The organism is Natrialba taiwanensis DSM 12281, from assembly GCF_000337595.1.
Classification (GTDB): domain Archaea; phylum Halobacteriota; class Halobacteria; order Halobacteriales; family Natrialbaceae; genus Natrialba; species Natrialba taiwanensis.
Window position 1 is genome coordinate 54,111 of sequence record NZ_AOIL01000055.1, and the last position, 41,048, is coordinate 95,158.

Sequence of the window (41,048 nt, forward strand, 5' to 3'; positions counted from 1 at the left end):
CCTCCGAGAAACTCTCGATCCGAACTCGACGCTCATCCTTTCCGTCGATACGGTTCCCGAATCGGTTTCCCAGCGCCTCGCCGAACTGGATCGCGTCGACGCCGTCGATGTCGATGCCGCCAGTACCGGTCGCGATGGAACGATTTCTATCACTTGTACCGACTCCGGCGTCAAATCTGCCGCTATCGGTCGCGTCGAGGACGCCGGTGCAACGGTCACGGACATCGGTGTCGAGGACTCCTCTCTGGAGGAACTGTTCGCAGCCTATACCGACTCCTCGTCCGACGGTGAGCGCCGATGAACTCGGTCACTGCGATCGCTCGAACCGACATCGCCGATGTGATCCACTCCCGGACACTCTGGGGCACGACGGGGCTCATGACTACCCTCGTCGCCATCTCCTGGCTCAGTCTCAGTACCGAATTAGTTGAGCAGGTAGACACACCGCTGTTGACCGCTATCGACTCGTTCGGTCTCTGGGTTCCGCTCGTCGCGATCGTTCTCGGTTACGAGGCCGTCATCGGCGAACGCGAATCCGGTCGCATTCGCTTTCTCCTTGGACTCCCGAGCACGCGTCGGGAACTGATCATCGGCAAGTATCTGAGTCGCGTGAGCGTGCTGGTAACCGCGCTTGTCGCCTCGCTCGGTGTCCTTGCAGTGCTCGTCTTCGTCCGTGTCGACGAAATCCCGCTCGTTCCGTTGCTCAGCGCCGTGATACTGCTCGTCCTCTACGGACTTGCGTGGATCGGGATGGCGGTCGGCGTGTCGAGTATCGTCTCGTCGAAAACGCGCGCGGTCGCAGTCGTCGTCAGTCTCTACGCGCTGTTCGGACCGCTCTGGGAACAGATCGTCCTTCCCGCCTGTGTCCGGTTTGTTGAACTCGTCACGGAGACGACACAGTCGATCAATCTGACGGGACGGCTCACGTACGCCGACGAGCCAACGTGGTTTCTGTACGTTGCCCGTCTCAGCCCGCTCAAGGCTTTCGACGCTGCCCGCTACTACATTCGTGACCTCCTCGAAATCGCGCTCACGGGTGGACAGACGACCGCTGCTCACGGGCCGAATTTATTCGGGCTTGCCGTCCTGCTCTGTTGGGCGATCATGCCCATCGCTCTCGGCGTTTTGTTCTTTGATCGAGTCGATCTCGAGTAACGGACAGCTCTCCGGTGTCTATTTGTCTCGTTCCATCGCTATGGCCAGCAACGCACCCGAAACCGACGCTTGGACTAGCCAATAAAAAGGAACTGAACGGTATCCGATCAGCAGCCGCAACTGTCCGTGATGATGCACTCCCCGTCGTCGCAGGTGTTACACTTTTTCTTGTTCCGCCCAACGAAACACCAGTCCGGCTCGCAGGCACAGCCGTCGCAGTTGTCGCCGGAACAACTGTCGGCTGATGCCTCATCGTCGCTTTCGGAGACGGTCAGATCGGATTCAAAACGCCGATATCCCTCTCTATCGGGTGCTGTGTATAGCACGACAGCGTCACCGTCTTTCGGGAAGAGAGCGGTCGACGGGATCGCCTCCTCGCCGAAGCTAACCTGTAGCCGCCCACGGGAGGTGGACGTCGTAAATGCGACCTGCTTGTTTCCATCGGTGTACGTCCGATGGATCTGTCCGTTTTCGTCGAACTGCTGATTCGGAAACACGTCCAGCGACGCCTCTTCGAGCAGTCCATCCGCCGTCAACCTGCGTAGTAAGCGCTGTCCGTTCCGGACGCCGTTCGGGACTGAAACGTCCCGGGATTCGAGGACGACCCCTTCCGCCTTCAGTTCCGAGAGGCTGAACGAAGTCGCTGACGTGCTCGCGGACGTGGCGGAGACTGTACGAACATAAGTGGTGGTGAATAGTTATGAGTATTGCTTATTAGAAGATATTCGCGCCTGTGGACATTCATTTTGCTCGGCGGCCTAAGCCGTCTATCTCCCCCATACCTTTTCATTTATTGGCTGACATTGGTTACGTATGGTTACCGTTCAGCCCTTCGAGACGCTTTCCGAGGAATACGACGACTGGTTCGAGACACACGATGTGGCCTACTGCGCCGAACAGGCGGCGCTTGAACGAATATTCCCGGAGACGTTCGATAGCCGCCACGACCGCGCCCTCGAAATCGGCGTCGGTACCGGTCGTTTCGCGGCCCCGCTCGGGCTTTCTCTCGGACTCGATCCCGCTCGAAACGCGCTTGAGCGAACACGGGAACGTGGGGTCGATCCCGTCCGCGGCATCGCTGAATCGCTGCCGTTCGCTGCGGGGACACTCGATCTCACGCTGTTCGTTACCGTCCTCTGCTTCGTTGACGACCTCGAAACGACGCTTTCGGAGGCCCGTCGCGTCCTCGCAGACGATGGCACGCTCGCAGTTGCCGTCCTCGACCGTTCGAGTGCAGTCGGCCAGGTGTACCAGGAACACAAAGACGAGAGCCCCTTCTACGCCGACGCCGAGTTCTTGACTGGCGACGCGGCCTGCCGTGAACTCGAACGGGCAGGGTTCGTGATCGAAGACCGAGCACAGACTGTCTTCGAGGATCCAGCGACGATCGATCCCGAGGCGACACCGTTGCGTGAGGGCCACGGTGATGGGTTGTTCGCCGTAATCCGCGCGAGTCCTGCACCGTGACCGTGAGTGTCCAGATGGGGCAGTGGACGGAGTGGGAAACGACTTACCTTGTCAGCACCCGTAGGCCGAGACAACCAGGGTGACTCCCGCCGGTTGCCGTCCGTCGACAGCTACCAGCCGACGGCGGCCCTGGTTCCGAGGTGAACTGTGACAGACGAGGACCCGACCCCGAACTCGCGTTCGAACGCCGCCCCAAACCCGGACGATGGGAACGGCGAGGTCGAAATCGAGGTCGCACGCGACGAGACGGATCGCCGTGCGGACGACCACGACGCACGGCAGTTCGACGGTGAGCGTGTTGCTCCCGAAGAACCCACCACCGAAACCGATCTCGCGGACGAACTCGGCCGTATCGACGTGATGACGACCCCCGAGGGATACGTCGAGGGACGGATTACCGACGTGACCGCAATCGACGCCACCACGGTCGCACTTACCGTTTCACTGCCCCACGGCGAGACGCGTTCGTTCACGCTCGAGAAACCGATCCCGTGGTCCGAGGAATTCCTCCTCGCGCGACTCGTCGCGGACATCGGCTACGACGCGGCCTCGATCGACCACATCATCGGCGAACCCGTCTACCTGGTCCGAACGGATGTGCGACCCGAAACACCACCCAACGAAACCGGAACCGAACCCGACTGGTGGGCGACTTCACTGCAGGCCGCAAGCGACGCCATCCTCTCGTCGCTTTCGGGTGGCCGCTACCGAATCGAGACGACCACCGAACCCGAGTGGCAACTCGTGGACCCGCTCGACCGCCCGGACGCGTCGCCTACCGAGTCAACGGATACGACCGCTGACCTCGTCGGAACAGGGCTGATCCTCGCGGGGACCATCACCGCCGCCGCCGGTGCCGTCGTCGGTGCCACGGGTGAACTCGTCGTCTCGAGTTCAGTTCTTGCCTCCCTGATACTCGGATTGATGGTTGTCCTGACCGGTCTCGTTGTCCTTTTCCGAACGAGTAGCACGGAGTAACAGCGTCGGCAACGGTGCTGTGTCGCGGTGAACTCGTGTCCGATACGCTTTTATCACGGTACCCTGACTCCTAGTTATCTTCTGTCGACCGGAGCGGCGGCGCTGTAGCGCTGTCTCCGGTCGGAAACCCCCCGTTAGCGGGCCCGAACTAATGACACAGCAACTCGTTTCGACGCTCGAATCGTACGCCGACGACGTAGTAGTCGGTCGCCGACTCCACGACGTGCCGCCCTACCGCGTTTACGAGGTTCGTCTGGACGGCCGTCAAGCGGCGGTGAAAGTCGACGCCCCCCCGCGCGGCCACGCCGCCGCCGAGGGCCGCGTTCACGAGTTCGTCGCAACGCAGACGGGGGTTTCCGTTCCCGCGGTGCTCGCCGTCGGCTCCGACCACTACGTGACTGCCTGGTGCGATGAACTCGAACGCTCACCCGCCACGATCGATACGATCGATCCCGAGTGGGCGGCCGCTGCGGGCCGGTGGATCGGCACGTTGCACGCCGAGACGGCGGGTGCGTTCGACGGGTTCGGCCGGCCCCGTGACGGCGACTCCGGCATCGAACTCGAGGCACACGCTGACTGGCTCGAGGCCGTCCGTGCACGTCTTTCCTTCCACCGGTCGTTTCTCGAACCGATCGGATATGGGACCGTTGTCGACGCCGTCGATCAGTTCTTCGAAACGCATGACAATGCTTTCGACGGCGCCGGGGAGCCGGTCCTCTGTCACGGCGATATCCATCCTGAACACCTTGCTCGAACCAGTGACGGACCTGTGGCGATCGATTTCGAACACGCATTTGTCGCGCCCGGCGAGTACGATTACTGGCGAACAGTAATACCGTACTTCGAACCCCGCGACGACATCGCTGACAGCGTTCGACGATCGTTCCGGCACGGATACGAATCCGTCCGCTCGTTGCCGGATGGATTCGAGCACCGAAAACCGGTCTATCGTGCGTTTCTGATCGTCGCGTTCATCGAATCGCTCCATCTCCAACAGCACGACGACCCAACACTGCGTGCGAGCCGCGGCGATCAGTTTCGGGAACTCGCGTTCGAGACGCTGGAGATGCTTCACAACGAGTTCGACTGTGGACCGCATTTCGACGACCGCTGACCGAACGCCCTCGAAAATACTCCTCAGCTATCGACGCCCGTTTCGGGGTCGTCATCTCGTTTTCTCGCTGTCTCCTCTCTCATCCCCTGCCTATCGTCGATTCTCCGCAGCCGATCAGGTCCGCACCCGCAGCCGATCAGGGCGCGTAGTAGTACTCGCCCTCGCGCTTTTGCTCGCGGTCTAACTGCGAGTCCGGCTTGTTGATCCGCGGCCGTGAGGTCCGCTCGTCCCGCCGGAACGTAACCTCGAGATTCGCGAGGAACTCGTTCATGCCGTTGCGCATCGACTGGGGCTGGCCGGCGTGGCCGTGCGCTGCGGGTTCGCCGTCGAAGACCATCAGTCGATCCGCCAGCAGGTCGATCATGTAGGTGTCGTGGTCGATGACCATCACGGTCGAGTCCTGCTGTTCGGCGTAGCGTCGGATCGCACTCGTCGCCTGCACGCGTTGTTCGACGTCCAAGTGCGCCGAGGGCTCGTCGAGCAAGTAGAGGTCTGCAGACTCGGACAGGCAGGCTGCGATGGCCACCCGCTGGCGCTCACCGCCCGACAGATCCGAGAGATTCTGCTCCATGATCCGCTCTAACTGGAGCGGCTGGGCGATTTCCGTGTTCCAGTAGGATGAGCCGAACTGATCCGTGATCGACGAGAGGAAGGCATCAACTCGCATCGGCTGGTCGATCGTCACGTACTGGGGCTTATAGGAGATGTCCAGGTTCAGGTCGGCGTCGCCGGTATCAGGCTCGAGATTCCCCGTTAGCAACTTCGCGAACGTCGACTTCCCGATCCCGTTCGGACCGACGATACCGAGCACTTCGTTCCGGTGAATCTCGCCACCCTCGACTTCGAGACTGAACTCGCCGTCACCGTAGCTCTTGGTGAGGTCGGGATAGTCCACGAGCACGTCCCCGTGGGTCGCCGTTCGCGGCGCGTGCTCTTCGAACTCGATCGGGTTCTGGCGAATTCGCATGTTCTCGTTGTCGAGATAGCCCGCGAGGTACTCGTTGATCCCATTACGGACTGATTTCGGCGGGGTGATGACACCGTAGGCACCGGGCTCACCGTAGGCGACGTGGAGCGTGTCCGCAAGCAAGTCGAGGATCGCGAGGTCGTGCTCGACGACGAGCATCGATTTTCCTTCCTCCTCGGCGAGTTCACGAATCAGTCGTGCCGCGGTGACGCGCTGGCCGATGTCGAGGTAGGGAGTGATCTCGTCCAGGAAATAGAAGTCCGTGTCCCGAGCGAGCGTTGCTGCGAGAGCAACGCGTTGCAGTTCACCGCCGGAGAGGTCCTCGATCGCCTGGTCCATGACGGGACCGATCGACAGGCGTTCGACGAGGTTGTCGAGGGCATCTCGTTCGTCTGTCTGCTCCAGTAGTTGGCGGGTGTTGCCGTCGAACTGGTTCGGAATCTGGTCGACGTATTGGGGTTTTCGGGCGACGGTGATCTCGCCATCGCGGATGTCCGCGATGTAGTCCTGGAGTTCGGTGCCGCGATACGCCTCCAAGACGTCGTCCCAGTCCGGCGACTCCTCGTAGCGCCCGAGATTGGGTTCGAGTTCGCCGGCGAGGATACGAACGGCGGTCGTTTTCCCGATGCCGTTGGGCCCGAGGATACCGGTGACCTGGCCTTCCTGCGGTGCGGGCAGGCCGTACAGCGAGAAGGCGTTCTCGCCGTAGCGGTGGGCGGGTTCGTCCTCCAGTTCCTGGGGCAGGTTGATGATCTCGATGGCGTCGAAGGGACACTTCTCGACGCAGATCCCACAGCTCTCGCCGAGACAGATCTCCTCGGAGATGCGGACCTGTTCGGGCTGTCCCTCCGCGGTTTCCTCGCCGCGGAGCGTAATGCACTCTTTGCCCGTTCGATTCGGGGGGCAGTAGTTCTTGCACTCGTAGCTACAGCGGTCGGGTTGACACCGATCTAGGTCTACGACGGCGATGCTATCGTCGGCCATGGTTATGCCGTCGACTCCGCGGTAAGCAGGATGCCCCACGTCACGAACCACATTGCGAAGGTCATGAACGTGATGAACAGGTGGTGTTTCATCCCGAACTCGTCGTCGTCGTAGATGTTCGTGAAGTTGAAGAGAACGAACTGGGCGACGATCGCACCGAGGACGAGAAACAGCGCTCGCGTATCGCCGGCGGCGGTGTCTACCGGGAGGTCTCCGGTAAGCGCCACGGAGGCGAGTGCGGCACCGACGCCGAGCAGCGCGGCCAGCGCGGTGACGCTGATGGAGCGAATATGCTCCCGTCGGTCGCTAATCGATTCGGTCGACATGGGTGTGACTCTGTCGTCGGTGGTGAAAAGGGGTTCGGGTTCACTGCCTCATAGAATCACGCACTCAGCGACGATCCGTCCGTGCGGTTACGAGTCTATTTCGACCGTCTGCTCGGCGACGTTGACCGCGTAGCCGCTCGTCGTCGTCCGCTCGTGGGTGACCGAGATTTCGACCTGGACCTCCGAATCGATCTCGATCTCTTCCTTTGCGATCTTCTCGAAGAGGTCGTAGAGTTCACTTGGGTCCTCGGCGCTATAGTACTCGCCGCCGGTTGTTTCCGCCCAGTCGGTAAGCTTCCCTTCGGGAATCGAATCACCTTCGTCGCCGTGGAGTCCAACCGTGTACAACGTCACATTGTCATTTTTCGCTCGATCAACTTGGGTGTCCATGACCGAATCACCGTCGCCACTGTTTTTCCCGTCACTGAGGAGGATCGCAATCCGCTCTTGACCGTCCTCTCCTCTGTCGTCATAGTCGTCGAGTGCCTTCTCGAGACCGGCACCCATATTCGTCCCCCCGTAGGCGTTTCCGACGACGTTCTCCCTGGCTGCGTCGAGGTCGCCGTCCAGATGGTGAAGGGTGTTCCCGTCAGTATCGAACTCGTAAACGCCGGCCCGGTCGCCTTCCGATTCGTTCATCAGGTCGATGAAATTCGTCGTTGCGTTGACTCGTTCTCTGTACGCGTCGTTCCCTACGTGGTTATACATCCCAAGCGTCGCTTCATCGGTGCACCCTCCCCACCAAGAACATCGTTCCCCGAGAACGCGGACCTCATTCCAATTACCTGGGTTCGCGTAGTCGAGATTCTCCAATTGTTTCGTTTCGCCGCTGGTCGTGTTTCTGACCTCAACGGTTAACTGGTCCGTATTTCGGAACGGTTCGTCGAGCGACCCAGGAAGCGGTTCCCAATTGTCATCGCTCACGCGAACGCTGTCTACCGGGGAATACGTGTTCCCAGAGGGGTTGTGCGGCCCCATCGACCCGGAACTGTCGAGGATAAATGTCGCGTCGATCGGCGGTCTGGATTCGCCGTACTCGAAGAGGAGGTCCTCGTCGCCGTCCGAAAACGGCGTGTCCGTCCGCAGCGACCGGTCGAAGTTGATGTTGACGTTATCCTCGATGCCGATATCGTTGCCGGCGACGACCGCCCCGTCGATGGTCGTTCCGCCATCAATCTGTACGTTCGCACCCGGCGCGTAGATGACGCCCTGGAAGTCGCCGTCAACCGTGACCGTCGAGTCGTTCGTCGCGTAAATCCACAGCGACGACGCCCGGTCGTCGTCGTGGATCTCGACGTTGGAGACATCGACGTTTCCGTCGACGTAGAAACTCGTTTGATTATCGCCGTAGATGTCGACGCCCGAGAGTTCAAGATCGTCCTCGACACCAACGTGGATGTTGCCATCACTCGAATCGAGCGTGCTGATACTGGTACCGTCGTTTTCGAGACCCTCGTAGATTCCTGCGGTAACGCTTCCGCCGGCTGTGGAGTCGCTACGCAGATAGTCTTCAAGTAGCGTGTCTATCTCGTCGTTGATCGAGTCGATGCTCGTATAGGAAGATGAAAGTTCAGTGGCAAGCGCCTGTTCGTGCGCATCGAGCCAGTAGGCGTTGTCCTCTTCGAACGGCCGTCCCTGTGGACCGGGATCCACGGACACGCCGTAGCCGATCTGTGAGATCGTCGGATTGCCTTTCGAACCGAGTTCACCGTTGACGACCGGAATTCCATCGATATTCGCGTGGTTCTGGAGATCGTAGTTCTCGTAATCCGCGAGGAGAAGATCGTTCGTGACGTTTTGGGTTGACTGATGATCGTCGTATGCGGTCACCGTCAGCGGCGAATCGACCGTCTTGTCCGACCCTGAAACGTACAGCCCGCCGTAAACTGTCGGCTCGATATCGACGAGATTCGCAAGCGGCGTCTCGCCGTCGACGCCGGCAACGACCGTAACCGTTTGCTCATCTTCCTCGTGGCAGATAATATTCGTCGTGACCTGCGTCGCCGGCTTGCAGTCGTGTCCGGGAACGTTCGCCTCGTCAGTCGCGTTGAACTCGTCTTTCAGAAAGTCGTACCAACCGTTGTGGTACGCGCTATCCGATACTTCGACCGTGACGTAGTTCACGTACTCGAGTTCATCGCCGCGAAGATCGAACTCCTGTGTGGTACCCGATTCGACAGTGTGTTCACCGGAGCCGACGGCTCCCTCGACTGTTGTCGGTGAGAGGTCGAGTCGACCGACCTGTTCGCCGTCGGCCATCTCGGTGTAATATCTGATATTCGGATCTGCAACCGCCTGGGCACGATTATTGTCGATGCGCCAGACGCCGCCCGCCTGATAGGCGAACTCGTTTCCGGCTTCGTCGGTCGAGACGATCGTCTTGAGATCGATGGTCTCGTTATTACTCGCGTATCCATCGGAGATATTGACCGTCAATTTGCCGTCCATAACCAGTTCGCTATCACCGCCCAGATAGACCGTTTCTTTGGTATCGTTTTGCCATCCGAGCGACGACAGATCGCTATCGAACTGCTTGAGTTCCTGTTGAGTTTTCTCGGCGTGGGTTTCTGCCGATATTGCATCGAGTGCGCCTGAGCCGACCATCAACACAAGACCCGCCCCGATAAACACCATCGCGAAAAGCAAGATCACACCGAGTACCGGTGTGACCCCGCGGTCCCCGTTTGCTGAATGAGCTGCCACACCTTTCATTGGCTGACTCTATTTATTACTTATACTTAAAATGTAGTGTATATACGCAGGGAATAGTTAAGAAGCGACCACTCTCACGACCGATCGATGACGCGGTTTTCGGTTCGAAAACGAGGAGCTGTTGAGTGGAGAACGGTCGCTGCTATAGTGGTCACTGAACGACAGCGCCACCCGGTGGCACAGTCGTCGTACGATCGGTGCGTAACCCGTTTCAGTTTACGAGAGAGTTCGAACCCGGCGCCGTTGCTGACCAGCCGGTCAAATAATGATACTGGGGTATAGAACGCCTTTCAGCGCATTTTGAGTTGGGTATTATAGTGTATTTTAAAAGAGAGTCCACTCGGGAGAGGCTCAACTTTTATACTGCTGGGAGCTTTCGATTCGTAATATGGTAGATACCGATCTGGAGGAAATCGAAGACTTGCCTCCGAGCGCCAAACTCGTTTTCAAGGTTCTCGAGTACGACGGGCCGCTCACCCAGAAGCAAATCGTCGAGGAGTCGATGCTCTCGGCTCGGACGGTCCGATATGCGCTGGAGCGACTCGAGGAGATCGGAACCGTTGATGAGGACATCTATTTCGCAGATGCTCGCCAAAGCCTCTACCGGCTAACAGAACCCGTCGCTGCCGATGGCAATGGCGTCGAAGAGTCACCGAAGAAAGACGCCTGCTGTGCGGAGTAACGCGCGATGTCGACGGGCTGAGACGACCGAGTTCATCGGGAGCGGACAAGAATAGACGGGTTTCGTCCCGACGAAACGCGAAGGCGTCTCGGACCACTCGCCCGAAAGCGTCTCGAATCACTTCCCGAAGACGGGGTACTGCACTAATACTGTTTCCGCGAGTTCATCGCTGGCTATTCGATCGGGCGTTCGGTTGCTGGATCGGGGAGAACGGCAGGATTATTTCGACTGAGTGATGACTCGCGCTATGGACAAGGAAACCCTACCGCGCTGGGGGTGGTTGCTGGTCGGACTGTTCGTGGCGGCGATGACCGCAAATCTGTTCAATCTTCTTGTGCTCGGTCAGGCTGGATTTCCCGACGAGTATCAGGTTATTACCGTCATCACGGCGATGGCACCGGTATTGATCTACGTCGGTGTCTGGTACGACGAGGAGCGCCAGCAGTACTGGGAGCAGTCACGGGCACATATCGTCGGTGATGTCGTCTTTCTCCTCTCCGGTGCAGCGATCGGGTCAGCGATTGCGATCGTCGCCGTCGCCGACTTCGGTTTCCAGCAGTTTCTGCAGGATATCCTGGCGATGATTACCGGGTTCATGCTCGCGTGGGGGCTGTTCTGGTGGCGGAACCCAACCCTGTATCGATCCGAAACTGACCAGTGAGCAGCCGGCGACCGGCGAACACCGTCGAGTGCAGAAGACGGGTTGTCGACCCGATTCAGAGCGGCTGCATACCGGCAATTCGGATCGGCTGCACACCGGTGTTACAGCGGGGTTCGGAGTTGGTCGAGTCCCGGCGTCGGTGGCAGGGTTCGTTTGTGCTCGGTTTCTGCGGAGAGCCACGCGATCGCTCGCGCAGTTTCTCGGTCGAGGTCGAGTTCGGCTGCGGCGTCGGTGACCGAGCGGTCGTCGTCGACGAGTCGTCGCAACAGGGGATCGATCTTCTCGTAGGGGGCACCGAGTTCACCGGCGTCAGTCTGGTCGGCCCAGAAGCCCGCGGTCGGGGGCTTGCTGATGATCCGTCGTGGGATTCCGATCCGTTCTGCGAGTGCGCGGACTTCAGTTTTGTAGAGGTCGCCGATCGGGTAGGCGTCGGCTGCGCCGTCGCCGTATTTGGTGAAGTAGCCGAGGAGGAGTTCCGAGCGATTCGCGGTCCCGAGCACGAGCCGGTGTTCGCGGTTCGCCGCGTAGTAGGCACAGCACATCCGGAGGCGTGCGATCACGTTTCCGAGTTCACAATTTCGCTCGTGCGGGCGGTCACCGTCGTCGATCCGGGATTCGAGTTCGCTCGTGACGGTTTCTTTGAACGCGTCGAGAAGCGGCCGGAGCTGAATCTCGGTGAACTCCATGCCGAGCCCGTCGGCGATGGTCCGGGCGTCGCGGGCGTCTGCACGTTCGGCTTTGTGACAGGGGAGAGCAAGCCCGAGGACGTTGTCAGCACCCAGCGCCTCGACGGCCAGGGCAGCCGTGACGGTCGAGTCGATGCCGCCGCTCATGGCGACGACGACGCCGTCGGCGCTTGCATCGTCGACGAGCGTTTGAATCGACTGAACGATCCGCGACCGAACCGTTTCGAGCCGGCCTCGGTCCATAATGAACGATTCGGGCGGTTCCTCCGACACTGTAGTGGCGTTTGTGCTACTTTCAGCACACATAGTGCATCATCACCATTGCTTTGATAGTATATTCAAACATTCGTCTCATATATATGGCTACCCCTTAAACAGCTAGTAGTCCTTCCCTGTGTGTCAGTTACTCGCCGGCGACCCTCGCCGTCCGGCACTGTCGAACTGCCGTCACGATTTCGAAACCGGGCCACTCTGCGGACGGGAAATTTGTCACTCTCCGCGTTATCATAGTGAAATGAACACAATTATACTCAATCACTACACACGCTGATCAAATGTCGACGCCGACGGCGACTCCGGCTATTCAGCGCGGGTTTCGCCTCCGAATGCTCATCGCCCTCGGGCTCGTGGTCTGTCTTCCGTTCGCGTTCGTCTACACCTTCCTCTTTCTCGCAAACACCGTCGGGATCTCGCTACTCGAATGGGCGAACGAGCGGCCGTATCACGGCGAGTTCTACATCTCCCCCGTTCTCCTGACAATCGTCGTCCTCGGCGGCCTCGCCGTGCAGTATCGTCTCGGACCGCGGGTCGTTCTGAACTCGGTCGATGCACGCGCCGTCGATCGCGACTCGTATCCGGATCTCCACGCCACAGTGACCCGGCTGGCCTCCCAGGTCGACGTCGCGAAACCGGGTCTCGCGGTTATCGACAGCAGTGTGCCGAACGCGTTCGCCGTCGCCGGCAGCGGTGGCGGTAGCGATGGCCGAAGCGACAACCGCGACGATACGCGCGGTCACCACGCCCACATCGTCGTCACGACCGGGCTGCTCGAACTCCTGACCGATGACGAACGCGAGGCGGTGCTGGCCCACGAACTCGCCCACCTGTCGAACAGAGACGCCAACCTGATGACCATCGCGTGGTTGTTGCCGACGATCACGTACTACCTCGCCGTCGCCGCGTTCTACGTCCTCTACGGCTTCTATCGCGTGCTCGGCTCCGGCACTCACTCGAACCGATCGAGCGGCAACAGCGACGGTCGCGGCCTCCTCGTTGTACTCGTCGTCATCACCGTCTGTGCAGTCCTGACGCTGACCGTCTCAGCGATGTTCTGGCTCGCGAGCGTGCTCTTCTACCGCGTTCTCTCTCGCGAACGGGAGTACGTCGCCGACCGCGCTGCCGCGGCGATCACCGGCTCGCCGGCTGCACTCGTGAGCGCCCTCGAAACGCTCGATTCGGAGATGCCGACCCAGCCGGACGACGACCTTCGAAAACTCGACGGGGGCGCAGAGGCGCTGTATCTCGCTCCGCTCGAGGATCGCGCGTTCGGTTCCAAAGAACTCCTCAGCACGGATATCTTCCCGGAGACGCACCCGCCGACTGCGAAGCGAATCGAGCGCCTGCGCGAGTTCGCCCGTGAGCGCGACGGGGCCGGCCCCGAAACGGGGATCGAGACTGAAACTGAGATTGGGTCTGGGTCTGGGTCTGAAAGCGCATCCGCAACCAACCCCCGCCCAACCGATTCCGAGCGCGAGGAGGACCGATAACCATGCCGCCGGTCACCCGCAGACGACTACTTGCGACGACCGCCGCCGGACTGGCGACCGCGGTCGCCGGCTGTGGCTACCAGCCCGGCGGCGGCGAACTCGACTGGGAACGGTCGGTCGGTTCCGGCGACTCGTTCGCGGCGGCGGGCGGTTCGTCGACCGACGACGAGCGCTGGTTTGCAGACGGCGAGTTCGTCGCCCGCGTTCGAAACCGAAGCGGTCGGACCTTCACCATTGACGGCTACGTCGACCTCGACGATGCGTTTCTCACGGTTCGCGATTCGAGCGGCGAGGTCCGCTGGAGCGGGAGCGCCGATGCCCGTTACACCGGCGAGCCGGCATTCACAGCCGGCCGCGCGTATCTCCACCTCGAAGACGGCCGCGTCGTCGCGCTCGAACGAAACGAGGTCGACGACAGCGGCGACGCGGACGCCGCCGCCCGATCCGAAGCAACCGCCCTCGCAACGCGCTGGGAAACGGCATGGGACGGGCCAGCGCTCGCGTTACACACGGCCGCTCCCGGCGTCGATTCGTCGCTGCTCGTCGGGGTTCACTGGGACGGACTCGTCGGCTTCGATATCGACAGCGGCGACATCCGATTCGAGTTCACGCACGAGACGTTCGACGGGCGCGAACTTGATACCGTCGTCGTCGCGGCGGACGGCCTCTGGGCGCTCAGTTCCGGCGACCGCGGCGGCGGCCACACCCCGAGACTGTTCGGGCTCGGGCCCGATGGCGACATTCGGGCGACGGTCTCCCCGCCGATGCAAGTCGGCTGGCTCACCGCCGTCGGATCGACGGCCGTGCTCGGACTCACGGAGCCTGCCGAGAGCCGGGCTCCCGAACTGCGGACCGTCGCGCCGACCGGCGAGCAACGGGTCGCGATCGAACTCGCGGGCGATCCCGCCGACGGAACGCCGATCGCCGTCCCCGCCGCCGACCGCGTCTATCACGTTGGGACCGACGTGATCGAGGCCATCGACGTCGCGTCCGGAACTCGCGAGTGGCGACGCGAGGGCTACTCATTTCGGGACGCGCCGGTCGCCGACGCCGACGGCATCTACGGCTGGGGGACCGGCCCCGAACTCGATTCTTGCGGTCTCACCGCCGTCACCGTCGACGGCGAGCCCTGGTGGGGTGTCCCGCCGCTCGAAACAGTCGGGTGTGGTGCTGTACTTGAACTCGTCGGTGACCGCCTCGTCGCGATCTCCGACGGGCGCATGTACGGTCTGCACAAGAAACCGGGGCGGCGATATACGCTCTTCTCGTGAGCCGCCAGTCGTGAGCCGTTACCCGTAATATGTTAGCCGTGAGCCGTTCTACAGCGGAATCGCTCCCAACAGTAGCGCGACCACGAGGATGATCGACGACGGGATCACCATCAGCGGCAGCGTGAACTTGATGTGCTCTCCGAGTTCAACGCCGGCCAGTCCGATGAGGAGGTATGTGGCTCCCGTGAACGGTGAGACGGGGAAGCCGACGGTTTGGCCGACGAGCGAGGCGCGGACGACCGCGACGGGGTCGTGTCCGTACGCGGCGCTCGTTTCGGCGAAGACGGGAAGCACGCCGAAGTAGAAGGCATCCGGGCTGAACAGCAACCGTGCGGGCAGCGAGACGACCGCGACGATGAGCGGCAGTTGCGAGCCGAGTACGTCCGGAATGAGATAGACCAGTATATTGGCCATTTCCGTGATCATCCCGCTCTCTTCGAGGACGCCGATGAGGACGCCGGCGGCGAAGAGGATGCCGACGTAGGTCATCACGTCGGGGGCGTAGGATTCGAGCACCTCCTTTTGCTTCTCGTACTCTGGCACGTTCACGAGCAGTGCGATAACGACGCCGATCATGAACGAGACTTCCGGTGACGTGATTCCTGCGATAAGAACACCGAGGACGGCGATCGTGAGGGCGAAATTGAACCACCACTTCCAATCGACCGAGACCTCACGGCCGTCCACTGCGTCGTCGATCAGCGACTCTTCGTCGACGCCGTCGAACGCGGTTACTGCGTCCAGATTCTCCCGAATCCGCCGGCCGTAGTAGGCGCTGATACCGAAGACGGAGAGCATGCCTGCGATCTGTGCGGGGATCATCGGGTTGAACACGTTCGAGATCGTCGCCGGATCGATCGCCGCGACGCCGCGAACGACCTGCCCGCCCCACGGGACCATGTTCATCGTCCCGGCAGTCAGCGCGACGAGTGCGGCGAGGATTTTCCGATCGATATCGAGCGCATCGTACAGCGGGAGCATCGCCGGAATCGTGATCAGCATCGTCGTTGCGCCGGCCCCGTCCAGGTGGGTAACCATCGCGAGGCCGACGGTTCCGATCGTGAGCAACGCCGGTTTGTCGATGATCGTGCTGACGATGCGAGAAATGAACGGGTCGAAGAGCCCGCTATCTCGCATGATACTAAAGTACCAGACGGCGAACGCGAACATCGCCGTAATGGCGACGATCCCTTGCAACCCTTCCTCGGCGAACGTCGCGAGTTCGTCCGGCGAGAACCCAGCGAGCAAGGCGGCAGCCGTTGGAACGATAATTAGTGTCGGGATTACGTAGAGCTGCTTTCGTATGACAAGAAAAAGAATGAGGAATATAGCACTGTAACCGATAACTCCGAGCATCAAGCCAGATACTGCCATGTATATCGCCAGCCAATAACAGCATAAAAATCCACACATATATCCCAAGGTATACGATATCCGTCTACGTCACATTTTGCTGCCAGCGACAGGTGGTATCGTACCCGGTACTCGACCGCGCTCCGACCGCACTGCGGTGAGTTTTGCTCGATTACGTCGTCGGAAGAGTGACCGTGTCGGTCGCCGTACTTACGGGTGCCCGCCATCCGAACTCGAAGACACAGGTGCGTCTCTTCGGACGGGTTCAGTTACGAAAGAGCCGCTCGCTCGTATTTACTCGCTCGCGGTACGAGACGCTACGAGGGAACGATCGTGACCGGGTCTTTTCGATCGATCGCTTGCTCGAGTTCGTCCGCGATGGCGCTGCCGCGCGAGACCTGGATCTCACACGCGTACCTTTTTTCTCGTCGGGTTCGCTCGTTTCACTCGCTCACCGCTCCTCCAAAAAATCTACGCTAAAAAAGAGCCGCTCACTCGTATTTACTCGCTCGCGGTACGAGATGCTACGAGGGAACGATCGTGACCGGGTCTTTCCGATCGATCGCTTGCTCGAGTTCGTCCGCGATGGCGCTGCCGCGCGAGACCTGGATTTCGCCGCCGCGGCTCACCGTCGCGGTGAAGAGGTAGTCGCCGCCGGCCTGGACTTCGACGGTTTCGCCGTGGTTGCCGTCGACGGGGATAACGATGTGTCGGGAGGTGATTTCGGGGGTGACCATCTGGCCTGCGGCTTGGCTGCCACTGCCGCTGCCACCGCTGCCGTTTGCACTGGCACCGGCCCCGCCCCCGTAGTTCGGGTTCTCGTCGTGGGTTCGAACGTCGATGTCGATCCCGAGTCGGTTTTCGATGTCCGTGATCCGGCCGCCGCCCTTGCCGATGACCGTCGAGATGTCGTCTTCCTCGACGTAGACGACGGCTCTGTCCTGGCCCTTGAGGAGGACATCGACGTAGCCGCGGGCGACCGAGCGGATCTCGCGTTCGATCTCCTGCTTTGCGATGCGGTCGACGCCGGACTCGCTGCCGGGACCGCCCTCCTCGTCTTTGAGCGGGACGGTGACGACCTGGCGGTTGAAGGTGTAGATTTCGTACTCGGGGTCGCCGGTCTCGAAGTTCGTAACCTGAATCACGGGGCGTGCCAGGTCCTCTTCGGTGAGTCCGGCGGGGACCTTGACCTCCGTGCGCACGTCGTAGACGGTCTCGACCTCGCCGGCCTCGATGTAGACGACGGTGTCGACGACCTGGGGGATCATTCCGAGTTCGACGCGGCCGACGAGGCGCTGGAGGGCGTCGATCGGCCGGGTCGCGTGGACGACGCCGATCATGCCGACGCCGGCCAGGCGCATGTCCGCGAAGACCTCGAAGTCGTCGGTCTTGCGGACCTCGTCGTAGATGGTGTAGTCGGGTCGGACCATCAACAGGGCGTCCGCGGTTTTGGCCATCTGCCCGCCGAGTTCAGTGTACTGGGTGATTTCGGGACCGACCTGGAGGTCGCGGGGCTTTTCCATCGTCTTGACGGCGTAGTCGTGGTTCGAGATGAACCGGGCGACGGCCTGGGCGAAGGTCGACTTCCCGGCTCCGGGGGCACCGGAGATGAGGACGCCGCGCTGGCGCTCCAGCAGGCGATCTTTGAGCTCTTCGGCGTTCTCGTAGTCCTCGATGTCCGTCTGGGCGATTGGCCGGACGGCGGTGATCTCGATGCCGTCCGCAAACGGCGGGCGGCCGATGGCGATCCGGTAGTCCCGAAACTGGACGATCTTCATGCCCGGTTCCGAGAGTTCGATGAAGCCCTCGGGGGACTCTTTCGCACCGTCGACGACCTCGCGGGCGTACTCGTCCATCGTGGCCTCGTCGAGCGGTTCGTCGGCGATCTCCTCGTAGCGCATCTCGCCGAGTTCGCCCCGCTTTGCCATCGGAACCGTGTTCGTCTTCAGGTGGACGCTCATCGTCGACTCGTCGAAGTAGTTCTCGACAGTGAGCGTGCCCACGTCGACCTCGCGGGTTTCCGGGGCGACGTGTTGGACATCGAGCCCCTTCGCCTCGGCGACTTCGGCCTGCACGATGTCGCTCGTCAGGAAGGTCGCGCCGAGGTCCTCGGCTAGGTCGCGAATGAGCGCGTCGATCTCGCCCTCGGAGGCGTGGCCGCGCTCGATGGCGTTCGGCCGCTCGCCGACGTACTCGAGTTCGATGACGCCATCGTCCGCGAGGTCGGCCAGGCGCTGGAGCTCCTCCAGGCCGTCCCAGCCGGTCTCGATGCCGTCGTTTGCCTGCGCCTCGAGTTCCGCGACGACCGCTTCCGGTACCGAGATCGTCGCTCCCTCGAACTGCCCATCGTCAATCGTCGCCGAAACGCGGCCGTCGATGACCACGCTCGTATCCGGCACGACGTTCATACGGGACGTTGGTTTCCCGACGGCAATAAAGGGTGTCCTCGCGATGGCATCCGTGTGCAGGCTAGATCGGGCGACGGTTTCGGCCGGTGTTACAGCCGGTGCAATCAACACGCTCGCCGCCGTATCCCATCCCATGCCACCAACCGAGAGTATCGTCACGCTCACTCGCGAACTCGTCTCGATCCCGAGCCACGAGGACGAGACCGAGGCGGGCGAGTTCATCGAGTCGTGGCTCCGCCGCGAGACGGATGCCGACGTTCGCCGTGATTCGGTCGGAAACGTCTTCGCTCGGACCGGAACGGACGGGACTGAAGGCGAGAGTGAGGGCGAGGACGAAGACGAAAGCGAGAGCGAGACTGCGACCGCATCCGGCTCGACGACCGGGAACGCGGCGACCCTCGACGGAGAAACCGGCGACCAAAGCGCCGAGACGCTCGCGCTCGTCGGGCACCACGACGTCGTCGCACCCGCCGAGTCCCAGACCGACGACGACGGCGCGTACGTCGTCGAGGAACGCAACGGCCGACTCTACGGTCGCGGCGCGGCAGACATGAAGGGCGCGCTCGCGGCCGCCATGCTCGCCTTCCGCGACAACGAGATGCGCCGCACCTCCGAGGCCGGGACGGAGACCGGCGACGCCGACCCCGGCGGCGGTGAACTCGTCTTCGCGAGCTTCGTCGGCGAGGAAGTCGGCGGCACCGGCGCGCGCCACGCCATCGACGAGGGGTTCGCACCCGAGTTCGCCGTCGTCGGCGAAGGGTCGACGAACTACTCCGGGTCGGACGTGACGGACGTTGCCGTCGCGCACAAGGGCCGACGCGGCAGTACGATCACCGCCCACGGCAGCGCGGCCCACGCGAGCGAGGTCGAGGCCGGCGAAAACGCGATCTACCGGGCGACCGACGCCATCGAGACGATTCGCGGCCTCGCGCCGCCGACCGTCTCCGTCGCGGGCGAGACGCTCGAGGGAACCGTCGCCGTCACCGAAATCGAGGGCGGCACGGCGATGAACGTCGTTCCCGACCGCTGCGAGTTCACCATCGACGAGCGGACGGTGCCGGGCGAACGCGCGCCGCTCGCGGACATCGCGGATCTCCCAGGCGTCGAGTGGACCATCGAGCAGGACCTCCCGCCGATGCGGTGTGACGACGCGGCCTTCGCCGACGCCGTGCGGTCGGCCGCCGCCGCCCAATCCGGCGCTCCTGAACTCGTGGCGAAGCCCCACGCGACCGACGCGGGGTGGCTCTCCGAGGCCGGGTCGGAGTGTGTCATCTACGGGCCCGCCGAACCCGGCGAGGCGCACACGGACGACGAGAGCGTGTCGATCGCGGTCCTCGAGCGGTGTTACGAGACCTACCGCCAGATCGCAGCACAGTGGCCGCGGTGACGGCCCGAGTTCGGCGCGTCGGTTCGGACCGCTTGGTGGGCGTCAGCTCCGGGCATTTGCAGGGTGGTTTGGGGCTGCGCCGGGAACTCGTTGCGGACCGTCTCAGACGCCGGGGACGCCGACCGCCTCGAAGCCGGTAATCCCCACTGCGGCGAGGACGTACAGCACGATCAGGACGGTGACCCACGCGACGAGGCCGATCATCGCCGCGGCGGTCCAGTCGGCGGGATACCGGAAGTTGATCACCGCGATGTACGCGAGCAGTGCGAGCAATGGCCCGACGAGCGGGATCCACCCGACGAAAAAGCCGACGACCGCCCAGACGATCGCGCCGAACAGCGCGGTGACGATGGCGTGATCGAAGCTCTGTGCGCCGACAATGACCCGCGCGCCGACGTAGATTCCCAGCGCGCCGATCAGCAGGCTCACGACGAAGACGATAGCTGATGCCAGAACCATACTCGTAGAACGGTCAGCAAGGGCGAATAGTCCCGGGCTTGCAATTTCCACCTGATTTCACCGCCGTCGAGGGTGCTCGTCCGTCGGTAGGGCAGTTGATCGGCGCGCGAGTTCTCGGCTGCGATTACACTCATCGGAGTCGATAGTTCGATGCAGCGTTTCCGAATACCGCCCTCGCCGACGAGCGATTCCTGAACTCGGTCGGCGATGGAACTCCGTCGCGGCGTTACCCGTCGTCCGAGTCGGTGGGGTCGCGTTCGGTGTCGGCGTTGGGTTCCGTGTTCGGGTTCGCGTTCGTGTTCCCGCCCCGGGCGTCCCGGGCAGCGTCGGGAGCGACGAGCAGGACTTCGGGCGGTGCGCGACAGCCACAGGGGGCTGCGACGCCCGTCGCGGGGCCGTGGATCGTCACCGTCGTGACCGGCTGACCGCAGAGCGGGCAGTCCGGTAGCGAGGCGGTGGTCGGTTCGTCGGGCGGGTCCGCGAGATCATCGCCCATCGTCGCCTCCGGCCGTCGGCTGCGCTAGTGAGTGGGTAAGCGAGCGTGGCGAGACCCTTGGCTGGCGATACGTCGGTCGTGCGGGATGTTTATGTCCCGGTAGAATGTACGCAAGCATGGCGACCAATCCCTTCACGGGTTGGGAAGCCAAGTCTCGGGTGGTTCCAGCACCCGGGGCATTTCAATAAACGCCCACTCCCTACAACGGGTTTTCTTGGCTTCCGTTCACTACGTTGTTGTAGGGTGACTTATATCTACTGCTAAGTGGTGGAATTCCCAGTGGCTACTAGGTTTCTCACTAGTGGGCTGTGTTGAATCACTAGACGGCGTCGGGGATGGTCAGTAAATCGGAGGAGTTGAAGCGGGAAATTTGGTTGCCCATGACGCAAATCTTCCGCTTCACCGAACGTTGTGTCTCGATTGCACAAAGCGTTACGGGTGAACGAGGCAAATCCGCCGCCCCAAGCGGTGGCGGCGGATTCGCCGACTATGCCCTCGTTTCGCTGCATTGTCTCCGTATTTACCTCGATTCGTCCTATCGAATGACGATCGATTTTCTGAAGGAAATGCCGCAAATAACAAGGGATATCGGCCTTAATACGGCCGATCTCCCCGCACCTTCCACGCTGTGTAAGGCGTTTGATCGAATCGAGATGAGCGTTTGTCGAGTGTTGCTGCGCCAGTCGGCGCAGCTACACAACCTCTCTGAGCACGCTGCGATCGACGCAACGTTCTATGAACGAGATCGTACAAGTCGCCACTACTGCCAACGAACGAATCATCGCATTCAGACGCTCAAAGTTACAAAGCTCGTCGATACAGCAACGCAAGCTGTGCTTGATCTTCACTGCTCGACGACGTTAGAAGGCAGCGACGCAGATCTCTGTGAGCAGATCGCCCNGTCGATACAGCAACGCAAGCTGTGCTTGATCTTCACTGCTCGACGACGTTAGAAGGCAGCGACGCAGATCTCTGTGAGCAGATCGCCCGCGTTTCGGCGGGCGATCTGCGCTCTCTGGCCGCTGATAAGGGCTATGACAATCAACAACTCCGAGAACGACTCTGTGAACTCGACATTCGCCCGTTAATCAAACACCGGATCTTCGCCCCGTACGATCATGCACACAACGCCCGCATTGGCGAAGATCGGTACGCTCAGCGGTCAATGACCGAAACCGTCAACTCAGCCGTCAAGCGCTCGCTCGGCTACGCCGTGCGAGCGCGTACCTGGTATCGAGAGTTCCGTGAAATTGCTCTGATGTGTCGTCTACAACATCAAATGTGCCGTCACACAGTGAAATCCACCGTCTTACAGCGATTCAACAAAGCCGTCCAAACTAACCGCCCCGTCTTCGGAGGGGGAACGTTTATTATTCGGGAGTAAAGATATCTTTACATGACTCTATCAAACAATAAGACAACAGAAGTAATCGGACTTATTCGGTTCGGCATTGCGAGCATACTCGCTCCGTCTTTTTTTGTTATCGGTGGTGGCTTAATCTGGTCTGGAAAAGAACTTCTTGGTGTGGGTGCTGTTATTATTAGTCTTCTCATGGGTGTTGGTTGTTATCGTTTATACCAGGCTTATAAGCGACCAGACGTCGTACAAGATGAGCGAGCAAAGCAGTATCGCGTCCAGGCTAGCTACAACGCATTTTTGACAATGATACTCCTCCCTCCTTTTATTGTATCTGCCCCATCAATCATTCTAGACTGGGTCTATCAGCGAGTGGATCCCAGTACTGAATTTGGTTTAGTCATACTTCTTGTTCCGGGGCTAATTGTCTATCTCTGTTCATGGATGTATTACCGAACTTACGGGCTATGATTGTTGAAAACGATTTGAAGTCCTACCGGGACAAAGAAGGTATTACACAAGAAAAATTAGCAGCGGAAGTTGGTGTATCGCGTCAAACAATCAATGCTATTGAGACACGGAAGTACAATCCAAGTCTGGAACTAGCTCTTTCATTGGCTAATTGGTTTAATACCTCTGTTGAGGATTTGTTTTGGATCTATAATAATGGCTAATTCATATATGGATTTGTATGAATTTGACATAACTATATTAGGTAATACGAAATTTTATTACTATTCCCCATATATGTGGGGGCGATAATGTTGTATGCATCATAATAACAGATTTCAATACCATCCATAATCATATTATTTTTTATATTATCATATGTGTCTTAATTAGATAGATTTTAAAGCAACCAATTGAAATTGCTATATGCTATGTCAAATAACAAATTCAACCGTCGATCGGTATTGAAAGCTACTGGTTCCAGTTTGGCTGGAATGGCAGCAGCGTCTGGAACAGGTGCAGCATCTTCTAACCCAGAAGATGCCGTGAATCGAGAGACCCTCTCTGGTAGAAAAAAAGAGTCTGCAGTCAAGCAGGCTTATTCTGCTCTTCGCTCATCTAGTATTGAGAAAACCTTAGCGAACCGAGGATATGGAACGACTTTAGACAGTGCAAAGGCTACAAAGGCAGAAATTGGCGACAAAGAGCCGACAACGTTTGTTTCCATTCCGATAACTGAGAACGATCAGCAGATTTCATCGTATCTCACTACCGGTGATGGAAAAGATCTAGCACATTATGTTTGGACAGATGACGAAACACGCGACAACTGGGTCCTACGTACCGGCAACTATACTGATATTGGTCGTGAGAAAAATGGTGCGATGGTGTCTCACGTAGGATCGGAAGATCCTGCTATCGAGATGATCACAGACGATATGCATACGATTACCTCGTTTACCGTAACGCAGCAAAATAACGTTGATACCTCTACTATCTCTGAGTCGGGTAATAAATACAATACGAAGGTTGTATTTGACTTAAATAAGGATGATATTGCAACAGAGATTGCGTCAAACGACGACATTAGCACCCAAGGTTATTGCCCTGGGGATGTTTTCAGTATTATCGCATGGGTGACAGGGTGTGGTACCGGATGTGCAGCGTGTGCATCTGCAGGTCTTGGAAACTTACCCGGTCTATTCGCATGTTTCGGCTGTGCAGCCTGTGGGTGTGGTGCGGGTTGCTGTCTTGGCAATACCGGTGGTTCCGCGCTCTGTGGCACTGCCGCTACTTTAGCAGGACTCTCACCAAATCCTGCAACAGCGGCAGGTGCTGCCTGTGTGAATACTGGTTGTGTTGGTGACGTTTTCTGTGGGTCTGCGTAGACTTACTATTTCATCTGTTCCAGCACACCGGCTCTGTTGAAATCCTCAGAGAGTTATAGGTTCACCCGGCAGTTTGACTGAATGCAGGCCCTCCCAAAGTCACAGTTGCTCTGGTTTGTTGAGCAAGCGATGCACTTGGCTCAGCGAGCAGTCGCCCGGTACTCGTCGAAGTTCTCAAAACGACGCTACATGCTGCACCAGCACATTGTCTTGCTCGGCTCTGGTGAATCGCTAGATGACGGCGACTTCAGACACTAGATCAGGCGGCTCGATGCACTACTCTGGGACACTTCTGGCTTCAACTTCTAGCGAATCTCTGCTGGCGAAGTGATCGTACTCATTCACAGTGCCACTAACATGGTCTAACCCAACGCTCTATGGCGATTCACCAGAGCCCACTAGTGTAATCACAGTAACTCAGANGTACTCATTCACAGTGCCACTAACATGGTCTAACCCAACGCTCTATGGCGATTCACCAGAGCCCACTAGTGTAATCACAGTAACTCAGATCGTCTTGGTTGGCTGAACTCGGGCACGCGGACCGTCGTCTATTCTCAGATTCAGTTAGAACACAGCCTCGGGAAGCAAGGACGCGCAATACAATATCGCCAAGATTGGCAGTGGCCTCCTTATCTGTTATTTGGCAATATATCGTTATTCTGAACACGTGTGTATATCTAAGCGATTTATTTCTGTGGTATCCAATCGTAAGGAATGGGAATCAAACAAGTTCTATCCTAATTGTCCAAGATGTTTAGTTGACCTGACCACCGTAGGTAGAATAGAAGATACGGATCGGGGATATGCAGCGATTGTTTCGTGTCATCCCATTCAAGAGCTCGTTGAGTTGGGAACCGTTCTTTAACAAGTTCATCCATCTTTTTGCAGCTACCAATAATACTTGATCCACTAGGTGATTTTTCTCCGATGCATTGCTGAGCGGTTCGTTCTTTCAATTCTTCATAAGTAAACGATCGCTTCGGAGGGTTTGCTGCAATAGCTCGTAGAATACATCTATAAACGTCGCCATCGTTATTGACTATGCGAGAGACTAATGAGTTTTTCGGCTAAGCTAATCCATCAAAACTATTGAATTCTATTATCGGTCAGAACTCACGCTAACCCATTAGCCAGAGACGATTATTTCGTGTGCTTCAACTAGAGTTCAGCGTGCGGAGCTAAGGAAGGTGTGATTTTTTGGCGCTGCCCCCTTGGGGACACGCAGCTATCTCTTGCACACGAAATCCAACCCGAGGAAACTGTCAGATCACATCCCTGGAAGATACCATCACAAACCCGACTCCCGAGTTCAGTGTCGCCGTAGACACTACCGTCGGGCAGCGGTTCGATAAGTAATCACTTCGTCGGTGAACTCGACTCACGACGACAATTGATGCGCCTCCACCTGGCGAATGTGAAGAACCCCAAGTGAAACCACCCGAAAGACCCGGAACCAGGGGGTTGATACTTCGCCCTCGCGTACCAAACGCCCATGGCAACCGATCAGGCCCAAAGCGAGAGCGAGGGGACTGACACCTACGACGCATTCGAATCGCGCGTCGAACGCATCGCCAACGTCTCGAACGCCGCCGGCGTCCTGCAGTGGGACCAGGAGGTCGTCATGCCCGACGAGGGCACGCCGGCCCGCGCGAAACAACTTTCGACGCTCTCCTCCGTCAGCCACGAACTCCTCACCGCCGACGAGACCGGCGACCTGCTCGACGAACTCGAGTCGAGCGAACTCGACGAAGAGCAAACCGCCGTCGTCCGCGAGGTCCGGCGGCGCTACGACCGCGAGACGAGCGTCCCACAGGAACTCGTCGCGGAAATCTCCGAGACGACCGCGAACGCCCATCCCGTCTGGAAACGCGCCAGAGAGAACGACGACTTCGAGGAGTTCGCGCCCACCCTCGAGAAACTGGTCGAGTTACAGCGCGAGTACGCGAACCACATCGACCCCGACGAAGATCCCTACGCCGTCCTCTTCGCCGACTACGAACCCTACATCGACCTCGAGACCGCAGAGCGAATCCTCGAGCGACTGCGCGATGAACTCGTGCCGCTGATCGACGCCGTCCAGGACAGCGACGCCGACCTCGAAACGGACGCCTTCGCGGGGACGTTCGACGACGACGATCAGGAAGCCCTCGCCCGCGACGCCCTCGATGCGCTCGGCTACGACTGGGACCGGGGCCGCCTGGATACCGCACCGCATCCCTTCTCCACGGGAACGCAGTTCGACGCCCGCGTGACGACCCGGTTCGACCCGGACGACCTGCTCGGCTCGATCACCTCGACCATCCACGAGTTCGGCCACGCGAATTACACGCTCGGCCTGCCCGACGACGGCTACGGGACGCCGCTCGGCGAAGCGCGGGACCTCTCCGTACACGAGTCCCAGTCCCGGCTCTGGGAGAATCACGTCGGCCGCTCGCGGGCCTTCTGGGAGTACTTCCTGCCGACCGCTCGCGAGCGCTTCCCCGAACTCGAGTCGGTCACCCCTGAGGCGGCCTACGAGGCCGCGAATCAGGTGTACGACGACAACCTCATCCGCACCGAAGCGGACGAACTCACCTACCACCTCCACATCGTGATCCGCTTCGAAATCGAGCGCGATCTGATCGCGGGCGACCTCGATGTCTCGGAGGTTCCCGACGCCTGGAACGACAAGTACGAGGAGTACCTGGGCGTGCGCCCCGACACCGACGCGGAGGGCTGTCTGCAGGACATCCACTGGTCCCACGGCTCCTTTGGCTACTTCCCGACGTACTCGCTCGGCTCCGTGCTGGCGGCCCAGCTCTACGCCGCCGCCGAGGACGACCGGGGCGAGTTCAATGAGCAGATCCGCGAGGGCGAGTTCAGCGGCCTCAACGGCTGGCTTCGCGAGAACATCCACCGGCACGGCAAGCGCTACACGACGCCGGAACTGATCGAGCGGGCCACCGGCGACGAACTCGGGGCGGACCCCTTCCTCGCCCACGTGAAATCGAAGTACAGCGATCTGTACGACCTCGACGAGTACTGAGCCGAGCAGCCGAGGTTCGATTCGGTTGGTCCGGTGTGATTAGTGATTAGTGATTAGTGATTAGTGATTAGTGATTAGTGATTAGTGATTAGTGATTAGTGATTAGTGATTAGTGATTAGTGATTAGTGATTAGTGATTAGTGATTAGTGATTAGTGACTAGTCACTAGTCAGTAGTCACTCGTTCGATCGATTCGATGACGGCGCGTCGTCGGAGACAGCCTCCGGAAGCGGGTCGACCCGAAAGACGTACTCCGCGTAGGCCCCGTCGAGATTCGTCGGGTGCTCCTCGGCGGTGTGCGCGTGACAGAGAACCGCCTCCGCCTCCACGGCACCCTTGCCGGTCTCTTCCTGATACCGCTCGCGGACGACGAACGCCGCCGGTTCGTCGCAACTGCGCCGGTGGCATTCGCGGGACGATGCAGGTGTTTCGGCCATACGTTCGCTACTAGAACACGACGGATAATAGCGGGCGGGGTGGCGCGGGAGACGCGGGAGACGAGATCGCAGCGGCGACCGGCGACGACGGGCCTCCTTTGGTCCCTGCCCTATAAAAGCGGGCTGGCACTGCCAGGTCTAGACTCTCCCGTCGTGATCTCCAGAATCGAGTATGCGACTCTCAATTCCGGGCGCTCCCGGCGTCTACTACGACACTGACGCGGGAACGACCGCCCTCGCAACGCTCATGTCAACCGCCGGCCGCCGCGCGCCGAAACCGAGCGGCTACGCCGTCCAGCTCTTGCCGTACCTCTGGTCGTTCGATGTCGACCTCCACGAGGTTCCGAACGACCACCCGATCCAGTACCTCCACCCCGAAAGTGCGGTGAGCCTCGGCGAACTCACGACCGGCCCCCGCGCCCGCCAGGCCGGCACCGAACTCGAGTCGGTCCTCCGCTTTGCCTGGTCGGTCAACCAGGAGGTCGAGTCCGCGACGGACGCCCTCCTCGGAAACGAATCGGCCCAGGACGGCGTGACGATCGAAATCCGGGACGGACACATCGTCGCCGACGGCGACGAACTCGCGACCGACGAGTTCGATATCGACGCCGAGGGCGGCGACAGGGATAGTGTGGGTGACAGCGGCCGGTCGACGGACGCGACGCGCGAACGGGAGTTCGGGGCGGAGTCCGATGCCGATGCCGGTACCGGTACCGACGCCGAGTCTGATTCCGATACCGACATCGATGCCGCTGATGACCCCGAGCGCTTCGACACCGGCTCGGAACGGTGATCGCCGGTCGTTAACCGCTGATCGCTGATCGCTGATCGCCGACTGCTCATCGCCGGCCCGTCGTTTTTGTTCACTCGCCGTGTACATCCGATCATGAACGTCGTCACGACGCTCCCCTCGGCGACCGAAATCGTCGCCGCGCTCGGTCTCGAACCCGTCGGCGTCTCACACGAATGTGACTATCCACCCCGGGTCGAATCGCGCCCGTCGATCACCCGATCGCTGATCGACGCCGACGCCTCGAGCGACGAAATCGACCGGCAGGTGCTCGACGCGGCCACCGGCGGCGTCTACGATATCGACACCGAGACGCTGGCCGAACTCGATCCCGACCTCGTCGTCACGCAGGGGATGTGCGATGTCTGTGCCGTCGACGAGGTCATCGTTGAGGACGCCATCGAGGAAATTCCCGTTGATCCGGAGCTCCTGACGACCGATCCCCACAGCGTCGCGGACGTGCTCTCGGACGTAACGCGCATTGGCCGCGCAACGAACCGCGAGGAGCGCGCGCGGACCCTCCGCGCGGAACTCGAAGCCAGGACCGCCCGCCTCAGGGAGCACACTGTCGACCTGACCGACGAGGAACGCCCGCGCGTCGCCGTCTTCGACTGGACCGATCCCGTCATGGTCGCCGGCCACTGGACGGCCGAACTCGTCTCGTGGGCCGGCGGCGAGTACGGCCTGGCCGACCCCGGCGAGCGCTCTCGGCCGCGCGAGTGGGACGAGATCCGCGACTACGACCCCGAATGCATCGTCGTCGCGCCCTGCGGCTTCGACCTCGACCAGACGGCCGCAAACCTGTCCGACCTGACCGAGCGCGACGGCTGGGCGGACCTGACCGCCGTCCGCGAGGGCCGCGTCTGGGCGATGGACGGCAACCACTACCTCAACCGTCCCGGTCCGCGGCTCGTCGACACGCTCGAAGCGCTCGCGCCCATCGTTCAACCCGACCTGTTCGACGACAGCGACGACGCACCCGCGGGCGACGAGTTCACGATTCCATTCGCCGAACTGGAACACCGCTCGACGACTGCAGCTGAACTCGACGTACAGATGGAGTCGTGACCCGCGATCCGGCTTCCGACGCTGCAGCCGACACCGCCGGTTCGCGCTCCGGTGGCGACGAATGCAGCCCGACGCTCGTCGTCCCTGAGGCGATTCGGCGGGCGATCTGTGACCGCGCTCGCGAGGGCGATCCCGAGGAGATTTGTGGGATTCTCGGCGGGGCGTTCGGTCCCGAGCGGAGCCACGTCCGATCGCAGTATCCCGCGACGAACGTCGCCGAGACGCCGCGAACGCGATACCGGATCGATCCCGAGGAACAGCTCGAACGCTTCGAGCGACTCGAGGCTCGCGGCGAGGAGATCGTCGGGTTCTACCACTCACATCCGCGCGGCCCGCCGCGTCCGAGCGAGACGGATATCGACGCGGCGACCTGGGCGGACCGGTCGTACCTGATCGTCTCGCTCGACCCGTTCGCGGTCGGATCGTGGCGCTGGCGGGCGGATGCCGGCGGCGACACAGCAGCCGAGACGGCGGCCGAAGACGGCGAGGCTGCCGACGGCGGTTATTTCGAACGTGACCGGCTCCGCACGGAGTGAAAATCGGGGTCCATCGGGTGGTCGCTCTCGCGGTTGTGTCTCTCCATCGCTACTATTGTTCGTCCTCGAGCTCGTCCACTCGCCGTTCGAGGGCCGCAATCCGTTCGTCGGCGTCGTGGTTTCCACCGGAAGCGTTGGCGACGGCGGCGATAATGAGTATCGGGACGATGAGGAGAAGTACAAACACCACGAAGAATCCTGCGCCGCCCGGCGCACCGGAGAGAAACGCTATGCTCATGCGAGTTCATTCTCGACTGACAGTATAACTGTCGGGATTTCGGTCTTGATTCTCGACCGCCGGTGTGCGAGGAAAGGCTGCCCTAGCTCGCTCCTGGCTTCGCTCCGAATGTTGGCTATCGTAGCCAGTGACGGTCAGTGTGCACCTCATCGTCCGACGGCTGTGCGATCAGTGTGGACACCGTTTCAGTTGTTACTATCCGTCTCGTCGTCCGCCCGCGCCTCCGCCGCCTTCGCTCTGAACTCCTCGATCTGCTGGCTCAATTTCTTGCCGACGGCGTACGTGAAGTCGTCCGGCATCAACCCGCGCTGAACGTCGATCGTCACCATCGTATCGCAGCCCTCGACGATCTCCGGTGCCCAACTACCCTGCGCTAACTTCGACTCGTCCGTCACGACCGCCTCGCCGTCCTCGACGTCGATAAACGCCGTCACGGTGTTCCAGATGCGCGGATCGCTCGTCGTCGCCTCGTCGAACAGTCCCTCAAGCTGGGACTCTTTGATCGGTTCGTCGCGCAACTCGACCACCAGGTCTTCGAGTGCGTCGGCCATCGCCTCGTACTCGGCCGCCCGCTCGGTTCGCTCATCGTCACTGTTCGGATCTGCACTCGCGTCCTCCCCGTTCGTCATCGCATCTCCCTCCCGTTGCCGGCGGTGTAGTTCATACAGAAGCATACCCACGGTTGCGGTATAAACTCGGTGTCCCGTCTCCGTTCGTACGATGCCCTCACAGTGAACGACCGCCTACTCCGCCGCCCGGAGCACGCTAGGTACCCACTTCCGATTCGGGTCCCCCGTCTCGTCCATCCACTCGATTAACCGCGTTCGGAGTTCCCGCCGTTCATCCGCGTAGTCGGGGTGGTCAATCAAATTCTGCAACTCCGCTGGATCGGCCTCGAGATCGTACAGTTCGTCGACGCCGGGTCCGTTGTAGACGTACTTGTAGCGGTCCGTGCGAACCATCCGCTGCGTGTAGAGACCGAACTCGTCGCCGTGGTACTGTGCGACGGTCGAGTCGGGCCACTCCATCGCGACGGCGTCGGGATCGCCGCCGTTCTCGAGCAGGGGGACGAGACTCCGCGAATCGAAGGTCTCGGGGATCGACACATCGCCGATATCGAGGAACGTCGCCGCCAGATCGTGCAGGTGAACGGGCGCGTCACAGATCGCTCCGGATCGGGTAACGCCGGGCCAGCGCACCTGTAACGGAATGTGGTACGTATCGTCGTACATCAGCGGCCCCTTGTTGAACTGGCGATGGCCGCCGATGAAATCGCCGTGGTCCGAAGCGTGGACGACGACGGTCTCCTCGGTCAGCCCCCGGTCGTCGAGTTCATTGAGGATCCGTCCGAACTGGTCGTCGATCAGCGTGACGAAGCCCCAGTACTTCGCGATCGCTTCGGCCCAGCGGTCCCAGTCGAAGCCGCTGACGCCGCGGTAGTCGAGGTAGTTTTCCTGCACCTGGGGCTTGCCCGCGTAGGTCTCTGCATAGCTTTCGGGCGGTTCGATCTCGTCGGGGTCGTACATCGAGGCGTAGGGCTCGGGTACGACGTAGGGATGGTGCGGGCCGTAGAAGTCCGCTCGGTGGAAGAAGGGGCTGTCGCGGTCGCCATCCGCGTGTGCCTCGATGGCGTCGATCGTCCGCTCGGCCAGGAACCAGGCCCGGGTTTCCTCGACGTCGATCGACGTCTTCGCCGCGACGAACGTCCCGTCGCCGTCGTCTCGCGGATCGTCGCCGGTGTAGATCACGTCTTCGAGTTCGGCTTCGCCGATCGGCGTCCCGCGTTCGGCGCGGTACTCGCGGAACGCGTCGTCGATGTTATCGTGGTGTTTGTCGCTGCCGCCGAGATAGGAGAAGCCGAAATCGTCGGGGGTCTGATCGCGCCCGACGTGCCACTTGCCGGTGTACGTACAGTCGTAGCCGGCGGCGTCGAGTTCCCCGGCGAACGTCGGGATCCCGGGCGGGAGATTCGGCTGGAGCGCGTCGCCCTCGTGGCAGTTGTTCAGCATGCCGTGGCCGTGGGGGAACTGGCCGGTTAGCAGCGACGCGCGGGCGCTCGAGCAGATACTGATCGGCGTAAACGCGTGCTCGAAGCGCATGCCGGTTGCCGAGAGGTGATCTATCGTATCGGTCTCGACGGTGTCGGCGACCGTCCCGTCGCGGGCGCTGCAGTCGTAGCGCTCCTGGTCGGTGAGGACGAGCAGGACGTTTGGTCTGGTGTCAGCATCGGCCATCGTTCCCGTTACGTCGGCGCTGCAGTTAACGATGGGACCTGGATCTGCTCCCGTTCCCGTACCGCCTCTTGCCTTGCCTTTCCCATTCACCGCTCGCTCCTTCCCATTTCCTCTCAATTTCCCTCTCAACTCTCGCTCGACTACTGCGTGTCCCATAAACACGCTCCCAGTAAACCCGTACGCTCATTACGCCCCAGTTCAATGCGTCACGCGTGCCAACGGCATCCTGTGGGGAATGTGAGTGGAGTCACCGGGCCGATGACGACGCAGCGACTGAACTCGATCTGGCGATGATCGACCACCACGTCGAAACCGGTCACTCGCCGATCAAGCGGGCCGATCTCGTCGAGCCGATTCCCGCCGACGAACTCGACAGCGTGACGGCAAGTGACCGCGAGCGTGGGACCGCAATCGAAACCGGGACCGGAACCGAAACTGGAACTGGGACCGTACCTGAGTCCGAGACGGAAACCGAGGCCGAACCGACCGTCGAACTCGAGAAAAACTAACGTTCGGCCGACCGGAAACGGTCGGAACGAACCGCACGGCGGCGATCCGTTCTCGATTTTCGATGCGTTACGAGTCGAAGTCCGCGAACGTCGGACGCTCGTACTCACCCGGGAACTCCTCGACGGGGACCTGCATCTGGTCGCCCGAGTTCATATCTTTGATCGTCACCTCATCGTTTGCGAGGTCCTGTTCGCCGGCGATGACGACCGTCTCGGCGTTGATGGAGTCCGCGTAGTTCAACTGCGAGCCGAAGGAGCGCCCGGCGACATCCGTCTCGACGACATGGCCGCGCTCGCGGAGTTCGCGGGTGATCCGGGACGCCTCCGTTCGGGTGTCGCCGATCTGGAGGACGTAGTAGTCCGTCGTCACCTCCTCGTCGGGCCAGACGCCGGCGCGCTGGCACAACAGCGCCAGCGTCGCGTGACCGGGTGCGACGCCGACCGCGGGCGTCGGCTGCCCGCCGAAGCTCTCGATCAGGTCGTCGTAGCGGCCGCCGCCGAAGATCGACCGCGAGACCTCGCCCGCGGAGTCGAAGCACTCGAAGACGACGCCCGTGTAGTAATCCAGTCCACGGGCCGTCTCGAGCGAGATCGTACAGTACTCGCGCGCGCCGAAATCGTCGGCCGCCTCGAGGACGTGCTGGAGGTTGTCGACCGCAGCGTCGACGCGATCGGTGTCCGCGAACGCTCTGACTGCCTCGAGATCGCCACCGGCGACGAGTTCGTCGAACTCGACGGCCTGCTCCGCCGTGAGTCCCGCCCCGATCAGCAGATCGTGGTACTCCGCCGTCGAGAGCTTGTCCGACTTGTCGACTGCGCGGATCGCGTCGTCGATATCCACGTCCGCATCGTAGGTCTCGAGCACGCCGCCCAAGATGTCCCGGTGGGAGATTCTGAACTCGAAGTGCTCGTCGGTGAGCCCAAGGTTCGTTAGTGCGTCGGCGGCCCAGGCCAGGATTTCGGCGTCTGCTTCGGGTTCCGAGGAGCCGAAGATGTCGACGTTCGTCTGATAGAACTCGCGCTGGCGGCCCTGCTGGACCTGCTCGTAGCGCCAGAAGGGACGGGTCGAGAACCACTTGATCGGCTTCGAGAGTTCCTGTTGCTTGGCGACGACCATCCGGGCGACGGTCGGGGTCAGTTCGGGCGTCAGGGTGACGTGACGGCCGCCCTGATCCTCGAAGGAGTACAGTTCTTCGACGATGTCGTCGCCACTCTTGTCAGTCCACATCTCGGCTCGTTCGAGCGCCGGCGTCCCGATTTCGCGGAAGCCGTAGCCGCGGGCGGTGTCCTCCAGGGTGTCGATGGTCGCCCGTCTGGCGGCCATCTTGCCCGGATAGAAGTCACGAAAGCCCTTGATCCGGTCGTACATGACTGGTGGTTCACCGAGGGCGGACTTCTATCCTTTCGTTTGGGAACGTCGCTTTCAGCGTCCCGCGAGTGCTTCGATTGCGAGCCCGATGACGTTCGCAATGCCGTAGAAGTAGCCGAGCAGGAGTACGTACCCGACCGACGCCCCGACAGCGCTTTCGCGGAAGAATCCGCCCGTTCGGTGCACGAGCGCGTCGACCGGTGCCATTACGATCCCGAGCGTTCCTTCGACAATCTCGAGGACTACCGACTCCTCGATGAACTCGAGGAGCACCAGATACACTCCCAGGAGAACCCACAGCAGGGCAAACGGAAGCAAGATCGTTGTGCGAGGCGCGATCGCCTCGACGAACTGGCCGGATCCGGCATAGTCTATCGTCCCCCTGAACGGCAGTAACGATGCCGGAGAATCGGCTGTGATCCGCGTCCAAGTTTCAGTTTCATGTCGAGTTCACCGTCAAGAGCATTTCGTCCACTGCTTCGGCGGTGGGGCAGAATACGTCTCAAGGCCTGCTTCAGCGGATCTTGGACTGAGTCACCCATATAAACGAGCCCGAGTCAGCTGACCTTTTCAGTAGGACANCGTCTCAAGGCCTGCTTCAGCGGATCTTGGACTGAGTCACCCATATAAACGAGCCCGAGTCAGCTGACCTTTTCAGTAGGACAACAGTGGAAAATTGGATTATTCATCGACCCAAGATCGGCACTTACAGAGTCTGTGAAGACTTCTGCCCCACCGCCCCCATCTAACCAAGCATCGGGACTGCCTCTTCGCTGTCAACGTTGAACCCTAGGATCCCTCTGTCAGCTGCGGATGACCAATAACGCGGATGCACTCGACCAGCACCGGCTTCTCGATCGCGAGCTCTTTGGGATGCTTGTGGTCAACCCATAAACATATATATTATGAGATATGACATTAACTATGGAGGAATATAGTATTGATAGTGTCCCTGGTGATGTGTGCTTTGAAGATGTTTCGGCCGGTGAGTCACAGGAGTACGGAGATTATACTGTTGAACGAGACGAAATAATTTCGTTTGGCAAGCAGTACACCCCCCATCCAACTCATACTGATGAAAAGGCAGCTAAAGACTTCGTATATGGAGGGTTGATTGCAAGCGGGATCCAGACGATCGCTATTGCCTCTCGACTAATCGCCGAGCACGACGAGTATGCCCTAAGCACCCTAGGGGGATGGGGGATTGATGAGCTACGCTGGGAGCAGCCTGTTCGCCCTGGTGATACGCTCTCCTTACATCGTGAAATCATCGAGAAACAGCCATGGAACGACAACCGTGGGCTTGTGAGCATGGAAGTAATTGTCTCCAATCAAAATAATGAGGAAGTTATGGATATGAAGTTAACACTGATGTTTATCATGGAAAATAGCAGCTAACACAGACTATATGCCGAGAGCGGCGTAGAGAACTTTCCCATGTTGTGTGAATGCCTCATGGCTTTCCCCTGCCAGCAGGAACGTTCCCTGCTGATATACTGTCAGCAATTACCGTTTTTATGTGCATTGTCACCGGTTCGTAAGCCGTCTCGAAATGACCGGCTCTGGTGAATCGCCAGATGGCACGGACTTCGACCGTCAAATCTAGGAAGGTGAAGCGGGAAACGGCGGATGGTTCATGTCCAAAATCTCCCGCTTCACTGGGAAGGTCGTGACGTTGGCTAAAAGTGCTGTTGGTGGTCGAGGCGAATCCGCCGAGTTCACGGGCGGACCCATCCGTTGCGCCCACGCCGCCGATCCCGAACCCGGTCCCGGTTGCGAGGAGACTCGCGCCGAGTGCGCCGAGCGCCGTCCGTCGATTCATGCGTGCAGGCGTGTGCTTCTCGTCGGAGGGACTGTCCCGTGTCATCCCATCAACTAAGTGATTGTATTTTGTAGTATGTGTGTCAGGTTGATTTATATACAAGTTTGTTTATTTGATTTGGCCACAAGCACTCACGGTCTCTGCGGGACGATCCGAATAACACAGCGGATAGAAATCGCCTGCAATAGGCTGAACCCGGCGCAAAACCAGGTCATTCCGGATATTGTGCCGGACCCCATCAGTATATTATTGAACACCAGTAAGGAAACGAATATGACTACAGAAGAGGAGCCGATAGCGAAAGATGCCTACGACAAATTGGCGGATACATACGCACAGGACGTGGAAAACTCCGCGTATAACGCCCATTTGGAGTTCCCGGGAACGACGGCTCTTATACCGGACGTGGATGGGAAACAGATTCTCGATGCAGGGTGTGGAAACGGGAGATACACAGAATGGTTACTCGACCATGGGGGCGAGGTCGTGGCCATTGATGTGAGCACAGAGATGCTTACTCGTGCTACTGAGCGGAGTGACGGGCAAGCGGAGTTTCATCAAGCAAATCTTGGTGCCCCACTTGATTTTGCAACAGCAGATGAGTTTGACGGTATTGTGAGCGGTCTCGCACTCGACTACGTACAGAACTGGCACCAGCCGTTCACCGAATTCGCCCGCCTTCTCAAACCGGGTGGGTTCTTCGTATTTTCAGTGATTCACCCGCTCGACGAATACAATATTGACGGTGATATGAATTATTTCGAGATCGAGCAGAAAACGAAGGATTGGGAACCTCCTGTTCCGTACTACCGGCGTCCATTTTCGGCAGTACTCAGTCCACTACTCGAGGCGGGCTTTCGGATAGATGCGATAACTGAACCGCAGCCCACGGACGCCTTCAAAGAGCAACGGCCAGAGCGATTTGAGAAGGAGTCGAAGCAGCCGGTCTTCCTCTGTCTACGGGCCGTGAGACGAGAGAGCTAGCTGTTGTATCCGTTCATTTCAAGCGGCCTCGAAGGGTTTGACAACACCGCTCGCGTCGCGATTACGGACCGAGTTCAGCCGGCGGGCGAGGNGCTGTTGTATCCGTTCATTTCAAGCGGCCTCGAAGGGTTTGACAACACCGCTCGCGTCGCGATTACGGACCGAGTTCAGCCGGCGGGCGAGGGGGTTTCGATGGTGGTGGTGGTGTCGCTGCCTCGAGCCCACCGCCAACTCGGCTGGCCGCCGCGACCCGAGTTCAGATTGCTGAACTCGTCTCGCGGTGGCTTAGTCCGAGTCGGATCGATCCGGGACTGGTGGAGCGACGCGACAGCCGCAGGGGCCGGCGATGGCTTCGCCCGGGCCGATCATGGTGGTCTGTGCGATGGGGCTGTCACAGCGGGGACACCGAGGGAGGCTCGAGTTCGTCGGTTCGTCCGCTGTGTCGGTCGTGGCCGAGCCCTGAGCGGTGTCTGCATCGGTGCCTGTATCCGTGCTGTCGGCTCCGTGCTCGGAGTCTGTATCGTCGGTCATACCGACTGGTACCCCACCGTTCCCGTACTCTCGCAGGAGAGACTCGCTACTGGTCGAACCCGTCGATGCATCAGGCGTGCGGGATGTTTATATCCCGTGAGAATGTACGCAAACATGGCTTCAGTGCGACACCGCATGGAAGCCACGTCTCGGATGTCATCACCATCCGGGACATTTCATGTCCATTTGGTGGCTTCCGTTCTAATTGTTGATTGGTGGTGACTTATATCTACCGCACAGGGTGAGGAATCGGAAGCGACGGAAACGAGAACGGATCGAGAGCGCCGGAGCGCTATCGAACGCCCGTCACGTACGTCTGATCGTGATCCGGAAAGAGTTCAGCCACGGCCGCCGGGCCGTCCTCCTCGGCGATGATCGCCCGCAGTTCGGCCTCGTAATCCGCGCGATCGATCTCCTCGCTCGGGCCGACGGTCACGTCGAGCCGCGCCTCCACGAGACGGTCCACGGCGGTACGCCCGAAGCCCGACAGCGGGGCGATGTAGTCGACCTCGTGGCGGTCCTCGAGACTCTGCGCCTGGGCGCGCGAGATCGTTGGCACGCGGTCGTCTCGCCTCGTCCCGTCGGCGATGGCGTCGAAGGAGTCAGCCGCGAGCGCTTCGAGCGCCTGCTGGTGGACGTGTTGGATCCCGTTTCGCGGAAAGCCGTCCTCGCGGATGCGCTCGACCGCCTCATGGGCCACGTCGGGATCGAGTTCGAGGCGTTCGAACGCGAATCCCGTCGCGCGGGCGGTCTCGCGGGCGTGTTTCCAGTCGTCGCTAATGCCAAAGTGTGCCGTCGTGAGGGTCACGTCGTAGAACTCGTCGAGGAGAAGCGCAGCGAGCGTCGAGTCCTTGCCCCCGCTGTAGAGCAGTCCGAGATCCATGCCTGCGCTACCGGCGCTGAATGTCGAAGCTCTTGGAGTCGGGCTTGAGTTCCTTGAGAAGCTGTTTCATCTTCTCGTCGTCGATCTTGCCCTGAATGCGGCCGCTGCGGGCGAGACTGACGACCTGTCGTTCGACCTGTTCGCCGAACTGGGGCTTGCTCATCTTGACCGTGTTGAGTCGCTTGCGGGCGTCGTCGGTCAGGTGCTGTCGCAGGACCGCCTTCTTCTGGGCTTCGGCCTGCTGGCGGGCTGCTTCCTGCTCCTCGCCGCCCTGCTGGGACTCGGCACGATCCTGGAGCTGTTCCATTTTCTTCTGTCGAAGCTCCTCGAGTTTCTCCTCGTCAGGTGAGCCACTCATAGCTATACGGACAGTTGTTTCGCACGGAGGAAAATGATTTCGGACGACATCGAGGCGAGTCCACATGTCGGTCCGTCTCCCACTCGCGAGCAGTCGTCTTCCAGTATCGCAACGGATCGTCCGCCGGCTGTCTCTACTGTCCGTTCGCGATCGGCGAAAACACGCCCTGAAAGACGAGTTCAGCGAAACCGGTTCAGGCGTAGCGCTCGAGTTCCGGACGGTCGAGGTCTTCGAGAACGTCGCCGGCGGTTTCGTCGAGCAGGCTCTGGCCCTCGGCGGTGATGCGGCGACCTTCGCCCTCGGCGGTTTCGACGAGATCCTCTTCTTCGAGCTGCTGGAGGATGGTGCGGATCGTGTTGCGCGAGCCGTCGGCGCGCTTGTCGGGAGCGACCTGATAGCGGTTGGAGCCGTTCTTGCCGCCGCCGTACTCGGTTGCGAGTCGCTCGACACCGACCGGACCGCGGTCTGCGACCTTGCGCAGGAGGCTTGCGGCGCGGGTCGCCCAGAAGTCTTCCTGTTTCGGCGGCAGTTCGCGGTCGACGCCGCTCTTGGTGAATTCGCCCCACTCCGGTTCGTCGAGTCGGTCCTCGAAGTCCGCGGCGAGCGCCTCGATGAGGTCGTCCGCCGGAACGTCGTACATCGTAGCCATTGCCGTTGGGTTCCCTTCCGCGGCATTTAAGACCATCGTATCCGCTCCGGGTCGTCCCGGGCATCCCGGACCGTTTTTCGCGCTCGAGTCGAAACGGGGGGTATGGACGAACGGGCCGCCCTGGCGCTGCTCTCGGGTGAACTCGACGCCGCCGGTGACGACGCTGCGATCGTCGACGACCTCGTGGTGACCACGGACATGCTGCACGAGCGGACTGACTTTCCGAACGGCACAACGCAGTATACGGCCGGCTGGCGGGCCGTTGGGGCCTCCCTCTCGGACGTTGCGGCGATGGGTGCCGAGGCGTCGGCCGCCGTCGCCGCCTACGCCGTCCCCGAGTTCACCCGCGCGGACCTGCTCGCGTTCGTGCGCGGCGCGAGCGACGTGTGCGACCTCGTCGGTGCCGAGTACGTCGGCGGCGACCTCGACGGCCACGACGAGTTCACCGTGGCGACGACGGCGATCGGTCGCCTCGCAGACGACCCGGTTACGCGCGGCGGTGCGAGTACGGACGAACTCGTCTGCGTGACCGGGACGCTCGGCCGCAGCGCGGCCGCACTCGAGTTCTTCGAGCGCGGCGACGCCGAGCGGGCGAACGACCTGTTTCGGTTCGAGCCGCGGATCGCGGCCGGCCGGGCGCTCGCGGCCCGCGCGACGGCGATGATGGACTCGAGCGACGGCCTCGCGCGCTCGCTTCACCAACTCGGCGAGGCGAGCGACTGCGGCTTCGCGATCGAGTCGGACCGCATCCCGATCCACGATTCGGTCCGTGCAGTGACCGACACGGACGACGATGAAGACGCGCTCGAGCGCGCAACCACCTTCGGCGAGGATTTCGAACTCGTCGCGACGGTGCCGGAATCCGAACTCGACGCCGTCCGCGAGGCGACCGCGGTCCCCGTTTCGGTACTCGGAACGGTCACCGCCCGCGAGGACGGGATCACGATGGACGGCACCGAACTCGAGGATCGGGGATTCACGCACGGGTAATACTCAGTGTGAGCGCGTGCGAACGGCCCTGGAACTAACTGAACTCGTTACCCGACCGCGACCGGAACCGGCATGAAACAGAGGACACCGAGACCGAAGGTGACGATCCCGAGGAGAAACCGGCCGGTATCGAGCGCGTCGTCTCGCACGGGTTGGGCCGGGCCGACCGAGGCAAGGACGGCGGTGAACAGCCCCCAGAACGCCCAGATAGCCACCGCGTTTCCGCTGTAATCGTCCCAGTAATAGAGGTACGCGGCGAGTCCGAAAAGGACGCCCGGGACCAGCGCCGCGATCGTTTCCTGGAACCTGCCGGCCATCGCCCGGAGAATGTGGCCGCCGTCGAGTTGGCCGACCGGGATCAGGTTGAGGAACGTGACGAACATGCCGACCCAGCCCCCGATGACGACCGGATTCACCGCCATCGCCGGATCGTCGCGGTACAGCGGCTGGTCGGTGATCGCGGCGAGGAACTCGAGTAACGGGGGATAGCCGAGTTGAATCTGAATCGCGTCCGGGTCCTGGACGAGGGCGTCTCCGGCGACGACCGGCGGCAGG

General features: G+C 60.7%; 40 protein-coding genes and 4 pseudogenes (2 of these 44 cut by a window edge). 24 read left to right on the forward strand and 20 right to left on the reverse strand.

All coding sequences use genetic code 11. The features are described 5' to 3' along the window. Together C484_RS17260 and C484_RS17265 are read left to right on the forward strand one after the other, a co-directional pair. Positions 1-301, forward strand: the end of a protein-coding gene (locus tag C484_RS17260; protein WP_006827171.1) for an ABC transporter ATP-binding protein. 644 nt of this gene lie to the left of the window's left edge; the window shows 301 of its 945 coding nt (coding positions 645-945); the start codon falls outside the window, past its left edge; the stop codon is at positions 299-301. Further along, entirely contained in the window at positions 298-1,155 is an 858-nt protein-coding gene (locus C484_RS17265; RefSeq protein ID WP_006827172.1) for an ABC transporter permease, read from the forward strand. The genes C484_RS17260 and C484_RS17265 overlap by 4 nt, the downstream gene beginning before the upstream one ends. 107 nt (positions 1,156-1,262) lie before the next feature. Here the strand turns inward: C484_RS17265 and C484_RS17270 are convergent, their stop codons facing one another. Next, positions 1,263-1,691 carry a hypothetical protein gene (locus tag C484_RS17270; RefSeq protein ID WP_006827173.1) on the reverse strand — a complete coding sequence of 143 codons (429 nt, stop codon included), beginning with the start codon at positions 1,689-1,691 and terminating at the stop codon, positions 1,263-1,265. A 277-nt stretch (positions 1,692-1,968) separates the two neighbouring features. Here C484_RS17270 and C484_RS17275 point away from each other — a divergent pair, with 277 nt between their 5' ends. The 3 genes from C484_RS17275 to C484_RS17285 all read left to right on the forward strand — a co-directional run bounded on the left by C484_RS17275 (position 1,969) and on the right by C484_RS17285 (position 4,714). Further along, positions 1,969-2,622, forward strand: coding sequence for a class I SAM-dependent methyltransferase (locus tag C484_RS17275; RefSeq protein WP_006827174.1), 654 nt, complete (start codon positions 1,969-1,971; stop codon positions 2,620-2,622). Positions 2,623-2,769: 147 nt separating this feature from the next. Then, on the forward strand, positions 2,770-3,600 hold the full coding sequence (locus tag C484_RS17280; protein ID WP_006827175.1) for a hypothetical protein: 831 nt from the start codon (positions 2,770-2,772) through the stop codon (positions 3,598-3,600). A gap of 151 nt (positions 3,601-3,751) precedes the next feature. Then, positions 3,752-4,714 carry a phosphotransferase family protein gene (locus C484_RS17285; RefSeq protein ID WP_006827176.1) on the forward strand — a complete coding sequence of 321 codons (963 nt, stop codon included), beginning with the start codon at positions 3,752-3,754 and terminating at the stop codon, positions 4,712-4,714. A 136-nt stretch (positions 4,715-4,850) separates the two neighbouring features. On the opposite strand, the gene C484_RS17290 is transcribed toward C484_RS17285, so the two are convergent. From C484_RS17290 to C484_RS17300, 3 genes are all read right to left on the reverse strand, one after another. After that, positions 4,851-6,665: a ribosome biogenesis/translation initiation ATPase RLI gene (locus C484_RS17290; protein WP_006827177.1), complete on the reverse strand. Its 1,815-nt coding sequence runs from the start codon at positions 6,663-6,665 to the stop codon at positions 4,851-4,853. 2 nt (positions 6,666-6,667) lie between these two features. Next, a complete protein-coding gene (locus tag C484_RS17295; protein WP_006827178.1) occupies positions 6,668-6,991 on the reverse strand; it encodes an EMC6-like membrane protein in 324 nt (107 codons plus the stop codon). A gap of 87 nt (positions 6,992-7,078) precedes the next feature. Beyond that, a complete protein-coding gene (locus C484_RS17300; protein ID WP_275040133.1) occupies positions 7,079-9,703 on the reverse strand; it encodes a DUF7289 family protein in 2,625 nt (874 codons plus the stop codon). Positions 9,704-10,091: 388 nt separating this feature from the next. On the opposite strand from C484_RS17300, the gene C484_RS17305 reads away from it, so the two are divergent. Further along, a complete protein-coding gene (locus tag C484_RS17305) occupies positions 10,092-10,385 on the forward strand; it encodes a MarR family transcriptional regulator (protein ID WP_006827180.1) in 294 nt (97 codons plus the stop codon). Between the two features lie 247 nt (positions 10,386-10,632). After that, the gene (locus tag C484_RS17310) at positions 10,633-11,046 is read left to right on the forward strand and encodes a hypothetical protein (RefSeq protein WP_006827181.1); all 414 of its coding nucleotides are present in this window, start codon (positions 10,633-10,635) and stop codon (positions 11,044-11,046) included. Positions 11,047-11,147: 101 nt separating this feature from the next. On the opposite strand, the gene C484_RS17315 is transcribed toward C484_RS17310, so the two are convergent. Beyond that, positions 11,148-11,975 (reverse strand): NAD+ synthase, encoded by an 828-nt coding sequence (locus C484_RS17315; RefSeq protein WP_006827182.1) that lies wholly within the window; start codon positions 11,973-11,975, stop codon positions 11,148-11,150. A 311-nt stretch (positions 11,976-12,286) separates the two neighbouring features. Between C484_RS17315 and C484_RS17320 the strand changes: the two genes are divergently transcribed. Both C484_RS17320 and C484_RS17325 read left to right on the forward strand, forming a co-directional pair. Beyond that, entirely contained in the window at positions 12,287-13,498 is a 1,212-nt protein-coding gene (locus C484_RS17320; protein ID WP_006827183.1) for a M48 family metalloprotease, read from the forward strand. A 2-nt stretch (positions 13,499-13,500) separates the two neighbouring features. After that, positions 13,501-14,769 carry a hypothetical protein gene (locus C484_RS17325; RefSeq protein ID WP_006827184.1) on the forward strand — a complete coding sequence of 423 codons (1,269 nt, stop codon included), beginning with the start codon at positions 13,501-13,503 and terminating at the stop codon, positions 14,767-14,769. 48 nt (positions 14,770-14,817) lie between these two features. Here C484_RS17325 and C484_RS17330 read toward each other — a convergent pair whose 3' ends face one another. Together C484_RS17330 and C484_RS17335 are read right to left on the reverse strand one after the other, a co-directional pair. Next, positions 14,818-16,182 (reverse strand): CitMHS family transporter, encoded by a 1,365-nt coding sequence (locus C484_RS17330; protein ID WP_338041838.1) that lies wholly within the window; start codon positions 16,180-16,182, stop codon positions 14,818-14,820. 464 nt (positions 16,183-16,646) lie between these two features. Beyond that, the gene (locus tag C484_RS17335) at positions 16,647-18,530 is read right to left on the reverse strand and encodes a PINc/VapC family ATPase (RefSeq protein WP_006827186.1); all 1,884 of its coding nucleotides are present in this window, start codon (positions 18,528-18,530) and stop codon (positions 16,647-16,649) included. Between the two features lie 133 nt (positions 18,531-18,663). On the opposite strand from C484_RS17335, the gene C484_RS17340 reads away from it, so the two are divergent. Further along, positions 18,664-19,917 carry a M20 family metallopeptidase gene (locus C484_RS17340; RefSeq protein ID WP_006827187.1) on the forward strand — a complete coding sequence of 418 codons (1,254 nt, stop codon included), beginning with the start codon at positions 18,664-18,666 and terminating at the stop codon, positions 19,915-19,917. Between the two features lie 102 nt (positions 19,918-20,019). Here the strand turns inward: C484_RS17340 and C484_RS17345 are convergent, their stop codons facing one another. After that, positions 20,020-20,376, reverse strand: coding sequence for a hypothetical protein (locus tag C484_RS17345; RefSeq protein ID WP_006827188.1), 357 nt, complete (start codon positions 20,374-20,376; stop codon positions 20,020-20,022). A gap of 226 nt (positions 20,377-20,602) precedes the next feature. After that, the gene (locus tag C484_RS17350) at positions 20,603-20,872 is read right to left on the reverse strand and encodes a hypothetical protein (RefSeq protein ID WP_006827189.1); all 270 of its coding nucleotides are present in this window, start codon (positions 20,870-20,872) and stop codon (positions 20,603-20,605) included. 380 nt (positions 20,873-21,252) lie between these two features. Between C484_RS17350 and C484_RS17355 the strand changes: the two are divergent. The 6 genes and pseudogenes from C484_RS17355 to C484_RS17360 all read left to right on the forward strand — a co-directional run bounded on the left by C484_RS17355 (position 21,253) and on the right by C484_RS17360 (position 27,095). Further along, positions 21,253-22,170, forward strand: a pseudogene (locus C484_RS17355) (transposase). A 98-nt stretch (positions 22,171-22,268) separates the two neighbouring features. Then, positions 22,269-22,700 (forward strand): hypothetical protein, encoded by a 432-nt coding sequence (locus C484_RS23155; protein ID WP_152422733.1) that lies wholly within the window; start codon positions 22,269-22,271, stop codon positions 22,698-22,700. Then, positions 22,697-22,903: a helix-turn-helix transcriptional regulator gene (locus C484_RS22500; protein ID WP_006827191.1), complete on the forward strand. Its 207-nt coding sequence runs from the start codon at positions 22,697-22,699 to the stop codon at positions 22,901-22,903. Before C484_RS23155 ends, C484_RS22500 begins: the two co-directional genes overlap by 4 nt. 207 nt (positions 22,904-23,110) lie before the next feature. Beyond that, positions 23,111-24,067, forward strand: a complete 957-nt coding sequence (locus C484_RS23160) for a hypothetical protein (protein WP_152422734.1) — start codon at positions 23,111-23,113, stop codon at positions 24,065-24,067. An 81-nt stretch (positions 24,068-24,148) separates the two neighbouring features. Then, positions 24,149-24,283: pseudogene (locus C484_RS23165) on the forward strand (IS5/IS1182 family transposase); the annotation flags it as partial. 1,279 nt (positions 24,284-25,562) lie between these two features. Beyond that, positions 25,563-27,095, forward strand: coding sequence for a carboxypeptidase M32 (locus C484_RS17360; RefSeq protein WP_006827193.1), 1,533 nt, complete (start codon positions 25,563-25,565; stop codon positions 27,093-27,095). Positions 27,096-27,271: 176 nt separating this feature from the next. Here C484_RS17360 and C484_RS17365 read toward each other — a convergent pair whose 3' ends face one another. Continuing rightward, positions 27,272-27,532 carry a hypothetical protein gene (locus C484_RS17365; RefSeq protein WP_006827194.1) on the reverse strand — a complete coding sequence of 87 codons (261 nt, stop codon included), beginning with the start codon at positions 27,530-27,532 and terminating at the stop codon, positions 27,272-27,274. 172 nt (positions 27,533-27,704) lie between these two features. Between C484_RS17365 and C484_RS17370 the strand changes: the two genes are divergently transcribed. The 3 genes from C484_RS17370 to C484_RS17380 all read left to right on the forward strand — a co-directional run bounded on the left by C484_RS17370 (position 27,705) and on the right by C484_RS17380 (position 29,926). Further along, a complete protein-coding gene (locus C484_RS17370) occupies positions 27,705-28,325 on the forward strand; it encodes a hypothetical protein (protein ID WP_006827195.1) in 621 nt (206 codons plus the stop codon). 93 nt (positions 28,326-28,418) lie between these two features. Continuing rightward, positions 28,419-29,390 carry a cobalamin-binding protein gene (locus tag C484_RS17375; protein WP_006827196.1) on the forward strand — a complete coding sequence of 324 codons (972 nt, stop codon included), beginning with the start codon at positions 28,419-28,421 and terminating at the stop codon, positions 29,388-29,390. Further along, a complete protein-coding gene (locus C484_RS17380; protein ID WP_006827197.1) occupies positions 29,387-29,926 on the forward strand; it encodes a desampylase in 540 nt (179 codons plus the stop codon). The genes C484_RS17375 and C484_RS17380 overlap by 4 nt, the downstream gene beginning before the upstream one ends. Positions 29,927-29,978: 52 nt before the next feature. Here the strand turns inward: C484_RS17380 and C484_RS17385 are convergent, their stop codons facing one another. From C484_RS17385 to C484_RS17395, 3 genes are all read right to left on the reverse strand, one after another. Then, positions 29,979-30,164, reverse strand: a complete 186-nt coding sequence (locus C484_RS17385) for a hypothetical protein (protein ID WP_006663653.1) — start codon at positions 30,162-30,164, stop codon at positions 29,979-29,981. Positions 30,165-30,349: 185 nt separating this feature from the next. Next, complete coding sequence (locus C484_RS17390) at positions 30,350-30,793, reverse strand: hypothetical protein (protein ID WP_083867374.1); 444 nt, start codon at positions 30,791-30,793, stop codon at positions 30,350-30,352. Positions 30,794-30,907: 114 nt separating this feature from the next. Then, positions 30,908-32,398, reverse strand: coding sequence for a sulfatase-like hydrolase/transferase (locus C484_RS17395; protein WP_006827199.1), 1,491 nt, complete (start codon positions 32,396-32,398; stop codon positions 30,908-30,910). Between the two features lie 212 nt (positions 32,399-32,610). On the opposite strand from C484_RS17395, the gene C484_RS17400 reads away from it, so the two are divergent. Continuing rightward, a complete protein-coding gene (locus C484_RS17400; protein WP_006827200.1) occupies positions 32,611-32,907 on the forward strand; it encodes a hypothetical protein in 297 nt (98 codons plus the stop codon). 67 nt (positions 32,908-32,974) lie between these two features. Here the strand turns inward: C484_RS17400 and hisS are convergent, their stop codons facing one another. Both hisS and C484_RS17410 read right to left on the reverse strand, forming a co-directional pair. After that, positions 32,975-34,276, reverse strand: a complete 1,302-nt coding sequence (gene hisS, locus C484_RS17405; RefSeq protein ID WP_006827201.1) for a histidine--tRNA ligase — start codon at positions 34,274-34,276, stop codon at positions 32,975-32,977. 54 nt (positions 34,277-34,330) lie between these two features. Continuing rightward, a complete protein-coding gene (locus tag C484_RS17410) occupies positions 34,331-34,549 on the reverse strand; it encodes a hypothetical protein (RefSeq protein WP_239641005.1) in 219 nt (72 codons plus the stop codon). A 651-nt stretch (positions 34,550-35,200) separates the two neighbouring features. Between C484_RS17410 and C484_RS17415 the strand changes: the two genes are divergently transcribed. From C484_RS17415 to C484_RS17420, 3 genes and pseudogenes are all read left to right on the forward strand, one after another. Then, on the forward strand, positions 35,201-35,674 hold the full coding sequence (locus C484_RS17415; RefSeq protein ID WP_160164255.1) for a MaoC/PaaZ C-terminal domain-containing protein: 474 nt from the start codon (positions 35,201-35,203) through the stop codon (positions 35,672-35,674). A 238-nt stretch (positions 35,675-35,912) separates the two neighbouring features. Further along, positions 35,913-36,005: pseudogene (locus tag C484_RS25035) on the forward strand (IS5/IS1182 family transposase); the annotation flags it as partial. A gap of 366 nt (positions 36,006-36,371) precedes the next feature. After that, complete coding sequence (locus tag C484_RS17420) at positions 36,372-37,082, forward strand: class I SAM-dependent methyltransferase (protein ID WP_049915608.1); 711 nt, start codon at positions 36,372-36,374, stop codon at positions 37,080-37,082. Between the two features lie 285 nt (positions 37,083-37,367). On the opposite strand, the gene C484_RS17425 is transcribed toward C484_RS17420, so the two are convergent. From C484_RS17425 to C484_RS17440, 4 genes are all read right to left on the reverse strand, one after another. After that, positions 37,368-37,613 (reverse strand): hypothetical protein, encoded by a 246-nt coding sequence (locus C484_RS17425; RefSeq protein WP_006827205.1) that lies wholly within the window; start codon positions 37,611-37,613, stop codon positions 37,368-37,370. A 292-nt stretch (positions 37,614-37,905) separates the two neighbouring features. Then, positions 37,906-38,496 carry a DUF7411 family protein gene (locus C484_RS17430; protein WP_006827206.1) on the reverse strand — a complete coding sequence of 197 codons (591 nt, stop codon included), beginning with the start codon at positions 38,494-38,496 and terminating at the stop codon, positions 37,906-37,908. Between the two features lie 7 nt (positions 38,497-38,503). Next, positions 38,504-38,854 (reverse strand): DNA-binding protein, encoded by a 351-nt coding sequence (locus tag C484_RS17435; protein ID WP_006107651.1) that lies wholly within the window; start codon positions 38,852-38,854, stop codon positions 38,504-38,506. 193 nt (positions 38,855-39,047) lie between these two features. Beyond that, on the reverse strand, positions 39,048-39,503 hold the full coding sequence (locus C484_RS17440) for a 30S ribosomal protein S19e (protein ID WP_006827207.1): 456 nt from the start codon (positions 39,501-39,503) through the stop codon (positions 39,048-39,050). Between the two features lie 102 nt (positions 39,504-39,605). Here C484_RS17440 and thiL point away from each other — a divergent pair, with 102 nt between their 5' ends. Continuing rightward, a complete protein-coding gene (gene thiL / locus C484_RS17445) occupies positions 39,606-40,493 on the forward strand; it encodes a thiamine-phosphate kinase (RefSeq protein ID WP_006827208.1) in 888 nt (295 codons plus the stop codon). A gap of 47 nt (positions 40,494-40,540) precedes the next feature. On the opposite strand, the pseudogene C484_RS17450 reads toward thiL, so the two are convergent. Beyond that, positions 40,541-41,048: pseudogene (locus tag C484_RS17450) on the reverse strand (site-2 protease family protein); it runs 576 nt beyond the window's last position.

What these genes read in the sequence shown, in the direction of transcription:
- C484_RS17265 (WP_006827172.1), top strand. Translation starts at nt 298, where the DNA reads ATGAACTCGGTCACTGCGATCGCTCGAACCGACATCGCCGATGTGATC.
- C484_RS17275 (WP_006827174.1), top strand. Translation starts at nt 1,969, where the DNA reads ATGGTTACCGTTCAGCCCTTCGAGACGCTTTCCGAGGAATACGACGAC.
- C484_RS17285 (WP_006827176.1), top strand. Translation starts at nt 3,752, where the DNA reads ATGACACAGCAACTCGTTTCGACGCTCGAATCGTACGCCGACGACGTA.
- C484_RS17290 (WP_006827177.1), bottom strand. Translation starts at nt 6,665, where the DNA reads ATGGCCGACGATAGCATCGCCGTCGTAGACCTAGATCGGTGTCAACCC.
- C484_RS17295 (WP_006827178.1), bottom strand. Translation starts at nt 6,991, where the DNA reads ATGTCGACCGAATCGATTAGCGACCGACGGGAGCATATTCGCTCCATC.
- C484_RS17300 (WP_275040133.1), bottom strand. Translation starts at nt 9,703, where the DNA reads ATGAAAGGTGTGGCAGCTCATTCAGCAAACGGGGACCGCGGGGTCACA.
- C484_RS17305 (WP_006827180.1), top strand. Translation starts at nt 10,092, where the DNA reads ATGGTAGATACCGATCTGGAGGAAATCGAAGACTTGCCTCCGAGCGCC.
- C484_RS17310 (WP_006827181.1), top strand. Translation starts at nt 10,633, where the DNA reads ATGGACAAGGAAACCCTACCGCGCTGGGGGTGGTTGCTGGTCGGACTG.
- C484_RS17315 (WP_006827182.1), bottom strand. Translation starts at nt 11,975, where the DNA reads ATGGACCGAGGCCGGCTCGAAACGGTTCGGTCGCGGATCGTTCAGTCG.
- C484_RS17320 (WP_006827183.1), top strand. Translation starts at nt 12,287, where the DNA reads ATGTCGACGCCGACGGCGACTCCGGCTATTCAGCGCGGGTTTCGCCTC.
- C484_RS17325 (WP_006827184.1), top strand. Translation starts at nt 13,501, where the DNA reads ATGCCGCCGGTCACCCGCAGACGACTACTTGCGACGACCGCCGCCGGA.
- C484_RS17330 (WP_338041838.1), bottom strand. Translation starts at nt 16,182, where the DNA reads ATGTGTGGATTTTTATGCTGTTATTGGCTGGCGATATACATGGCAGTA.
- C484_RS17335 (WP_006827186.1), bottom strand. Translation starts at nt 18,530, where the DNA reads ATGAACGTCGTGCCGGATACGAGCGTGGTCATCGACGGCCGCGTTTCG.
- C484_RS17340 (WP_006827187.1), top strand. Translation starts at nt 18,664, where the DNA reads ATGCCACCAACCGAGAGTATCGTCACGCTCACTCGCGAACTCGTCTCG.
- C484_RS17345 (WP_006827188.1), bottom strand. Translation starts at nt 20,376, where the DNA reads ATGGTTCTGGCATCAGCTATCGTCTTCGTCGTGAGCCTGCTGATCGGC.
- C484_RS17350 (WP_006827189.1), bottom strand. Translation starts at nt 20,872, where the DNA reads ATGGGCGATGATCTCGCGGACCCGCCCGACGAACCGACCACCGCCTCG.
- C484_RS23155 (WP_152422733.1), top strand. Translation starts at nt 22,269, where the DNA reads ATGACTCTATCAAACAATAAGACAACAGAAGTAATCGGACTTATTCGG.
- C484_RS22500 (WP_006827191.1), top strand. Translation starts at nt 22,697, where the DNA reads ATGATTGTTGAAAACGATTTGAAGTCCTACCGGGACAAAGAAGGTATT.
- C484_RS23160 (WP_152422734.1), top strand. Translation starts at nt 23,111, where the DNA reads ATGTCAAATAACAAATTCAACCGTCGATCGGTATTGAAAGCTACTGGT.
- C484_RS17360 (WP_006827193.1), top strand. Translation starts at nt 25,563, where the DNA reads ATGGCAACCGATCAGGCCCAAAGCGAGAGCGAGGGGACTGACACCTAC.
- C484_RS17365 (WP_006827194.1), bottom strand. Translation starts at nt 27,532, where the DNA reads ATGGCCGAAACACCTGCATCGTCCCGCGAATGCCACCGGCGCAGTTGC.
- C484_RS17370 (WP_006827195.1), top strand. Translation starts at nt 27,705, where the DNA reads ATGCGACTCTCAATTCCGGGCGCTCCCGGCGTCTACTACGACACTGAC.
- C484_RS17375 (WP_006827196.1), top strand. Translation starts at nt 28,419, where the DNA reads ATGAACGTCGTCACGACGCTCCCCTCGGCGACCGAAATCGTCGCCGCG.
- C484_RS17385 (WP_006663653.1), bottom strand. Translation starts at nt 30,164, where the DNA reads ATGAGCATAGCGTTTCTCTCCGGTGCGCCGGGCGGCGCAGGATTCTTC.
- C484_RS17390 (WP_083867374.1), bottom strand. Translation starts at nt 30,793, where the DNA reads ATGACGAACGGGGAGGACGCGAGTGCAGATCCGAACAGTGACGATGAG.
- C484_RS17395 (WP_006827199.1), bottom strand. Translation starts at nt 32,398, where the DNA reads ATGGCCGATGCTGACACCAGACCAAACGTCCTGCTCGTCCTCACCGAC.
- hisS (WP_006827201.1), bottom strand. Translation starts at nt 34,276, where the DNA reads ATGTACGACCGGATCAAGGGCTTTCGTGACTTCTATCCGGGCAAGATG.
- C484_RS17415 (WP_160164255.1), top strand. Translation starts at nt 35,201, where the DNA reads ATGGAGGAATATAGTATTGATAGTGTCCCTGGTGATGTGTGCTTTGAA.
- C484_RS17420 (WP_049915608.1), top strand. Translation starts at nt 36,372, where the DNA reads ATGACTACAGAAGAGGAGCCGATAGCGAAAGATGCCTACGACAAATTG.
- C484_RS17425 (WP_006827205.1), bottom strand. Translation starts at nt 37,613, where the DNA reads ATGACCGACGATACAGACTCCGAGCACGGAGCCGACAGCACGGATACA.
- C484_RS17430 (WP_006827206.1), bottom strand. Translation starts at nt 38,496, where the DNA reads ATGGATCTCGGACTGCTCTACAGCGGGGGCAAGGACTCGACGCTCGCT.
- C484_RS17435 (WP_006107651.1), bottom strand. Translation starts at nt 38,854, where the DNA reads ATGAGTGGCTCACCTGACGAGGAGAAACTCGAGGAGCTTCGACAGAAG.
- C484_RS17440 (WP_006827207.1), bottom strand. Translation starts at nt 39,503, where the DNA reads ATGGCTACGATGTACGACGTTCCGGCGGACGACCTCATCGAGGCGCTC.
- thiL (WP_006827208.1), top strand. Translation starts at nt 39,606, where the DNA reads ATGGACGAACGGGCCGCCCTGGCGCTGCTCTCGGGTGAACTCGACGCC.